We start from the raw sequence: 57,671 nt of genomic DNA, 5'->3' as shown, positions 1-57,671 counted from the left end.
TGGGCTCGATTTCGGAAGTTTCAGCTACACCCATTTCGGCGATGGCTCATTCGGCCTTTCCTTGCCGATGATGCGCTGGTTCTGGGCGCAATATCTGGGCAAGGCCAGTATTGGCCCGCTCGCCGCGCCGCTGCAGGCAGATCTCGATGGCCTGCCAATGCTCTATCTCTGCGCGGCTGGTCTCGATCCGCTTCTCGACGATACGCTGACGCTCAGCCGGCGGCTTGCCGAAACCGGCGTTGCCCATAGGCTCGATTTTCATCCTGGCGTCGTTCATGGCTTCATTCAAATGGCTCGTGAACTGCCGGCCGCCACCGCCGCCATCGACGCCGGCGCGCGGTTCATGATGCAGGAACTTGGAGCGACATAAGGCTTCCAATAATTCTCTCGTAGTACTATAAGAAATATAGAATTTTACATTTAATACTATCGGATACTCCACAATGATTCGAGGTAATGAATTATTAATGGTGTTCTTTAAAGCGGAATACAGGCGCGAGTTTTACGTTCTGATGCCGGAAAACGAGCTTTAGCATCAGAGGCGTTGCCGTGAATTTTCGATTGCTCCTTTCGCTGGTCGCCGTCCTGCCGCTTGCGATGGCTGCTGCCCAGCCGCCATCGCAGCAGAAGCCGATGGTGCTGTCGACGCAAAACCCGCTGATCATGCTTGCCGCACCGCTCCCATCTCCCCACCGCAGGCGTTGCACCGGCGCCGTGCGCATCGTCGAAGCCGAGGCGGAGCGCCCGGTGATTGTCGTCAGCGAAATCCGCTGCCGGCGTTAAACCTTAGAGCATGATGCGATTAAGCCCGAGCGGGCATCACGCTCTAACTCTTTGTCTTGCCGCATAATCTTATCCGAAAAGTCTGCAACTTTTCGGGATCATGCTCTAGGCGCTTTCAATCTCGCGCCGATATCGTCCAGGACCGGCATGAAGGCCAGTGCCAGGAGAAGAGCGGCGAGAAACAAGGTCGCCGAGAAGCCCATCTGCTTGAAGCCCAACGCGCCCATAACGCCGCCGGTGAAAAAGAGGAAGACCAGCGAAACCAGTAGCCAGAGCTTCTCATGATCCGCCCTTACCGGCGGCTTCGACGTGTTCGCCGACCCGTTCCAATAAATCAGCTTGCCAAGCTCGATGCCCATGTCCGTCACGAGCCCGGTGACGTGCGTGGTGCGGATTCTCGTTGCCGACAATTTGGTGATGATGGCGTTCTGCAGGCCCATGATGAAACAGAGGAGCATCACGGTCATGGGGACGAACAATCCCTGATAGCGGGCGAGATGCCTGCCCAGGAGGCCGAAACAGATGAGAAGACCGGCTTCGAGGACGAGCGGAAAGGCATATTGGCTTTCGAGGTCGTGCCGGCGGCCCCAGTTGATGAGGATCGCCGATATGGCCGCGCCGGCGGTAAAGGAGAGAAGCGCGCCGAGGCCCGCCAGGAACACTGTCATGTCGCCCAGCGCCAGATGATCCGCCATCGTCGAGACGATGCCGGACATATGGGAGGTATATTGCTGGACAGCCAGAAACCCGCCGGCATTGGCCGCTCCGGCGATAAAGATGAGATAGCGGGCGAGATGCTGGTCGGTTTCGTCCGTCCGCTCCCTGCCCGCAAGCCTGCGCAGATAGACGATCACCAGCGTGACCTTTCGCGGAAAATGAAAAGAGAGAAAGGGCCGTCTCCGACCCTTAAGTATTATTATACGAAACCTTTGGTCAGTTCCAGCGCCTGGCGCTCGAAAAGCCGCCGGTAAACACCATCCTTGCGCCGGATGAGCGCGGCATGGTCGCCCTCCTCGATCACCCGGCCTCCGTCGAAGACGAGCAGCCGGTCGAGCGAGCGCACGGTGGAGAGCCGGTGCGCGATGACGAGCGTCGTGCGGCCCACCATCAGCCGTTCCATCGCTTCCTGGATCAGCACCTCCGATTCCGAATCAAGGCTCGATGTCGCCTCGTCGAAGATCAGGATCGGTGCGTCGGCCAGGAAGGCGCGGGCAATCGCGATACGCTGGCGCTCGCCGCCGGAAAGCTTGACGCCGCGCTCGCCGACCAGCGTCGCATAGCCTTTGGGAAGGCCCATGATGAAATCATGCGCGCTGGCAAGCTTCGCCGCCCGCTCGATCTCCCGCATGGATGCGCCCGGCTTTGCATAGGCTATGTTCTCCGCCAGCGAGCGATGGAACAGGATCGGCTCCTGCTGCACGATGGCGATCTGCGCGCGCAGGGAAGCCTGCTGAACCTGCGACACATCCTGCCCGTCGATGAGGATCCGGCCGTCCGTGACATCGTGGAGCCTCTGGATCAGCTTCACGAAGGTCGTCTTGCCCGAGCCGGAGTGGCCAACAAGGCCGACGCGCTGGCCTGCGGGGATCGACAGCGAGAAGTTCCGGTAAAGCGGCGTCGAATGGCCGCCATAAAGGAAGGTCACGTTCTCGAAATCGATGCGCCCTTCCCCGATGGCGATGGGAAGCGCGCCCGGACGGTCCTCGATGCCGAGAGGTTCGGCATGGATATCGACCAGCTCTTCCATTTCGTTGACCGAGCGCTGCAGATTGCGCACATGCATGCCGATATCGCGCAGATAGCCCTGCAGGATAAAGAAGGCCGTCAGCACGAAGGTGATGTCGCCCGCATTCGCGCGGCCCGCCGTCCAAAGAATGATGGCGAAGCCGATGATCGCGGCGCGCAGGACAAGCAATATCAGGCCCTGCGAGGTGCCGTTATATGTGCCGCGTATCCAGGTGCGGCGGGTACGGTGGCGCCATTTTTCGATGACCTTGGCCGTGCGGGTGTCCTCTCGTGCCTCCGCGCCGAAGGCTTTGACCACGGCGTTGCACGAGATGGCGTCGGCCAGCGTGCCGCCAAGCCGCGTGTCCCATGCATTCGCAAGGCTTGCTGCGGGAGCGACATATCCCAGGGACAGCGCGACGGTGAGGCCGATATAGAGGAGCGAGCCGATGGCGATGATGAGGCCCATCATCGGCCAATACCAGCCGAGCAGCAGCGTAGAGCCGACCAGCATGACCGCCGAAGGCAGAAGCGCCACCAGCAGGGTGTCGTTCAGGAGATCGAGCGCCCATATGCCGCGCGTGATCTTGCGCACGGTCGAGCCGGCAAAGCTGTTGGCGTGCCAGTCGGTCGAGAAGCGCTGCACGCGATGGAATGCGTCGGCCGCAATCTCGGACATCATCTTCAAGGTCAGTTCGATGATGCCGATAAAGGCGACATGGCGCATGAGCGTGGCGCCTGCCGAAAGGCCGAGCAGCATGAGGAAGGCGGTGATCGCCGCGTTCCATGCGGTTTCGTCGGTGGCTGCGCCGCGCGACACGGCATCGACCAGGCGTCCGGAATAGAGCGGCGTCAGGACATCCGCCACGGTGGCGACGAGCACCGCACCGATGATGAGAGCGAGCCGCCCCGGCTGACGCTGCCAATGGACGCGAAGGAAACGGAATACGGCGCGAAAAGCGCCGCCCGTAAGGGCATTGCGTAGAGAAGCCATGATATTTGCCGGATGCAGCCGCACCCGGTCCCGAAATCGAAAATGAGTAGAATAACGCCGCGAAGGAGGAAACCGTTCTCGACGGCGCACAACAATACCGGGCTTGCCTCGTTTGGAGGCGCCCGGGCGGCAGCCGTCCTGACGCTTTTACGCGGTGATCGGCCGGATTGGACCTAGCCGCGCATATGCTTCAAGCCGCTGCCTCGCTGAGAAGAACCGAATGCTGGCATTCTAGCCTCCTTGAGGACAGGGTGAGGGAATGAACTCAATAAATAAACAGAAAGCTTTTGCCAAGCCCCTCAAGTCTCGTTCAGCCGACGGCGTGGTCGAAGGGCAACATCTGCCGTTGAATGCCGAATATAAAAAGCCGAACGCGGCGAAGCGCGAGGGCTCCGCCGCGTTCGGCTCAATGATTATAACGATCAGCCCTGCTTTTTCAGCGCGTGGTTGCCGGGCGTCTCGATCAGTACCTGATCTCCATTCTTTGTGAGGGTAGCCCTTTTTAACTTGATCGTCGTATTGCCGCTCTTGATGACGACATTTCCGGCGACACGCATCTTGTTCGGATTCTTGCCTATCTTGATGGTATCCGCGTGCACCTGGAAATCACCGATGGTTTCGGTGGCGGCAAAGGCCACGCCGTTCAGAGCGAACAAAGCGACCGTTCCAGCAATAAGAAGCTTCTTCATGGGTCATACCTCCTATGGTAAAACCAGGACACGATATGACCTGTTTGTGTCCATCTTTGGCAGACAAAGTAAATTTCCAGTGATCGAGGAAGAATAGGGCAGCATCATGCATTGCCGCGAAGAAAGAAGCGATTTTCTTCTTCGGTGTTATCCTCGAATTCCTGCGGTTCTGCCAGCTCCGCCAAGCGTCTCTGCTCCTCCAGGGCGCATTGCAGCATGTCCTGGTTGATGATGTTCTTGGCCACGAGATAACTGCCGATCAGCCCGTCTCTCTCCGGAGAATATTTCATCATCGCCTTGTCGAAGGCCTGCTTGGAGATGAAGCCCTGCTCGACGATAAGATCGCCCAGCAGGGGTATGTCGGTGCCTAGAAGCGATTGCTGGCTCGTCACGTTGGCATTCGTGAGAAGGCGTAGGCCTGCGGTGATATCGCGGTCGCGCGCGATGAACTGCCGGGGTGTATACCCGAGCGCATCGCGGATCTGTTCCTGTGCGGTTTCAGACAAGGGCATGGCTGTCGCAAGACGCACTTTGCCTTCTTCTCCCGACGGCAGCGCCAAGACGCGCCAGCGCACACTGAGTTCGGTCGGGAAGAGCGCCTTTGCCGCGAGCACGTCGGCTTCGGTTACCGAGGTGAGATCGAGGTCGGACTGAAACGCAATCGCCTCGGCCAGCACTTCTTCTGCCAGCCACCCTTCCTGAACAAGGATGCGCCCAAAAGGAATGTGCCTTGCGCTTTGCTTTTCGAGTGCGGCCTGAACATGCTCCTCGTCGATGGCGCGCCACGACAGGAGAAGTTCACCAAGCTTGGCGCGCTCGAGAGGCACCCGGCTGGCATAAGAGGAGTCGGAGAGCACCCCATCCCAGACGAGTGGCGTGCCAAACAAAAGATGCGACAGATACTGCCTCCAGGCCCGCGCCAACGCCATCGCTCGCACGAAGTGGCCGATAACGGCGCGAGGGGCCGACAACAGTCCGTGCTGCCAGCCGAATGTGCTGCCGGTAAAATAAGCGCGCTGGGCAATGCGTAAAGCAAACCCAACTGCGTTCAATATAAAGAGAAAATCGATCCAGCGTCGCGAGACAAGGAGCGACAGCTCATTGTCGTTCAACAGCGTCCGCGTCTCGGCAAAATCGAACAGCGCGTATTGTACGCCGAAGAAATAGGCGAGGATCGCCAGGAAAACGGTTACGGCGATTTTGCGGTCGCGTAGAAGGAAATATCGCTCGGTGATCGTGCCGTGCCAGCCGTAAGCAGCCCAGCTTTGGAAGCAGATGCCGAGCGCCCATTGGGCCTTATGCCGGTACGAGGCGCGAAAGCTGTTGGGGAAATATTTGCGCACGCGAAGCGGCATGGTTGCGGTGGCCGTCTTTTCCGTGCCATGGCCGAACCAACTGGCGCGCTGCACACGGTACTGGACCGGAAGCCGCGCGAGCACGGGCCGCATCCCATGATCGGCAAGGCGCAGGCCGATGTCATAATCCGCTGTCAGCGTCTCCGTGTTGAAGGGCCGGTTGCCGGTCTCTTTCGAAAGCGTCATGAGCGCGCGGCGTGAAAAACAAGTACCTGTACCGGGCAGAGGTACCGTTTTGGTCAGGCTTTCGCGCACGAGCAAATCTTTGCCCTGCCATTCCGCGAACTCGTCCATATAAACGCCCGCCACCAGCTCGTGGCACTCGCGTTCCAGCGAGGCGACCGGAAGCTGGATCACGTCCTTGCGCGGCAGAAGATAATTGAAGAGCAGCAACTCCAGCGGATGCAGAATATCCTGACAATCGTGAAGCACGACGCCGGCAAAGTGGAGGCCATGCCGGGTTTCGTAATCGAAGATGGCCTGCACGATCCAGTTAAGGCAGTCGGCCTTACAGGTCGGTCCATCATGCGGCACCTCCACGCGCGTGATCCGTTCGTAGCGCTCGGCAAGGCGTTTGACCTCGCCGGTGGTTGCCATGTCGTTGCGATAAGTGCCGACGAAAATCCTGTAGCTCTGATAATCGAGCACTTTCAGCATGTTTTCCAGCATGGGCGCGGCGACGTCATATTCGAGCCAGGCAGGCACCATGATGGCGATGGGCTGTTCCGGCCGGTCGCGTAATTGTTCAGGCTTAAGCGGCTTGTGGCGGCGCTTGGCAGCCAGCCTTTCCCTCAGCTTCCTCGCCCAGAAACAGGCATCGACGAACAGATCGTCCATGCCTGAAACGATGAGAAGGCATGCCACGACGGCCGTGGCAAACCCCAGCCAGCGGTAATAGTCCGCTAGAAGATAAGATAAATCTGGGGACATCAGATTGCGAGCTCGCTCAGAACCGTTGTGCCGGTGCTTTTATAGAAGATCAGGAATTCGTGGTCCCGCATCGCCTCCCAACGGAAACTCGGAACTCGGGGCGTTGTTTGGTCAATCGACGGAACTTGCAAAATACTCAACTCTCTTCTGCTATCGACAGATAACTGGCGCATCGCGAGAGATGCGAACGCAATTCGCCTTCGGGGCCGTCTAAAGACAAATTAAATTTTGGAAAGAATTAGGCCGAAGGCAGGGTTTTTTGGCCTTATTGTGTTTCATAACGAAACATGTGTAGGTAATTCACTCGATTGTGTTTCCGCCAAACACTTTTATTTGATTTTTAATAATGTTCTTTTCCTCTAACTGCGTGGTTATACGAGCGTCACGGGCAATACTGCCCGTGACTGAAAATCAGGCCGGCCAAAAATGGAATTATACCTCGGCGGCCGGCGGCGAGGTAAGGCGGGTGGTCAGGATCTTGTCGATCCGGCGACCGTCCATGTCGACAATCTCGAAGCGCCATCCCCCATATTCGAAATAATCGCCGGCCTCAGGCAAGCGCCCTAGCTGGAAGAGCGCGAAGCCTGCGAGCGTGTGATAATCGCCATCCTCGGGTGGAACCATGCCCAGCCGCTGGAACGCGTCATAGGCGGGCATCATGCCGTCGATCAGCAGCGAGCCGTCCTCACGCTCGACGACGTCAGGCTCCTCGCCTTCCACATCCGGCAGGTCGCCGGCGATGGCTTCGAGAAGGTCGGTCTGGGTGACGATGCCTTCCAGGCTGCCATATTCGTCGATGACGATGGCGAGGCGCACCGGTGCGCTCTTGAACTGCTCGAGGACCCGGAAGACCGACATCGACTCATGCACGATGACAGGCTCGCGCATCACAGCCATGGGATCCAGCGGCTTGCCGTCCAGCACCATGTCGAGCAGGTCTTTCTTCAGGATCATGCCCAGCGGCTCGTTGATGTCGCCGCGGCCCACCAGCAATTGCTCATGATGACATTCGCGAATGGCACGCAGGATTTCCTCCTGGCTGTCATCGGCATCGATCCAATCCACCTCCATGCGCGGGGTCATGATGTCGCTGATCCGGCGGTCGCCGATATTGAAGACACGCTCCACCACTTCCTTCTGCGCCTGATGCAGAAGGCCTGCCTCCTGGCTGGCAGCAACGAGAAGCTTTAGTTCCTCCGGCGAATGCAGCGAGCCTTCGCCGGTCCCCGGCTGCAGCCCGACAAGCCGCAGCACCAGATTGCCGAGGCCGTTGAGCGAAATGATGGCGGGGCGCAGCAGGAATAGGAACCATTGCAGCGGACGCGACACCCAGAGCGCGGTTTCCTCGCTGCGCTGCAAGGCGAGGCTCTTGGGTGCAAGTTCGCCGAGCACGATATGCAGCGCGGTAATGATGATGAAGGAGATGGCCACCGCAATCGCATGGGAGCTGGCGACAGCCAGTGTTTGCGGCAGGACAAGATGCATCAGCGGCTCGACCAGATGGGCGAGCGCCGGCTCACCAACCCAGCCCAGCGCGAGCGATGAAATGGTGATGCCGAGCTGCGTTGCGGCAAGGTTGGCGTCAAGGTGGTCGACGGCGCGTTGCAGGACGGCTGCGTTCATCCGCTTGGCCGCGACGAGCTCCGCCACGCGGCTGCGGCGCACGGCAACCAGGGAAAATTCGGCCGCGACGAAGAATCCATTTGCAGCCACAAGGAAAAGAACAGCTATTATTCCAAGAATATCGGGCAGACTACTGCCATCGCCGCTAGGCATGTTTTCCTCATATGTTCATTGGCCGAAGGCCGCATCGGTCAGGTCCCGGGCTCTCACAGAAGTGCTGATAGCCCAGCATAAAGTAGACGTTATGCCGCCGCGCGTATAGAGGCGCACAGTGAAAAGCCTTTCGGAAGATTTATGTTGCACGAAAATTTGCAGGTTCGCTTGCCTGTTAGCTGGAGTGTCGGGTGACCAAGCTACATGGCAGGCGCACGATACCGGGCGCGATCTCTTCCCCGCGCGTCAGTTGCAGCATGGCAAGGCCTGCCCGGCGTCCAAGCTCCTTCAACTCCATGTCGATGGTGGTGAGGGGAGGGCGTGTCTGCCGGGCGATGACCTCCCAATTGTCGAAGCCGACGACGGAGATATCGCCGGGAACCGTGATGTTCCGGTCGCGTAGCGCATCGATGACGCCGCGGGCGATCTCGTCATTGCCGCAGAAGATGCCGTCCGGGCGGATGCCGCGCGCGAAGGCTATGTTTATCGCCTCGTGGCCCCATTCTTCCGACCACTCGCCGAACATCGGCTCCCATTCGCCGCAAGCGTCCGAATAGGCGATGGCGCGCACGCGGGCGGCGAGATAATCCTTCGGGCCTGTGATATGCAGGATACGGTTGCGCCTGCGGGCTTTCAGATGATCGATGGCGAGGCGCGCGCCCTGAGCATCATCAGGCACGAAGCTGACGCTGCGCGACGGCCCTTCGGCAAAGACGTAAACCACCGGAATGGGCAGGGTGAACAGCTCCGGCGGCGGCTTCAGGTCGAGCCGCGTCGCGGTGAAGATGATGCCGTCCACCTGCTTGTCGTTGAGCGCCTGCAGATGCAGCCGCGCCAGCCGCTCGTCATTGTTGGTGGCGCACAGAAACACCGAGACGCCGTGATCCACCAGCGCCTCCGACACGCCCGCGCCCATCGGCAGGGTCAGGCGGCCATAGGTGTCGTTGGTCAGCATGCCGATGGTGAGGCTGCGCTTGCGAAGCAAGCTCTGCGCCAGCGCATTGGGGCGGAAGCCGATTTCCTGCGCGATGCGGTTCACCTTCTCCCGCGTTTCGGCATTGACGCGGCCGACGCCGTTGAGAGCGTTCGAGGCGGTGGAAAGGCTCACGCCCGCCGCTTTGGCGACGTCGCGGAGCGTCCGTTTGCGGTGGAAGATCGGTTTCATGCTTCTTGGCTCTTTCGCTTGCAAAACGCTTTTATCAAACTAAATCAGCGCTGCAAAAAGGTTTTTTCACGCGAATGCGCACAAAATGTCGACAGCCGAAAAAATCTGAAATAGCGTTTTCATCGACCCCGCCGGGAGAGAGGGTGGGCGATAACAGAAAAGGGGAATGCGATGAGAAAATCATTCAATCGCTACGGCCTGGCGGCGCTCATGCTTGCCGCGTCCGTTTCCATGGCCAATGCGGAGGAGGCGACGCTGTGGGTGCGCACCTCGTCAGGCGCGGTGTTGCAGGGGCTGGCGGATTTATATAACGCCAAGCACGAGGACAAGATCACCGTTACCCAGATCACCGCCGAGCAGATGGTGCCGAAGCTGGGCGCGGCGATTGCCGGCGGCTCGCCCCCTGACGGAGCGGTGCTTGACCTGATCTACCTGCCGACTTTCGCAGCCAATGACGCGCTTGAGGATATCACCGACTTCGTCAAGGGGCTGCCTTACGCGGGCGCTCTGAGCCCGTCCCATATGCGGCTCGCCACCTATGAGGATAAGATCTACGCCGTTCCGGCGCTCCCCGACGCTTCGATCATCGCCTACAACACGGATCTCTTCGAGAAGGCGGGGCTCGATCCGAACAAGGCTCCGGCCTCGCTCGATGAGATTGCCGAGGATGCGAAGAAAATCCGCGCGCTGGGGCCGGATACCTATGGCTTCTATTTCGTCGCCAATTCCGGAAGCTGGCTCATCTACGATTTCCTGCCGCATATCTGGGCGGCGGGCGCGGATGTGCTGACCGAGGACGGCCGCAAGGCAACGGTCGATACACCTGCGATGCGCGAAACCATCGCTGCCTATCGCGACATGTGGAAGGCCGGCGCGATCCATCCCACCTCGCGCTCCGGCAATGGCAACAACGCCGTCGAGGCGTTCGCGTCGGGTAAGGTCGGCGTGCTGATGACCGGCTCCTACATCGTCAATCTGCTCACCACCAAATATCCGGACGTGAAGTTCAACGTCGCGCCGATCCCAGGGCCGAAGGGCGGGGAATCCAGCTTCGCTGGCGGCGACTCGCTCGCGCTCATCAAGGGCATCAGCGAGGAAAAGAAGAAGATCCTGCTCGATTTCGTGAATTTCTACATGCAGCCCGAGCAGCAGGTGTTCATCACCAAGGAAGCCGGCATGCCGCCGCGCACGGACCTTGCGGATCAGGCCTATGCCCAGTTCGATAAGCGCAACCTCGTCGCCTACGACGTGCTGGGCAAGGCGCGTACGCCCTACACTTTTTCCTCCGACGAACTGTTCGTCAGCCGCACCGGTCCGTTTCTGAATTTGATCCAGGGAGCGGTGTTCGGGGATGACGTCGATGGCGCGATAGCCAAGGCGCAGGACGAGTTCACGAAGATATTGGACAGGACGAATCCGTGAATTGGCACCCTCCCTCCCCCTTGCGGGGAGGGTGGCCCGAAGGGTCGGGTGGGGGTGGTGACGTTTCGCCACTGCCTCCAGCAAAAGCACCTTCGTCACCACCCCCATCCGCCCGCTGACGCGGGCACCTTCCCCGCAAGGGGGAAGGAGGCCGCGGAGCCCGCAACCGAAGGAGCGATACTTGGCCTCATCACCCAAAACGGACGAGCCCCATGGCTGGCTTGGCCTTGCCTTCATCGCGCCGAGCATGGTGTTCATATCAGGGCTGTTCGTCATCCCGCTGGGGATGACCCTTTGGATGAGCTTTTACCACTGGCCGCTTTTGGGCCGAAAAAAGTTCATCGGCCTTGAAAACTATGCCGAACTCGTGGGCGATGCGCAGCTCTGGCATTCGCTGGGCTTCACGCTGCTCTATACCGTTCTGGTAACGGCGGCGATCCTTGCCGTGGCATTTCCGCTGGCGCTGCTCGTGGATCGGCCGCTCAAAAGCGCCGGTTTCTTCCGCACCATCTATTTCATGCCTGTCGTGATCGGCTTCGGCGCTGCTTCCACCCTCTGGATGTGGCTGCTCAACCCGGATAGCGGCGTTTTCTCACGTTTGCTCCTGGGGCTCGGGCTGGTCGACGCCGCGCCGCGTCCGCTCGAAAGCTTCTGGCCGGCGCTGGCCGTCATCATCCTGATGGTGGTGTGGAAGACCGCCGGCTTCACCATGGTCATCCTGCTCACTGGCCTGCAAAGCATCCCGCAGGACGTGATCGAGGCGGCGAAGATCGACGGGGCGAGCGTGTTCAGCCGGTTCCGCCGCGTGACGCTGCCGCTGATGCGCAATTCGCTGCTGCTGGCGCTGGTGCTCAACATCACGTCGTCCATGCTCGCCTTCGACCAGTTCTTCATCATCACACAGGGCGGACCGGAGAACAGTACTATCTCGGCGGTGTTCTCGATCTATCTGGCGTCGTTCTCATCTTATCGGCTCGGCTATGGCTCGGCGCTTTCCTTCGCCCTGCTCGTCGTGCTGGTCGCCATCAGCTCGATCCAACTGAGCTTCATGCGTGAACGCCCGGAGGAAGGCCGATGAACAGTTTTTCCCCGCGCGAGCGGCTGGGTTATACCGCCTTCATTGCCGTCTCGCTGCTCTTCGCCATCTTCTTTCTGATGCCGATCGTCTGGTCGGTTGCCAATTCCTTCAAGCCTGCGGCGGAGGCGCTGTCCAATCCCGTGGCGCTGTTCTCCAAGGCCTTTTCGCTGGAAAATTACCGGCGGCTGGAGGATGTGGGCGCGGGCTGGTATGTCTATGCCACCAATTCCGTGCTGATCGCCCTCGGCACCATCGCGCTCACCGTGCTCATTTCCGTGCCTGCCGGCTACGGCTTCTCGAAATTCCGCTTTCCCGGCCAGTCGCTGATCTTCGTCATCGTCATGGCGACGATGATGATCCCGTTCCAGTCGATCCTGACGCCGCTGTTCCTGATCCTGAAATTCCTCGGGCTTCAGAACAATCTCTTCGGGCTGGTGCTGGTCTACACCACCTTCCAGTTGCCATTCTCCATCTTCATGATGCGCAATGCCTTCGACGCCATTCCCGGCGCACTGATCGAGGCCGCGCGCATCGACGGCGCGTCGCAGTGGACGCTGATCCGCCGCATCATGATGCCGCTGGCGCTGCCGGGCGTGGCGACCGTCGCCATGTTCGCTTTCCTGAATTCCTGGAACGAGTTCCTCGCGGCGCTGATCTTCCTCTCGGACCAGAACAAGTTCACGCTGCCGATCATGCTCGTCAATGTCTCCTCCGGCATCTACGGCATCATCGATTGGGGCGCGCTTCAGGCCGGTATCACGGTCACCATGGTGCCCTGCATCCTGCTCTTCCTCACGCTTCAACGCTACTACGTGCGCGGCCTTACCGCCGGCGCGGTGAAATAACGGAGTTCCCATGCATTCGTCCTTGAAAAAGGCCCCCGCCGGCCAGCCGCGTCCTTTCGAGCGCTTCGTGCCGGTCGATCATACCCGCGTGTCTTTTGATTCCGGCTTCTGGAAAAGCTGGGTCGAGACGGTGCGCGAGGTCACCATCCCCACCCAGCATCGGCGGCTGGAGGAAGAGGGCTTTCTGGAGGTGCTCGACTTCGGTAAGCCCGCCGGTCCGCTGGTGCGGCCGATCCAGCCGAGCGGGCTGTCGATGCAGCATTTCTTCGATTCCGATTTCGGCAAATGGATCGAGGCGGCGAGCTATACGCTGAAGAACCATCCCAACCCCGATATCGAAGCGAAGATCGACGCCATCGTCGAGAAGCTGGAACAGGGGCAGATGGCGGATGGCTATCTCAACAGTTGGTTCATCCGCCGCGAGCCGGAGAAGCGCTGGACGAATTTGCGCGATCTCCACGAGATGTATTCGATGGGCCATCTGCTGGAGGGCGCGGTCGCTTACTTCGAGGCGACCGGCAAGCGCCGTTTCCTCGACGTGATGATCCGCGCCGTCGACCACATCATCGACACTTTCGGCACCGAGCCGGGCAAATTGCGCGGCTATGATGCGCATGAGGAAATCGAGCTGGCGCTGGTCAAGCTCTACCGCGTGACCGGCGATATCAGGCACCTGAAGCTCGCCACCTATTTCATCGACGAGCGCGGGCAGATGCCCTCGTATTACGATGAGGAGGCGCGGCGGCGCGGTGAGGACCCCGCCGATTATGTCTACCAGACCTATGCCTATAGCCAGGCGCACATGCCGGTGCGCGAGCAGACGCAGGTGGTGGGCCACGCGGTCCGCGCCATGTATCTCTTCTCGGCCATGGCCGATCTCGCCTATGAAAATGACGATCCTTCCTTAAAAGCCGCCTGCGACCGGCTGTTCGACAATCTGACCGGGCGGCAGCTTTATGTCACCGGCGGGCTTGGGCCCTCGGCGTCGAACGAGGGCTTCACCCGCGAATACGACCTGCCGAACCAGACGGCCTATGCCGAAACCTGCGCTGCCGTGGCGCTGGGTTTCTGGGGCCATCGCATGGCGCAGATCGACCTCGACGGCAAGTTCACTGATGCGCTGGAGACGGTACTCTATAACGGGGCGCTGTCAGGCATTGCGCGCGACGGCGAGCATTACTTCTACGAAAACGTGCTGGAGAGCCATGGGCAGAACAGGCGCTGGAAATGGCACTACTGCCCCTGCTGCCCGACCAATATCGCCCGTTTCATCACCTCGCTCGGGCAATATTTCTATTCCGTGAAGGGTGATGAAATCGCGGTTCATCTCTATGGCGGCAATGTCGCGGAGCTGGAAGCGGGCAGTCATTTCCTGCGGCTTAGGCAGGAGACGGCCTATCCTTGGGATGGCGATGTGCGGCTTGCCGTGGGCCTCGCCGCCCCCGCTACGCTCACCTTCCGCCTGCGCATTCCCGGCTGGTGCGAGGCGGCGCGGATTGTCGTCAATGGCGAGGAGATCACCGCCCCGGTCGAGAAGGGATATGCCGCGATCACGCGCGAATGGCGGGACTACGATGAAATCCGCCTTTCCTTCGTTATGCCGGTGGAGCGGCTTTATGCGCACCCGGCGGTTGGCGAAGACGCGCACCGGGTCGCCTTCAAGCGCGGGCCGATGGTCTATTGTGTCGAGGAAACCGATATCGGCACCGAGCCGCAACGCTTGCGTATTCCCCGCGACACGGTGCTCAAACCGCGCTTCGACGAAACTCTGCTAGGCGGCGCCGTGGTGCTGGAGGGCGAGGCGCTCGAAGCCGATGCCAGCGGCTGGGAAGGCACGCTCTACCGCAAGGAGCCGCCCGCGCTGAAACCGAGGCCGATCAAGGCCATCCCCTACCACCTTTGGGCCAATCGCGAGGCGGGCGCGATGCAGGTCTGGCTGACGGAGGAATAGCGATGGCAACGCTGCAGCTCAAAAATGTCACTAAGTCCTATGGTCTGTATGAAGCCGTGCGCGGCATCAGCCTCGACATCAGGGACAAGGAATTCGTCGTCTTCGTCGGCCCATCCGGCTGCGGTAAATCGACGACGCTCAGGATGATCGCCGGCCTTGAGCACATCTCGGGCGGCGAGATCGTCATCGGCGATCAGGTGGTGAACCGGCTCGGGCCGGGCAAGCGCGACATCGCCATGGTGTTCCAGAACTATGCGCTCTATCCGCATATGACGGTGCGCGAGAACATCGCCTTCTGCCTGGAGCAGCAGAAGCTGGAGAAGCCGGAAATCGAAAAGCGCGTCACCTCGGCGGCGGAAACGCTGCATATCACCGAATTGCTCGACCGGCGGCCGGGCCAGCTTTCTGGCGGCCAGCGCCAGCGCGTCGCCATGGGCCGCGCCATCGTCCGCAATCCGAAAGTGTTCCTGTTCGATGAGCCGCTGTCGAACCTCGACGCCAAGCTGCGGGTGAAGATGCGCACCGAGATCAAACGGCTGCATCAGATGCTGCCGACGACGACCGTCTATGTTACGCACGATCAGGTGGAAGCCATGACCATGGCCGACCGGGTGGTGGTGATGAACAAGGGGCTGATCGAGCAGATGGGCGAGCCGCAGGAGCTCTATCTGCATCCAAGGAGCAAGTTCGTCGCCGGTTTCATCGGCTCGCCGTCGATGAATTTCCTCCCGGCGCGGCTGGAGGCGGAGGGTGGCGCACTGTTCGTGGTGCTGGAAGATGGCACACGCCTCGCGGTGCCGCCAGCAAAAGCTGCGGCCTATCGCTCCCATGTGGGCAAGGAAATCGTCTTCGGCATCCGGCCGGAGGCAATTTCCGCCCGGCAGGATCGACAGGGCTGGGAGCCGTTCGATGCTGCAGCCGATCTGGTGGAGCCGCTGGGCGCAACGACCATGGTTTATTTCAACGTCGGCAAGTCGGCGATCTGCGCTAGCATCGACCCCGAAACGGCACCGAAGGCAGGCGCAACCGTGCCGCTGTCGGTCAATATGAACCAGATGCATGTGTTTGACAGGGAGAGCGAGCTTTCTCTTGCTTGACACGCGCACGCTTCGGTCTTAGCACTATGATGTCAGACCAATTTTAAAGACAATTCGGGAACGGGTCTGGCAGGTGCATTTGCCCGTGAGGGTGCGAGGACAGGGGTCCCCGAATGGGAGAGGGCAAGCTTGCGATGGCGCCGCTGCCGCCGGTTGACCGAACCGGACAGGTCACGGAAGCGCTCGCCAGCTATATCCAATCTGCGCGGCTACAGGCCGGGAACCGCCTTCCTGCCGAGCGCGAGCTTATGACCGCGCTGGGTGTCGGGCGCTCCACCATTCGCGAAGCGATCCGGCATTTTCAGGCACTGGGCGTCATCGAAACGCGCAAGGGCAGCGGCACCTATCTGCTGAAGCCCGTATCGGCCGCAACCATCCATATGCCGCTTTCCTTCGACCCGGCGCAATTGCGCGATGCCCTCCTGCAAACGCTGGAAGTGCGGCGCGGCATCGAAGTGGAAGCCAGCATGGTCGCTGCCCGCAGGCGCACCGCCGAAGACCTCGTGGTCATCGAGGAGAAGCTTGTCGAGATGGAGCGCGTGCATCTGGCCAAGGGCACGTCCGGGCCGGAAGATTTGGCGTTCCACCTCGCCGTCTACGATGCCACCCATAACCCGCTGTTCCGGCAGTTGCTGGAGCAGATGCGCGACGCCTTCTTCCGCTTCTGGAGCGAGCCTTTCGACCGGGCCGATTTTGCGCGGCGCACCTTTCCGTTCCACCGCACGCTCTTCAACGCCATCGTGGCCCAGGACACCGAAGCCGCACGGCGCGAGACGCTTAAAATCCTCGATATCGTCGAGGAAGACATCAAGGAAATGTCCAAATGATTGACGGGATGGACCCGCTCGATTTCGCCGCGCTGACCGTGGCCCATGACGAGGCGAATGCTTTCGACGCGGTGGTGCCGCCGATCGTGCAGACCTCGCTTTTCACCTTCCCGAGCTATGACGACATGGTCGCCTCTTACAGGGGCGAGAAGGTGCGGCCGATCTATACGCGCGGCCTGAACCCGACCGTGCGTGCCTTCGAGGACATGCTGGCGAAGCTGGAAGGCGGCGAGGACGCGCTGGGCTTTGCAAGCGGCATGGCGGCGATTTCGGCAAGCGTGCTGGCCTTTGTCGAGCCGGGCGATCGAATTGTCGCGGTACGTCATGTCTATCCCGACGCCTTCCGCCTGTTCGGCACGATTTGCAAGCGGATGCGCATCGAGGTCGAATATGTCGATGGCCGCGACGAGGAGGCGGTGGCGCGGGCACTGCCGGGCGCCAAGCTCTTCTATATGGAAAGCCCGACAAGCTGGACGATGGAGGCGCATGATGTCGGCGCGCTGGCGGCGATTGCAAAGCGTCACGGCGTCATGAGCATCATCGACAACAGCTGGGCGAGCCCGGTCTTCCAGCGGCCTTTGTCTCTCGGCGTCGATCTGGTGGTGCATTCGGCCTCGAAATATCTGGGCGGCCACAGCGATGTGGTGGCCGGTGTGGTGACCGGCGCGAAGGCGCTCATCGATCGGATACGCGGCGAAACCTATCCCTATCTCGGCGGCAAGCTCTCGCCCTTCGATGCCTGGCTGCTGGTGCGCGGCATGCGGACGCTGCCCGCGCGCATGAAGGCGCATGAGGCTTCGGCGCTGGAGATCGCCAAACGGCTGCAGGCGTTGGAACAGGTGGAAACCGTCTGCCATCCGGCCCTTGCCAACCGCCTGCCGGCGGGGCTGACGGGGACATCGGGGCTGTTCTCGGTCATTTTCCGCGAGGGCGTGAATATCCGCGCCCTCTGCAATCATCTTGACCTCTTCAAGCTCGGCGTGAGCTGGGGCGGGCATGAAAGCCTGATCGTGCCGGGCGAAGTGGTGCTGCAGCAGCGTGCCCAGCCCAACTCCGCCCATACATTCGGCATCGACCCGCGCTCCGTGCGCCTCCATGTCGGGTTGGAAGGCACCGAAGCGCTCTGGAAGGATCTGGAGGCGGCAATCGCCGTATCGACTGCATGAAGTAGACGACGACTATCAACTAAGGGGAACGAAAACATGAAAAAACTGATCGCAACCGCATTCGCCGCCATGCTGATGAGCGGCACGGCCCTGGCCGATACCACGCTGAAGCTCGTGGAGGTCATCACCAGTCCGGAGCGCACCGAGACGCTGAAATCCATCGTCGGCAAGTTCGAAGCGGCCAATCCCGGCACCAAGGTGGAAATCATCTCGCTGCCCTGGGGCGAATCCTTCCAGAAATTCGCGACCATGGTTTCGGCGGGCGAAATCCCCGACGTGATGGAAATGCCGGATACCTGGATTTCCCTCTATGCCAACAATGGCATGCTGGAGAGCCTCGAGCCATATCTGAAGGAGTGGCCGGTGACGCCAGACCTCACCGACCGTGCGCTGGAACTGGGCCGCAGCGTTAACAACACCGCCTATACGCTTCCCTACGGCTTCTATCTCAACGCCATGTTCTACAATAAGAAACTTCTCTCCGAGGCGGGCGTCTCCGAGCCGCCGAAGACCATGGACGAATTCGTCGAGGCCTCGAAGAAGATCGCGGCCCTGCCCGGCAAATTCGGCTATTGCCTGCGCGGCGGGGCGGGCGGGCTCAACAGCTGGGTGATCTTTGGCGCGTCGATGGCCGGCTCGAACAAATTCTTCAACGAGGACGGCACCTCGACTATGAACAGCGATGGCTGGAAGAAGGGCATCGCCTGGGTCGTCGATCTTTACAAGAACGGGCTCGCACCGAAGGACAGCGTCAACTGGGGCTTCAACGAAACCGTAGCCGGCTTCTATAGCGGCACCTGCGCCTTTCTCAATCAGGACCCGGATGCGCTGATCGCCATTGCCGAGCGCATGAAGCCCGAGGATTTCGGCGTTGCCGTCATGCCGAAGGGGCCTGACGGCAAGACCTTCCCCACCATCGGTTTCGCCGGCTGGTCTATGATGGCTGCGTCGAAGAATAAGGACCTTGCCTGGAAGCTGATCGCGACTTTGGAAGGTCCCGAAGGCAATATCGAGTGGAACAAGCGCGTCGGCACCCTGCCAGTGCTGAAATCGGCTGAGAACGATCCATTCTACAAGACGCCGCAGTTCAAGGGCTGGTTCGAGGAACTGGCGGACAAGGATGTCGTCCCGACCGTCATGCCGACCTATCTGGAAGAGTTCGCCTATTTCAAGGATTCGCTGGTAATCACCACGTCGCAGAAGGCGCTGCTCGGCGAAATCACGCCGGATGAGCTGGCGGACCAGTGGGCGGAGTATTTGACCAAGGCCCAGCAGAAGTTTTTGGCGAAGAAGTAGGTTCGCGCCCCTCCCTCCCCCTTGCGGGGAGGGTGGCCCGATAGGGTCGGGTGGGGGTGGTTAAGGCAGCGCGGTGTCTTCGCCCGCTGAGGCACGTCGCCACCCCCATCCGTCTGCTCCGCAGACACCTTCTCCGCAAGGGGGAAGGAGGGCGCGAACCGGCCCGGCAGAGCGAAGGGCGCTGTCCCGCCAATGTATCAGACGTAAAAGCATCAACGGGAGGCGACGAATGCCCACCCCTATCCATAACCACCCCCACCGCAGCCCCCTGCAAAGGCTCGCCCACGCCTCCGAGCCATGGCTCTACAGCGCGCCCGCGCTCATCCTCATCGCCGCCATCATGCTGGTGCCGCTGGTTCTCGGTATCTCCTACGCCTTTCGCGATATTCAGCTGCTCAACCCGTTCTCGGGCGGCTTCGTTGGCCTTGAGCACTTCCAGACCCTCGCCAAGGACCGCGCCTTCTTTGTCGCGCTCAAGAACACGCTCTGGTGGACCGGCGGCTCGGTCTTGCTGCAATTCATCTTCGGGCTGATCCTCGCGCTGCTTCTCGACAAGCCATTTCGCGGTCGCGGGCTGGCGCAGGCGCTGGTTTTCCTGCCTTGGGCGGTGCCGACATTCCTCTCCGGCCTCAACTGGGCCTGGCTGTTCAATCCTGTCATCGGCCCCTTGCCGCACTGGCTTCATACGCTCGGTATCCTCGACGCGCCCAACAATATCCTGTCCGATCCAAACCTCGCCATGTGGGGCATCATCACCGCCGGCGTCTGGTGGGGCATCCCGTTCTTCGCCATCACCATGCTCGCCGCGCTTCAGGCCATCCCGCGCGATCTCTACGAGGCCGCCGCCATTGACGGCGCCGGGCCGGTGCAGCGCTTTCTTTCGATCACGCTGCCCTATCTCGCCCCCACCATGGCGATCACCATTCTCCTGCGCACCGTCTGGATTGCCAACAGCGCCGACCTCATCGTCGTCATGACTGGCGGCGGGCCTGCCGACCGTACACAGATCGTCGCAAGCTACATCTTTACCCAAGCCTTCAAGCGGCTCGATTTCGGCTATGCCTCGGCCATCGCGCTCGTGCTGCTCATACTGCTGCTCGCCTATTCGATGCTGATCGTGCTGTTGCGCCAGACATTGCTGAATAAGGATTGATGCCATGACCGCTCGCAAACTCCTGCTTCTTGGAGCCCATCGCGGCGCGATCCTGCTCTATATCCTGTTCGCGCTGTTTCCGCTGTTCTGGCTCCTGAAAGTCTCGGTCACGCCGAACGACCTTCTTTACAGCGAAGGCGTCCGGCTCTGGCCCTCGCGCATCACCTTCGAGCATTTCAGCCATGTTTTGACGCACAGCTCCTTTCCGCTGTTTTTCCGCAACAGCCTGATCGTCTCGGGTGCGACGGCGGTGGTGGTAACGCTCTTCGCCTCGCTCTCCGGCTATGCCCTGTCGCGGTTCAACTTCCGGGGCAAATACTGGATCGTCGCGCTGATGCTGCTGACGCAAATGTTCCCGCTCGTGATGCTGATCGCCCCGATCTACAAGATCATGGCGCCGCTCGGCCTCACCAACAGTCTCGTCGGGCTCGTCATCGTCTATTCGGCCTTCAACATGCCGTTCGCGACCTTCCTGATGCAGTCCTTCTTCGACGGCATTCCGAAGGACCTTGAGGAAGCGGCCAAGATCGACGGCGCGACGCAATTCACCGCATTCCACCAGATCATCCTGCCGCTGACGCTCCCCGGCATCGCGGCGACGCTCGGCTTCGTCTTCACCGCCGCCTGGAGTGAACTCCTCTTCGCGCTGATGCTGATCTCCGGCAACGATGCGGCGACGTTCCCCGTGGGCCTTCTCACCTTCGTGTCGAAATTCTCCGTCGATTTCGGGCAGATGATGGCGGCGGGCGTGCTGGCGCTCATTCCCGCCTGCGTCTTCTTCTTCCTCATCCAACGCTATCTCGTGCAGGGCCTCACCGCCGGCGCGGTCAAAGGCTGAAAGGATTTTCCATGGCTTCGATCGATATCCAGTCCGTCCGCAAGAGCTATGGCGACCTTGCCGTGCTGCACGGCGTCGATCTTTCGATCCGTGACGGCGAGTTCATCGTTCTGGTCGGCCCGTCAGGCTGCGGCAAGTCCACGCTGCTGCGCATGATCGCGGGGCTGGAGGAGATTTCCTCCGGCGAGGTGCAGATCGGCGGCAAGCGGGTCAACGATCTCGCGCCGAAGGACCGCGACATCGCCATGGTGTTCCAGTCCTATGCGCTCTATCCGCATATGAGCGTTGCCGGCAATATGAGCTACAGCCTTCGCCTGCGCAAAACGCCGAAGGAGAAAATCGCGGAAGCGATCAAATCGACTGCAAACAAGCTCGGCCTCGATCCGCTCTTGGAACGCCGCCCCAAGGCGCTCTCCGGCGGACAGCGCCAGCGCGTCGCCATGGGCCGCGCCATCGTGCGCCAGCCCAAGGCCTTCCTGTTCGACGAGCCGCTGTCCAACCTCGATGCCCGCCTGCGCGAGCAGATGCGCGCCGAGATCAAGAAGCTGCATGGCGAGCTGAAAGCCACCTCGATCTACGTCACCCACGATCAGATCGAGGCGATGACGCTCGCGGACCGCATCGTCGCCATGCATGGCGGCGTCGTGCAGCAGGTGGGTTCGCCGCTGGATCTCTATGATCGTCCGGCGAATCTGTTCGTGGCCGGGTTCATCGGCTCGCCCGCGATGAATTTTCTCGACGTCACCTATCTTGAAGCGGATGGCGGCCCGCGCTTGAAACTTGCCGATGGAACGCCAATCCCGCTGCCGCAGCCAATGCCGCTTGGCGACGGCGCGAAGGCGACGCTGGGCATTCGTCCGGAACATGTGACGATCGAGAAGCAAGGCGGACTGCCGGCTCAAGTGGATCTCGTCGAGCCGACCGGCTTCGGCATCATCCTGCATCTCTCCCTGCACGGCCTGCCGTTCAAGATATTCACGCTCGACCGCGAAGCGCTCCATGCCAAGGGCGCGGTGCAGGTGAGTTTCCCCGCCCAGCATCTCCATCTCTTCGACGGGCAAGGCAACCGCGTTGAAACCTCAGACGGAACGCCGCAATAATCCGCCAGAGCGTGAGAACCTATCCGCGCCGCCCGCTCCACGGGCCTTGCTGGACGGTAATTTGTGATTGAAGGGGCCATGATCTGCCGGCGATGATTTCGACGCACAGTTTCATGGCCGCCCTGGCTTTCACTTTATTGTGTGGATCAAATATTCAATCCAGGCAGTTGAAGTGACGGCTTCGGAACCTCCCGAAGCAGCCGCCGGATCGTGCGCGGATGAACCGCGTATTTTTCAGCAACCGAATTGATGGTCTCCCCCATGGACCGGATGGCGGCGACTGCCTCCAGCCGCTGTGATTCGCTTAAGGCCGGAGGCCGGCCGATGTGATGTCCCTTTGCCCTGGCGGCCCTCATCCCCGCCCTGGTCCTCTCCCCGATCAGAGACCGCTCGAATTCCGCCAGCGCCGCCATGATGTGAAAGATGAGCCGGCCGCCGGGCGAGCGCGTGTCGATGCTCTCCGTCAATGAGTAGAATTCTATCTTCCGCGCCGCCAGCGCATCTATGGTTTCCACCAGATCGAGCAGAGACCGCCCCAGCCGGTCTAGTTTCCAGACGATAAGCGTATCGCCCGGCGAAAGGGACTCCAGAACTTGCGTGAGGCCGGGCCGGGAAAAATCCACGCCTGAAACCCCGTGGTCTTCGAAAATATGGTCGCATCCAGCAGCATGTAACGCCTCCCTTTGCAGATCAAGACTTTGATCATCCGTCGATACGCGTGCGTAACCAAACTTCATGCTCAATTTTCCTTCAATCTTTTCAGTGCATTGTCTGCGTTCTCCTTCTCGTTGCATGCCGCGAGGCGGCCTCCCGTGATTTTGGCTTGACTCAAGGGGACGGTTTTGTCCGTCCCGAATTTGCCCCGATTTAGCCTGTGTCACCCCACAGAAGCTGCTAGCGATTACAAGCATTTCTGCGTACTGTTACCCGTTGCTGCACTTATAGACAAAAGCCTCCCCTTTCTCCCGATCTGAGAGACAGAAACCGCGCCAGGCGGCCGCAATGGTTGCTTTGGATTGACTTAGATTGTGGAGGTATTTTGGAATGAACGTCTTCGTTTGCTTCGATTAAGCGCCCGATGAACCGGGTTTGTCCTGCCTATTCTCCAATCTGAACTTTGGATGCTTTTCCGCTCGGGCTTCTGGCCGCTCGGACTACGATGTTTTTTCGCAAGCGAGGAATGAATGAAATCGACTGCAACGCTTAAAATGACCACTTCCGTCGTCGCGCTGATCGCGGCGACGGCTGCGCCCGCGCAGGCGCAACAGGCCGGATGGACCGGGGGAAGCTCGTATTACTACAGCTGCACGGGCGGTACCTGCGCCGCGACCGGTGACAATCACTGGGGTAATGCCGCCAACTGGTCGGGTGGCGCGGCGCCGACGGCGAATACCGACGTGAATATCGGTCTTTCCACCTATCAATCGGGAACGAGCCCCCGCCCGACGCAGCATGACACGGTCGATATTGTTGGGGGCAGCACGGCGGATGCGCGGTCCGTCACGATCGGCTTTACCGGGGCTCGGGCTGACTCCGGGAGTTTCGGCCGGGGCGAGCTCAACGTCACCGAAAACTCGCATCTGAATGTCGGCCGGACGCTTACCGTGGGCGCGGATGGTCGTGGGGCTCTCAATATCGAAGCGGGCAGCTCGGTCGACGCACAGGGCCGCGTTACGGTGGGGGCGGATGAGCCGAGCCAGGGTGTGCTGCGGAATGCGGGCACGATGGTCAACCGGCGGGACCTGATCGTCGGCGTGGACGGGGAAGGTATCGCCGTGACGGAAGGCGCCGGCGCGATCACCGAGATCCGTGGCGATACCAGGGTCGGAGGCGAGGAAACCGGGCTGGGCCTCGTGGTGGTTCGCGATGGCGGGACGATGACCGGCGCAGGCCGGTTCGATGTCGGCTATGAAGATGGCTCCACCGGTATCGTTGTGATCAACAATGGCGGTACGGTGCGCGTCGGCGATGGCAACGGCACGCTCACGCTTGCCAATGAGGCGGGTTCGACAGGTATCCTGAACATCGGCGCCTATTCCCCGACGGGCGGCAATTACGGCATCGACAGCACCCTTTATGGCGTCCAGCCGGGCGATCTTTCTGCCGCCGCCGGCTTCGGTAATCTCGACGCCAAGACTATCCAGTTCGGCCAGGGCGCCGGCTTCGTCAACTTCAAGCACACCGGCACCGCAGCCGACGACTCGCGCTTCAAGGCCGGTTTCGCGGGCGATGGCACGGTCACGCATTATGCCGGCTATACCGTGCTCGACGGCGACTCCTCCGGCTTCACCGGTACTTTGACGGTGCTGGGCGGCGTTGCCGTGGCCAACAATGTGCTGGCGGGCAAGGTCGCGGTCGGTGCCGATGGCACTCTGGGCATCGGTGATGGCGGCACGACCGGCGACGTCGTCAACGATATCTACAGCGAGGGTCTTACGCAGTTCAACCGTTCCGACCGCTATGTCTATGACAGCGTCATCAGCGGAACGGGCGCGGTCGAGCAGGTGGGCACGGGCACGACGGTCCTCACCGGAGCTAACACCTATACCGGCAAGACCACCGTCACCAACGGCACGCTCCAACTTGGCGACGGCGGCACGTCCGGCTCGATCGCAAACACCTCGGGCGTCGAGATCGAGGAAAACGGCACGCTCGCCTTCAACCGCTCCGATGCGGTGCTGTTCGACCGGAAGATCACCGGAGCGGGCAAACTCGCCCAGATCGGCTCCGGCCTCACCAATATCACGCAAGACAATTCCGGTTTCACCGGCGAGGCGCGGGTGGAAAAGGGCATCCTCTCGGTCAATGGCGTCCTCAAGGGCACGATGGATGTGCAGGGCGGCGTGCTGGAAGGCGTCGGACGCGTCGGCGCCACCACCGTGCGCAAGGACGGCGCCATCGCTCCGGGCAACATCCTCGGGGAGCGGATCGCCAAGCTCACCGTCGACGGCGACCTGACGCAGGAGGCGGGCTCGAAATATCTGGCCGATCTGCGCTCCACCGGTCAGAACGACCTGTTGCAGGTGACCGGCAAGGCTGACATCGCCGAGGGCTCCGTGCTCAATGTCTCGAAGCTGGACAAGGGCCGGTATGAGCTGGAGCATCGCTATACCGTGCTTTCGGCTGCCGGGGGCGTTACCGGCGATTACAACCTGACGGGCGACACCTGGGTTTCGACTTTCTACCAGGTCGAGGATCACTACGACGCCAACAATGTCTATCTCGACGTTGCCCAGCATCGCCTGTTCCAGGAGGCGGGCAAGACCCGCAACCAGATCGCCGCGGCGACCGCCGCGCAGGAACTGAAGGCCGAGCGCGATCCGAAGACGAACTACCCGACCAACGAGCTGTTCCGGGCCATCGCCTATCTCCAGACCGATGGCGAGGCGCAGCATGCTTTCGACGTGATCTCAGGCGAAATCCACGCTTCGGCCAAGGCCGATCTGGTGGAGAGCAGCAAGTTCGTCCGCGATGCCGTCACCAGCCGTATCCGTGGCGCTTTCGGGCTCGATGCGGAGGCGCCGAGCCAGGCCGTGGTCAGCAAGGATGGCAGCGCGGCGACGACGCCGGGCGATGCGGAAGGCACGGTTCTGTGGGCCAACGGTTTCGGCTCCTGGGGGACGCTCGAGGGTGACGGCAATGCCGGCGACCTCGACCGCAATATCGGCGGTGCCTTTGTCGGCATCGATACGCCGGTTGCCCAGAACTTCCGCGTCGGTCTCGTCGGCGGCTATAGCGACGCTTCCTATGATGCGGCAGGCCGCCAGTCGACCGGGTCGAGCCGCAATTTCGACATCGGCGTCTATGGCGGCGGCCAGTGGGATGCGGTGGGCGTACGGCTCGGCGCCAATTACACTTGGCACAAGCTCGAATTCGACCGCTCGGTCGTCTTCCCCGGTTTCGCGGAGTCGATCTCGTCCGACTATGACGGGCACACGATCCAGGCCTATGGCGATATCGGCTACACGTTCCGCCAAGGCGCGGCAAACTTCGAGCCCTTCGCGGCGCTCGCCTATGTCAGCACCAAGACGGATGGCTATGCCGAAACGGGTGGTGTCTCTGCTCTGACGGGCGAAAGTGACGATATGGGCACGGGCTTCTCAACCCTCGGCGTGAGGGCATCCACGGAAATCCAGCCCGGCGTCATCGCACGCGGCATGGCCGGCTGGCGGCATGCCTTCGGCGACACCGATACGAATGCGTCCCATGCCTTTGCCGGCAGCAGCGTTTTCACCGTCGGCGGTGTGCCGATCTCGAAGAACCTGGCCGTGCTCGAGCTCGGCGTCGATGCCGCCGTCAATGAGAAGCTGACGGTCGGTGTCTCCTATGCCGGGCAGCTCGGCGACGGCGTCCAGGATCACGGCCTCAAGGGCAAGCTGGACTGGAAGTTCTAAGCGCTATGATCCCGGAAAGCCGGCGTCTTTTCGGGATCATGTTCCAGAATTCTCCGTGCGTCCCGCCAGATTGCACGGGGAGGCTGACCGCCGGAACGATACCCGCGCATCGTTCCGGCGGTCACAGAAATCGGCCGGCAGGGGGACCCGGAATGCGTAGCGAGAGAGTGTCTGCAAGGCGAATTCTTCGGTTCCTGATAGGGCTGGCCCGGCGCGGCGTGGCGCCAGACGGGAGCCGGGACGAACGGGCGCAGAGAACGGCGCTTCCGCAATTCCTGGAGATAACGCCCTATCCCGAAAGGCTGTTCGACCTCAGGGCGCGTCCAAGGGCAGGGCAGGTTTTCGGACGGAAACCCGCTCCGGCGGCAGGGCAGAGACTTTCATTAAGCGCGTTGCGGCAATTGGCGAAGATCGATCGATAGGGGCGTTGAATGGAAACGGCGAGCGGCAATCGGGTCATGCGCATTATCGGCGGCTGGGGCGGCAAGAAGGCGGCCGTCGCGGCGATTGAGGAGGAGAACGATCTGGCGGTGCTGCTCGATTCGGTGCAGCAGGTCGCGCTGACGCTGCAGGAGGAGTATGAGCGCAGCCTCGCCAAGGTCGGCCGGGATGTATCGCAGCTCGCCACGCAGGTTGCGACGCTGCACCCGATGGTGTCGAAGCTCAAGAACGATCATTCCGTCGACGACAAGCGCAACCGGGTTCTGGAAGCCGAGCAGGCGCGGCTGAAAGAGCAGGTTGGCAAGATCCAGGGCGAGCTCGAGCATTACCGTTCCCTCAGCGTGAAACTGCGCGAGCAGCTCGATGTCGCGACGGAGCGCGAGGCAAACGAGAAGAATGCCGTCAAGACTCTCAAGGCCGATCTCGAAAAGGCGCTGTCCGATATCCAGGAACGGGACGCCGAGCTCACTTATGAAAGGCGCAAGCGCAGCGAGGCTGAGCAGGACCGGGACACGATGCGCTCCCGGGTCGCCAAGCTGGAAGCGGAATATTTCCAGGCAAAGCGCGCCATCGCCAAGGTCATCAACGACCACGGCATCGTGAAGGGCAATCTCGCGACGCGCGAACTGGAATTGGAGCGCGCGCTGGAGGACTTTTCGATCGAGCGGTCCGCCCGCGCACAGGCCGAGGCGTTGCTTGCCCGCAGCCGGCACGAGCTGGAGGAAGCCCAGCGCGGCAACCGCGAGAAGGAGAAGGAACTCCGCCGGCTCATCGAGCAGTATGAGGCGGAAATCCAGGATCTGCGCGCCAGGAAGACCAATGCCGAAAACGCGGAAATGGCGCTGCGCGGCAAGGTCGTGCTGGTCCAGCGCCTGCTGGTGAACCAGCGCTCCAAGACGGACAAGGCCTACGAGCATATCGGCCATCTGCAGGAGTCGATCCGCAAGCTGATGTCGGACGAGGCGTCGGGGAGGGGGCAGGACATCAACCTCGAATGGGAGCCGGACGAGGAGCAGATCGCGGCGGAGGAACTCGAAAGCATCGATCTGAAGACGGACGCGCCAGAAGCCTCCACGCCGAGCCAGGTGGTTCGGCTTCCAGTCAGAGACCGCAATAACAACAACAATAACTGACCCATGCCATGCAGGAGGACGCGCAGGAATTCGGAACATCCAGATCGGACAGGGCGCCATCCCACGACGCAACGAACGTCCTGTCCGTGCGGCCCGCCGCCGCAGGGGCCAGCCAAAGCCCATCCCTCGATAGGATATTGGCTGGCCCCCCTTTCACCCCAGGGGAGCCCCCGATGAAGACCGAATGGCGGGAGTTTGCCGGGATCGTCTTCACGATGGTGTTTCAGCCCATCGTGGATGTCACCTCCAGCGGCGATCCCTACGCTTATGAGGCGCTCGTGCGCGGGGCGGGAGGAATGAGCGCGTCGGCTGTCCTCGGCAGCGTCGAGGATCACGACCGTGACGCTTTCGATGCGGCGTGCCGGGCGGCTGCCGTGGAGATCGCCGCCGCCTATCGCCTGGAAGGCAGGCTCAGCCTCAACATCTCGCCTTCCGCCCTGTGCAACCCGCGCCACAGCATCTATTCGACGATCCGCTCGGCGCGGCAGGCGGGGTTCGCGGTAGACCGGCTCATCTTCGAAGTCACCGAACACGATACCCGCCACAACCTGCCGATGTTCAAGCGCTATTTCGACGCATATCGCAAGCGTGGCGTGACCATCGGCATCGACGATTTCGGCGCGGGTTATGCGGGGCTTAATACGCTCATCCTGGTGCGGCCCGATATCATCAAGCTCGATGCGGGTCTTATCCGCGGCATCGAAGACGATCCGCTGCGCCAGGCGCTCGTGCGCGGCACGCTGGAGGCGTGCCGGCGCGTCGGGATCTCCGTCATCGCGGAGGGGATCGAAACGGCGGCGGAAAAGAGTGTCCTGCAGGCCATGGGGATCGAGCTGATGCAGGGCTATTTCTTCGCAAGGCCTGCTTCCATTGCCGCCTGGACGGAAGGGTGGAGCGCCCGATGAAGAAGAGAGGTGTCCGGAGAGTTCCGGTCCCGCGGACCGACAGGGAGGCGATCGAGTTTGCTGTCTATCACCTGGACCAGTTCGACGTTCAGAGCTTCCTGTTTGACTGGCTCACCGGGGAATCCATCGAGAAATATCTGCAGACGGAAAGGCCTCACACGTGTCACTAAGTATAAACATCTAGCGGGAGTTGCAAAAGTCAAAAATATCGCTTAAAATGAACCTATGGTTGATTTTAAGATGTTATATACTTTTTGATTGTTGCGATGTAGAAAGATTTCGCAATGAGTACTTAGCATTTTGTTAACCATGCCCGGAAGCCGTTCCACCCAGGAAGGCATCCGGAAATGACACGGGGTGCGGCAGCCGAGGGCGCAAGGGCTTCTGCCACCTTTCTCGCAATTGCGCGACTTGAAAACGAGGGACTATCCATGAAATTTATTCTTCCGATGGCCACGGCGGTGACCGCTGCGGCGCTTTCCACCATGCCGGCGGCGGCGCAGCAGGCCACCGACAATATCGGCGTCAGCCTGACGGTCGAGGCCAGCTGCACCATCGATGCCAACGACCTGGCTTTCGGCGCGACGGGCGGCCAGATCGCGGCCGATCTTCCCCAGACGACGACCTTGAGCGTCACCTGCACCAATGGCGCGCCCTTCAACATCGGCCTCAATGACGGCGGAACCGACGAGCCGGCGGTGACACGCAAGATGTCGAACGTCACCACGCCGACCGCTAAGGTAAACTACAATCTTTATAAAGAAGCCGGGCATACCAATGTCTGGGGCAATACGCCGGGAACGAACACCACGGACGGCACGGGCACGGGCACCGCGCAAACCTTCACCGTCTATGCCCGGATTCCGGCCGGCCAGAACAACCTGACCGTCGGCCAGTACACCGACACGATCACGGCCACCATCTGGTATGGCAGCCAGTACGTCGCTCCCTCCGGTACCTGATAGATGAGCGGGCGTCTTTTCTTCACGGCGGCAGCATTCTTGCTGCCGCTCGCATTCGCGTCGGGCGTCGCCGCGGCGACGCTTCGAGTCGCGCCGATTTCGGTCGAGCTCAAGGGAGGCGCTAGCGCCTCTTCCGTGCGCGTCTGGAACGACGACAAGACCCCGGTGCGCGTGCAGGCGCGGGTTTTCCGCTCGCTGGAAAAGAATGGCAAAGCCGTGCTCCAACCTACCCGTGACGTGGTTGCCAGCCCGCCCATGGCGACGCTGAAACCCGGGACGGAGAATCTCATCCGCATCGTGCGGGTGTCGAAGAAGCCGGTCGATCACAAGGAGACCTATCGCCTGGTCATCGACCAGCTGCCCGACGCAGCGCAGGTCAAGCCCGGAACGGTAAAGATCCTCGTGCGTCATGCCATACCGGTTTCTTTCGAATAAGACTCCAGCGGCCGGCTTGATGCTGGCCGCCGTTATTTTCGCCTTGGGCGCGCGAATGGCACGTGCCCAAGGCGTCGATCTTTCGGTGCTCGATGCGCCGCTTCGCCCGACGCTCGAACAGCCATCCGCTACGAATGACCTGCAATTGGAAGTCACCATCAATGGTGACCCGATGAAGCTGGTCGCCTCGGTGCGAAAGGAGGCCGACGGCACGCTTTCCATGGAGCCGGACCAGCTTCGCAATGTCGGTATCCGTCCGGTCGAGGCGGCGAAGCGCCCCGATGGCCGCATCGCGCTCGACCGCCTGCCCGGTGTCAAGGCCGTCATCGACGAGCAGCGCCAGATGCTCGACTTCACCGCGCCGAACAGCGCGCGTCAGCCGCGGCAGATTTCGGCCAATGGCGGAATCCAGCCGATGGACAGGGACGATCCGCGCAACAAGGTGGAGACGAATTTCGGCACGCTGCTCAATTATTCGCTCTACGCGAATGTGTTTTCCGGCGACAATGAATATTTCTGGCGCGACGGCCTTTCGGGCACGTTCGAGAACCGGGTTTTCGGCTCCGCCGGGGTGATCGACAATTCCATGATGCTGGCCGAGGGCGAGGTGAGACGGCTCGATAGCAGTTGGTCGTGGTCGGATATCGATACGCTGCGCACATACCGCGCGGGCGATGTGATCACCGGCTCTTTAAGCTGGACGCGCCCGACGCGGCTGGGCGGCCTTCAGCTGCAGCGCAATTTTTCCTTAAGGCCCGGATTGGTGACGATGCCGATCCCGGACTTTTCCGCGAGTGCCGCCGTGCCTTCCACCGTCGACGTGTTTCTCGACAATACGCGGCGCTTTTCCAATCCGGTTCCCGCCGGTCCCTTCGAGCTGACCGACATGCCGGTCGTCACGGGCCCCGGCACGGCGCGGATCGTGGTGCGCGACGCTGCCGGCAACGAGACCGTCACCGAAACCGCCTATTTCGTCTCCGATCAGCTGCTACGGCAGGGTTTTATCGATTATTCGCTGGAGCTGGGCGTGCCGCGCACCGGCTACGGCACGGAAGACGACACCTATGACAAGCGGCTGATGGGCTCCGCCTCGGCGCGATACGGCCTCACCAACTGGCTGACGCTGGAAGGCCATGCGGAGGGCGGCGAGGGGCTGGTCAATGGCGGGTTTGGCGTCGTCAGCGGCATCGGGCGATGGGGCGTCGGCTCTCTGGCGGTGTCGGGATCGACGGCGGATGGCGAGACGGGTTATCAGGTTACCGGCGCGGCGGAGTTCGATCTTTTCGGCGCGCGGCTGCAGGCGCGAATTCAGCGGGCCTTCGGCAACTATAATGATATCGCCTCGGTTACGACGCCCCGGCTTGTCGATGACGATGGCTACATTTACTCCGGGGCGACGGCGAAGGCGATGGACCAGCTATCGCTGTCCTTTCCGCTCGATTTCGACGTGCCTTCCTATGTCAATTTCAATTATACGAGGCTCGAGCGGTTCGACGGTTTCGAGCAAAGCGTTGTCGGAGCCTCGTTCAGCCGGGCCCTGTTTGGCGGTACGTTCACTGCGTCCGGCTTCACCGACATCGAGAACGACGAATACGGCCTGATCGCCAGCTTCTCGATGCCCCTCGGCAAGGACATGACGCTCAGCACATCGGCCCTTTCCGATAAGGACGGCATCTCAGGCATCGCCACGATCAGCCGCGCGGCGCGGGAGGAAAACGGCAATCTCGGCTGGTGGGTGTCGCGCCAGCAGAACGACAGTTCCAGCACCGCTGCGGCGGTCGACTGGCGCTCGCCGGTGGCCCGAATGGGCGGCACGGTCAGCTACCAGAACGGTGAGACGGCGGCCAATGCGCGGGTGTCGGGCTCGGTGGTGGCGATGGGCGGCGGCGTATTCGTCGCCGACCGTATCAACGACGCCTTTGCCGTGGTGGACGCTGGCATTCCCGGTGTGCCGGTGCTGTTCGAAAACCGCCCCGCGGGCAAGACGGGGCGGAGCGGCAAGCTGCTGCTGCCGGACCTGCGCTCCTATGAGCGCAACCGCGTCGGCGTCGATCCTAAGGATCTGCCGCTGGACGTCACCGTCGATGCAACCCGGCGCGATGTCATCCCAGCCGGGCGCTCGGGTGTGATCGTTCCCTTCGGCAAGAAGAAGGCAGGCAGCTCCTCGCTGGTCATCTTCCGGCAGAAGAATGGTGATTTTCTAGAGATGGGAACGCTGGGGCGCACCGATGCCGGCTCGGAACCGTTCATGGTCGGCTATGACGGCGAGACGTTCATCGGAGGACTGCAATCGCGCAACCGGCTGGTCCTGGAGCGGCCGAACGGCGAAAAATGCGTCGCGGAATTTCCCTATCGCCCGAATCCCGGCGAGCAGACCGTGGTGCCGGATGTTCCATGTGTTTCATTGAGGGAATAGAGGTTTTTATGCCCGCTCGATTTCTTTTCATTGTTCTCTTTGCGCTTTTGGCCTCTGTCGATCATGCCGATGCCGCGACCTGCACCGCCAATGTCAGCAACCTCGATTTCAGCAATGTCGATACATTGGAGAACGGCACGGCGGCGGCCGCCACGATCTCCATCAATTGCGAGAATGTCGGTTCGTCCTCGCTCACGGTCTGCGGCAATTTCGGCGCGGGGTCCGGCGGCCTGTCGGGCAATGCCCGTCAGATGGTTTCCGGCGCGGATGGCTTGCGGTTCGGGTTGTTCGCCGACGCAAACCATGCCAGGCCCTGGGGCCACGCCGATAATACCGCGCTGGGATCGCCGCAACGCTTCAGCCTTCCCGTCACTGGAACGACCGCCTCGGGAACGATGACGCTCTATGGCCTTGTTCCCAAACAGCTGAATGCCCGCACCGGCAGCTACACCTCGCAATTCACCGGCAATGACGCGCTGTTCTATTATGCCGAAGGCGATACATTGCAATGCGAGAGCCCGGCGGGGGCGAATTCCACAACGGCAAGTGTTGTTGCAAGTGCTGCCGTGCAGGCCCGTTGCCAAATCGTGGCGGACGATATCAATTTCGGCACGGTGGGGATTATCGCGTCGCCGATCGATGCAACCGGTCAATTGCACATCACCTGCACGCCGGGGGTCGACTATACGATTGCGCTCGACGGCGGCTCGAGCAATGCCACCAACCCGGAGCAGCGGCAGATGCACTCCGGCGCAAACACCGTCACTTACGGGCTATACTCCAATACCCAACGAACCCAGGGTTGGGGCTCGGGCGCCGATGCCGTGGCCGGAGAGGGAAGCGGCACTGAGACCCGCACCGTCTATGGCCGGGTGCCGGTGCAACAGGCCGTGCCGGGTCATTATACCGATACGGTGGTGGTGACGATTACTTATGCGGCGAAATAAATCTATTCGTCCACCTCGATCACGCCCAGGCCGAAAATCGGCGCGAAGCGCTCCAAGACTTCCGCCATGATTTCAGGGGCAAGCTTGTCAGCAGATTTTTCCGCGTTCCGTATCCGCCAATCCATCGACCTGACTTGATCGATTTGAACGACGCCGGTGATCCGCGTCCCAGCGCCCGAGAGGGATACGGCAAAGCCGCTGTTGCGCGTGGCATTTCCGACTGTCGTAATCGGCGCAATGAAGGCAAATCCGGTTATATGGTTGAATTTCCAAGCCGACAAAATCAACCCGGCATGTCTTCCGCGCTGCTCTCTTCCGGCCGACGGATGCATGTCAAGCCACCAGATTTCACCGGGCGCGGGGACGTTGGGCTTTACCAAATTTCACGTCCCACGGGCGACATGTCCATCCATTCGCGTTCTTCTTCGCTCAACGGGGCATCGCGGTCATAGCCTTCGAGCAGTTCGTCGAGCGTATATTTCGGCTGCCGAACCTTAATTGTTTTGTTCTGTTCAGGCATCGGCTCGGCAATGACCTGCGTCCCCTTGACGGAAACCGCCATTTCCTGCCCCTCCGTCAGTCCTAGCATATTTCGCGCGACTGCGGGGATAGTCATGACCAGCGATCCGCCCGATTTCTTCAGCTTCGCCGTCGCAAGCAGCCCTGTGCCCGCGGCTGATCCAACAACTTTACGCTTGGTGTCCGACATCGGTCTGTATCCGTTAAAGTCAAACATTTGTATAACATGGCCCATCACGATCAGCAAGAATAGAGGCTCACACCCGATGCGCCGATGCCAGCCTCCTGATCGTCTTGGCATGCACCCCATAGCGTGATGCGACCGATGAGTTGGACTCGCCTTTTTCCAGGGCGCAGAGCACCTCCGCCGCCTGCTCGGGGCTGAGCGCGGACGGTCTTCCCAGATGCTTGCCGGCGGCGCGGGCCGTCAGCATTCCGGCCCGGGTCCGCTCGCTGATCAGGGCGTGCTCGAATTCCGCCATCGCGGCCATGATGTGAAAAACCAGCCGCCCGCCGGAATTGCTGGTGTCTATGCTTTCGTTGAGCGAGCGGAAGTGGACACCACGGCGGTCGAACCCGTTGATCGTCTCGACCAGATGGACGAGCGAGCGGCCGAGCCGGTCGAGCCGCCAGACGACGAGCGTGTCTCCGGTTTCAAGTCTTTCGAGGACGGCATCGAGGCCGGGCCTTGTCGCCGCTATGCCGGAATAACCTTTGTCCTCGAAAATCAGCTGACAGCCAGCCTGTTGGAGGGCAGCGATCTGAAGCCCCAGATTCTGCTCCTCGGTGGATACCCTCGCATACCCTATAATCATGTTTCAAAGCCGCGGTCCGCTCGGCGACGAAGACTGCCGTCTCACGGTCCGGGCGTCACCCCCACTGCCCAAGTCACATTCTATTTTTTTGGAAGGGCCGTCCACTCCGCACAAGCGCAGTTTACGTTTCCTTTACCATGGGCCGGAAAAAGGCCATCTCCCCCCTGAAATCAAGATGTGGTAGATAAAAAGCTGAGACAGCTTGCTTTTTTGGTAAATACGGAGTGTTGCTTAATTGGGGATAAGGCAGAGAGTTGGGGGAAACTTGGGGCATAACAGGCGAATGCGTAAGATCGCGGGGGCGGCGCGGCGCGTAAAGGAATTGATCGTTTCGGGACGGCTTGAGCCAGGCGTGCGGCTGGACCCGGAATTGCTCGCTGCCCATTCGAGACACACCGTAGAGACCTCGCGGGAGGCTTGCGCCTTGCTCGTCGGGCATGGCCTTGTCGCGCTCAAGAGCGACGATGATTATTACGTCGAGCAGACGGGCATGAACGATCTGCGGGAGGTGATGGCCGTCCGGTTCCTGTTGCAGGGAACCGCGCTCAGGGCATCCATCGCCGCAGGCGGCGCGGAGTGGGAGAAGAATCTCGAGCGCGCCTATAAGCGCCTCAGCACGTTCCAACCGCCCGCCCAGGGGCGGGAGGGTGAAAATCTGGAAAAAGACCTGCTCGATTTCCTTGCCCGTTACCGCGAGTTTCATCAGGCGCTGGTTTCCGCCTGCCCGGTCACCAAGCTTCTGTCGCTTCTCGATATTCTTTTCGACCAGGGGGCGCGCTATTGCCGCCCGGCGGATACGGGAACGGCAATGCTTCAGACCATTACCAAGCCGCTGGAATGCTGGCGCGATCCGGAAGGCCACGAGCGCATCCTGCTCGCCGCCCTCGACCGCGACCCGGAGGCGGCTTCCGAGGAACTGCGCCTCCATCTCCTGATAAGGATCGCCGCGCCTCCTCAGGGCTCGATCTTCCTGAATTGATCCGCGATCCGCGCAGCGTTGAAGACGCCCGCTCGCCTGTCAGCCGGGCGAGCGCCGTTGCCTTGTTGCGTTCAAGCCAGCTTCACCACCTTCGTCAAATGCCGCGGCGTCACAGTATCGATGCCGCGCGCCTGGGCGGCGCGTTCGCCCAATATCTGCAGGGCGGGCAGCAGGCAGAGGCCGGTCAGCGCGGGATCGCAGGCGATGTCGAAGGCGGCGTCCCCCGGCCCGCCAAGGCCGATGACAACAGCGCCTTTCTCCTGCAATTCGGCGACGAGCTTCGCCTCGGCTTCTTTTTGCCCGGCGCCGTAAAGCATCACCACGGCGGTCTTTTCATCCACAAGGCTGATCGGCCCATGGCGATATTCGAGCGGGTGGAAGCCCTGCGTGACGATCTGGCTCATCTCCATCAGCTTCAGCGCCCCCTCGAGCGCCACGCCATAGAGCGGACCGCTGCCGAGGAAGACGAAATGGGAGCGCCCGTCGATAAGGCCGGGCAGGGCGGCATCGACACGGCGCGCAAGGTCCTCCGCCGCGCCGGCGAGCGCATGCGGGATCTCCATGCCGATCAGCTCCACGCCGAGAAGCAGCATCAGGCTGGCCGAGACCGTCATGACGATCCCTTCCTCGCTATGCGTCGGGGCCTCGACCAGCCGGTCGCAGTTGCGGGCGAGGGCGCTCTCCGGCTCCACCGTGATCGCAGTCACGAACGCGCCTGCAGCGCGGCTCGCCTTGGCGGCGGCGACGGTCTCGGTCGTCTCGCCGCTGCGGGAAAGGGCCACCACATGCGTCTTCTGCCAGCGCGGCCAGAAAACACCCGGACGGTTCAGCCATTCCCCGCCCGGCGCCGCAATAGCGGGCTTGCCGGAGATATTGGAGAGAGCGGCGAGGGACAGGGCCAGATTATAGGACGTGCCGCAGCCAACGAAGACCGTCAGCTCAGCCTCTTGGAGCGCGGATATCGAGCCGATTGCCTTTTCCCAATAGGGGAACTGCTCGAAAATCACTTTTTCCGTCGTATTCATGATGTCTCCGGTGGGATTATTTGACCGAGCCAGCCAGCAGACCGCTGACGAGATATCGGTTGAGGAAAATGACGACCAAGGCGGGAATGACGATCGCGATGGATCCGCTCGCCGTGATCAGCCCGTAGTCGATGAAGTTCTTGCCGACGAATTCCGGGATCAGCACCGTCAGCGGCTTCGTCGCCTGCGGCGAGAAGATGAGCGGAACGAGATACTGGCCCCACGCGCCGAGGAAGGTGAGGATCGCCGCCGCGGTCAGGCCAGGACCGACCAGCGGCAGCACGATGTGGAAGAAGATATAGAGCCGCCCCGCGCCATCGAGCTGCGCCGCTTCTTCAAGCGCGATGGGAAGCTGTTCGAAGACGCTGCGCAGCAGCCACAGCGAAAGCGGCAGATAGGCCGAGACATAGATCAGCGACACGCCGACATAGGTATCCACCATATGAAGGCCGATCATGATCCGGTAAAGCGGAATGAGCACGGCATAGGCGGGGATCGCGAGCGTGGCGACGACGGCGCCGAAGAGGATGCACCGCCCGGGGAATTCGAGCCGCGTGAAGGCATAGGCGCCGAGCGCCGAGATCGCGACGCAAAGCGCGGTGGCGGCAACCGAGGTGACGATGCTGTTGAAAAGCGCGGCGCGGAACTGCGCCCACACCTCCACCCCGCCGATCCGCGCGATATCGATGCCGAAAAGCCGCCGGAAATGATCGAGCGTGAAGTGCTGGGGCACGAAATGGATGGGCCGCGCCGAGAAATCCTCGCTCGGTGTTACGGAGCTTGCGAGCGTCCAGTAGATCGGTCCGAGCGACCAGAGAAGCAGGAGCGCGACGCCAGCCCAGATCAGGATACGGTAGCCAAGGGTCTGTTTCATCAGTCGAACCGGGTGTTGCGATAGACGCGCAGGACATAGACGAGGGAGACAATGAGCGAGACGAACGTGATCACCACCGACAGCGCCATGCCGTAGGAGAAGCGGAGGTTCTGGAAGGTCTCCAGATAAATCTGGACCAGCACCGGCCTCGTCTCGAGGCTCGCGCCGGCGAGCACCCATGCCTCGTCGAAGAGGTTGAAGGCATTGACCGTCGCATTGGTCATGGCGACCGCAATGGCGCCGCGCACCAATGGCAGGGTGATCCGCGTGAACATCTGTGCCCGCGTCGCGCCGTCGATGCGCGCCGCCTCATAGAGATGCGCCGGGATGCTCTGCATGGCGGCAAGGACGATGACGACCGTCAGCGGCATCATGCGCCAGACATGCACTACGGTCACGGCGATGATCGCGCTGGTGCGGTCGTTGAACCAGACATGGTTTTCGAACGGCAGGCCGAGAGCGGTGAGAATGCCGTTGAGAAGTCCCGCGCCCGGCTGGTAGATCCAGAGCCAGATGACTGCATTGACCACGCCCGGCAACGCCCAGGGCAGGATGACGGCGGCGAGAAGCCATTGCCGCCCCCGGCGTACCTGATTGATGAGCGCCGCGGCGAGGACGCCGAAGACAGTCTCCGCCGCCACCGCGAGCAGGACGTAAAGCAGCGTGTTTTCCCATGTGACTGCAAGCTGCCCATCGGAAAACATGCGGGCATAATTCGCGAAGCCGACAAAGGGCGTGCCCGGCTGCATCGGATTGACCCGGTGCAGGCTGTCCCAGAAGGTCTTTCCCATGGGGTAAAAGACCAGCGTGGCCATGGTGAGGAGAATCGGGGCAACGAGAAGGAGGCCAAGCATGGCGTCACCGCCACGCTTGCTCCTTCCGCCCGCATAGGCGGTTGTGGTCATTATTGCGCCATTGCTTCCTTGACTGCGTCGGCAATGCTCTGCATCGCCTGATCGACTGTCATCTGACCCTTGGCGGCGCTGTTGATCGCCGTGTTCACCGCGCTGGAGAATTGCGGGTACCAGATGGGTGTTCCTTGCGGGAACAAGGCCTCGACCGTCTTAGCCTGCGCCACGAGCGTCTCGCCGCTGACAAGCTTGCCCGCCTCATTCAGCTCGGCAAGGGCGGAGGTGCGGGTGGGCAGGAGGCCGTTGGCCCAGTTCTTTTTCTCGAATTCCTTGCTGGTGAGCCATTTGACGAAGGCGACCGCCGCTTCCTTGTTCTGCGACGTCTTGGGGATGCCGACCGCTTCCGGCAGGCCGAAGGTTCGTGTTTCGCCGCTCGCGGTCGGCACGAGGATGGCTTCGACCTGCCCGGCCACCTTCGACTGCTTGGGATCGTTCATCTTGCCGAGGCGGCCGGGCTCGCCCGCAAGCATGATGCTCGTCAGGCCTTGCGTGAACAGGCTCTCGTTGATCTGTGAATCCTTGAGGCCTGTCGAGGCGGGATCGACCAGCCCTTCCTTCAGCAGCATCAGCTCGAAGGCCAGCGCCTTGTGCCCGGCGGAATCGGGCGCGACGAATTGCGGGTTGAAATCCTTGTCGAACAGCTCGCCGCCGAAGGCTTTGGTGAGCAGATACCAGGCGGTAGACGCGCCCTCGGTGGCCGAAAGCGGCAGGCCGATGGGATATTGGGTAACGCCCTTTTCCTTGATCTGCTTTGCGACCGCGACCAGCTCGTCCAGCGTCTTCGGCATTTGCTTGATGCCGGCATCCTCGAAATGCTTCTTGTTGATGAGCAGAACGCGGAAATCATTGCTGTAGGGCACGCCCAGCAATTTTCCGTCCACGGTGAAGATTTTGGAGGCGCCGATATCCTTCACCGTCTCGGCGTCGATGACATCATTGAGCGGCATGTACCAGTCGGCGGCGGCAAACTGGCCGGTCCACGACCAGTCGAGTTCAGTGACATCGGCCGGTGCGGTGCCTGCCACCAAAGCGGTCACCAGCTTGGCGCGGATATCGTCCCAGGACAATGTCTGGAGATTGATGTGAATGCCGGTTTCCGCCTCGAAATCGGCGGCAACTTCCGGGCCCTGCGGCGAGGGCAGGATGACGGTGATCGACTGGCCGGCAAGCGGCTTGGCATCGTCCGCCAGTGCGGGGAAGGAAATGAACGCCGCCGCAGCGGCTGAGGCAAGCAAAGGCAAAATCAGTCTACGCATTTGTTCCCATCCTTCATTATCGTTGTTGCATCTGACTTTTTGTCTACTTTCACGACGCAAGTCCGCTGGGAAAACAGTTCCTGTTTGTCCCGGGAAAACCGCTTCACACTTTTCCTGGACTTGCTTTCTACGCAGCCGCCTTTCTGGCCGTCGCCGCGATTTGCCCGATCCAGCCCTCGTCAAGGCGCCAATCGAGAAGCTGGGCGGCTGCGAGTAGCGCGCCGCCGATAGGAGGAAGCCGGGGAGGGACCGGCGGACGGCCGATCCGCCTTTCCAGCGTGGCGAGCAGCAGAGGGCTGGCAAAAGTGCCTCCGGCATAGGTCCATGGCGCGTCCGGTCCGCCCGAATGGACGATAGCCCTGAAATGCCTGGCCAATTCATCCGCCGCGCGCTTGATGAGGTTGATGGCGGCGGCATCCCCGGCTTGCGCGACGCGATCCACCAGAACGGACAGCGCAGCGATGCCTGAGCGCTGGCTGGCAAGCCCGGTCACCCAGCCGCCGAGCGCATCGAGAGGGTTGGATTTGTCGAAGTGAAGATGATCGAAGAGGGCGTCGGCCAGAGCCGTGGGCGGCGCGCGCCCGTCGAGGCTCTGGCTGACGAGGCTTAAGGCGGCGCGTCCGATCCAGTAGCTGCTGCCTTCGTCGCCGATGACGTCACCCCAGCCACCCGCGCGGGAGGAATGACCCTCCGTATCGCGCGCCCAGGCCATGGAGCCGGTTCCCGACAGGATGAGAATGCCCGGACCGCCCGCGAACGCGCCGAGATGAGCGGCATCCACATCGTTGAGCACAAGCTGCGGCACGCCGGGGAAGGCCTCGCCGATTGCTGCCCGCTGGCGTTCGGAGAGCTCAGCCACTTCGCCATAAGCGGGCAGCGCCGCGGCCACGGCCTTGAGCTGCGGCACGCCGATGAAAGGGGCGAGCTGGCTCTCCAGCTCCCGCCGCCAGTTTGGATTGTCCATCGGATTGACGCCGCCGCCGCGCGCGGTGCGCAGAATCCGGCCCGATCTATCCGCCAGCGTGACGATGACCTTGGTCCCGCCGCCATCGATGCCGAGGATCAGATCGTTGTTCATCGTCACGCTCCGGCATCTGCGACGGTCGTCTCGACGCCGAATTCGCTGAGCTGCCGGCGCCATTCCTGTGAAAGGCCGGCGTCGGTGATCACCCGGGCCGTGCTCAGCGGCGCGACCTTATAGGTCGCCATGGTGCCGAATTTCGAGGAGTCGGCGAGCACGAAGCGGTGCGCCGAGCGGGTGAGCATGCAGCGATTGAGGCTCGCTTCGGCGCTGTCGACGCTGTAGATCGCGCCATCGAGGCTGATGGCGCTGGCCCCGAGGAAAAGCTGATCGAACCAGATCGTCTCCAGCATCGTCTCGGCCTGCGGCCCCACGATGGAGGCGTTTTCGCTGCGCAGTTGCCCGCCCAGCAGCACCACCTCCAGATTGGGAATGTTGAGAAACTCCTGCGCGACCGTAATCCCGTTGGTGAAGATGCGCAGCGGCATGGGATTGATGCGGATGAGGCGCGCGAGCTGGAGCACCGTCGTCCCGGCATCGAGGAATATCGCCGTGCGGGGGGCGAGCAGGTCATAGGCCGCCGTGGCAATTGCCCGCTTGGCCGCGAGATGGCGCTTTTCGCGCTCCTGGAAGGCCAGTTCCACCGACGAGCCTTCGGCGATCCGCGCCCCGCCATGCACCCGGTCGATCGCTCCCTGCTGCTCGAGAATCTGCAGGTCGCGCCGGACTGTCGCGAGCGAGGCGCCGAGCGCATCGGCCAGCGCTTGGATCGTCGAAAACCCGTTCGCATAAAGATGACTGCGAATGGCATCGAGACGTTCCGCCTTCACCCCTCCCGCTTGCGTCACCCTTCTCCTCCCATGAGCGAATGCCGTAATTTCGATCAAGATTCCATTCAATGAAATCATAGTCAATCAGAAATTTGATTTTTTATGATCTGTTGAGGGCAGCCGATCAATGGTACCGCGGCAGCAGATCGCCATGCGCTTCGATCAGCTCATCGACAAGCTTCCAGATCTGGTCGGGCGACAGCTCCGCCGATGTGTGGGGGTCGAGGAGTGCAGCCTGATAGATCCGGTCGCGCTTTTTCGTCAGCGCCGCCTCGACGGTGAGCTGCTGCACGGAAATGCTCAAGTTCATCACGGCGGCGAGCTGGGAGGGGATGCGGCCGATGCGGACAGGCTGGATGCCGTTGCGGTCCACATGGCAGGGCACTTCCACCACGCAAGCATCGGGCAAATTGTCGATGAGGCCGTTATTCGGCACATTGCCATAGACGAGCGCGGGCTCGCCCGTCACAGCGGCATGGATGATGCCGGCGGCATATTCATTGCTGCGGCAGACCTCGATGGCCTTGTTGCCTTCCAGATCCCGGCGCAATTCCTGCCATTCGGCAATCTGCACCTCGCAGCGGCGGATATATTCGTCGAGCGGGATGTTGAGGCTTTCGATCAGGTCCTTCCGGCCGTCCTTGATGTACCAGGACGTATATTCGGAGAAATGCTCGCTCGATTCCGTGACGAAGAAGCCCAGCCGCTTCAACACGTCGAAGCGCACCCGGTCGTCCTCGGGCACGCGCCCTTCGGCGGCCAGCGCCTTGAGACGCGGATAGAGATCCTCCCGCGAGCCATCGGCCAGCTGCTTTTCATATTTCACGAAGAAGGCGACGTGGTTGATGCCGGCCGAGACATAATTGATATCGGCAATGTTTTCGCCAAGACATTCAGCGAGATGGCCGGCGGTGTGCTGGACGCTGTGGCAGAGGCCGACGGTGCGGATCGAAGGCGCGATTTCCCTGATCGCCCAGCAATTGATCGCCATCGGGTTCACATATTGCATGAGGAGCGCATCGGGGCACACCTCCTCCATATCGCGGCAGATTTCCTCCAGCACGGGAATGGTTCGCAGGCCCCGGAATATGCCGCCGATGCCGAGCGTATCGGCGATGGTCTGCCGCAGGCCGTAGCGCTTGGGCACCTCGAAATCGGTGACGGTGGCGGGCTTGTAGCCGCCGACCTGCATCATCAGGATGACGAAATCCGAGCCTTTCAACGCCTCGCGCCGGTCGAGGGTGGCCTCGACCCTGACATTCGGAAGATGCAGCGCCTCGCAGATGCGGCGGGCGACGATTTCAGAGGTTTTGAGCCGTTCGGGATCGATGTCGAAGAGGCTGATGACGTAATCGGACACGGCCGGATTAGAGAGGACATCGCCCAGAATATTCTGCGCGAAAACGGTGCTGCCTGCGCCGACGAGGCATATCTTGGTCATTTCGAACTCCGGTGGAATCTGGAAGATGGCCAAAATTATGCCTTCCAAATCAGAATTTCTTCCAGTTATAGACACATTTATTCCCGAATCCGCGCGCTATCAGAGGAGAAAATCAGCCTGAAAAAGCGTGATAAACCTTCAAACGATGCTGTTGGCGTCGCCGATGGCGGCTTCCTGATCGAGCGTCATATCGCCGACGCGATGAGCGCGGCGCACTGGCACGACCATGTCGAGATCAACCTGCTTCTGGAAGGCCGGATGAGCTATCTCTTCAACGGACGTCAGGAGCAGGTGGAAGCCGGAAGGCTGGTGCTGTTCTGGGCGGCGATCCCGCACCGAACCGTCGACGTCGCACCCGGCGCGCCGCTCATCTGCATCTATCTGCCGCTCGCCGATTTTCTCGGGCTGGCGATCGACCGCGATGTCAGGCAGGCGATCATGCAGGGCCGGTTCCTGGCCGATCCCCGCCCCGCCCACGCGGATGCGCTGCTTCTTCCTCAATGGGTGGAGGAGTGGGGAGAGGGGAATGCGGCGCGTCGCCGCCTCATCGCCGACGAGGCCAAGCTGCGTGTCCGCCGCCTCATCCTCGATACGCTCGACGCGCCGGATGTTGCGACCGAGCGCCAGCCCGTTGGCCATGCCTCCGTGCGGCGGGCCGAGATGCTGACGGAACTCATCAACGCGCATTATGCCGAGCCGCTGACCCTGACGGAGCTGGCTGAACGCGCCAACATCCATCCCAGCACCGCCAACAAGACCTTCCGCGAGGTGCTGGGCATCTCGGTCAACGAATATCTGACCCGCTACCGCCTCGCCCGGGCGATGCAGCGCCTCGCCGATACTGACGATCCCATTCTCCAGATCGCCTATGATTGCGGCTTCGGCTCCAGCAGCCGGTTCTATGATCTTTTCCGCCAGCGGACCGGGACGACGCCGAAATTGTTCCGCGCATCGGTCATGCCCGCAAAGCAATGATGAATTTTAATTGCTTGGAATTCAGCGGAATTATACGTTTACATGCCCAATTATATTAAGGAGATGCCATGAGCCGGAAAGAACTGATCCGTTACGAAGGTGCCGACGCGCAGGCCGGCGGGCAGCGCCGCCCCTTCGCCAAGGCCGTCCGCGCGGGCGATTTCGTCTATGTGTCAGGCCAGGTGCCGACCGTCGACGGCGAGGTCGTGGCCGGCAATATCGTCACCCAGACGGAGCAGGTGATCGCCAATATCAAAAGCGTTCTGGCGCTTGCCGATTGCACGCTGGCCGATGTGGTGAAGGTCAATGTGTGGCTGGACGATGCCCGCGACTTCTCCAGCTTCAACGCCGTCTTCGAGAAGCATTTCATCCACCATCCGCCGGCGCGCTCCACGGTCCAGTCGCCGCTGATGGTCGATGCGAAGGTGGAAATGGATGTCATCGCCTATAAGCCGCTTTGACGGGCAGGAATAATGATGACCTATCCTTGGCCCGAAATCGGCACGCCGCTCGCTGAAATCCTAACGCCCATGCCTGTGATCGACGAGGACCGGCTTGCCGCCAACATTGCCCGCGCACAGGCCTATTTCGACCGTATCGGCAAGGCGTTCCGCCCGCATATCAAGACCCACAAGATCGCCGCCATCGCCCGCCAGCAATTGGCAGCGGGGGCGACCGGCATCAATTGCCAGAAGGTCAGCGAGGCGGAAATCTTTGCCGATGCGGGCTTCGACGACATCCTGATCACTTATAACATCCTCGGGGCAGCGAAGCTCGCGCGTCTCAAGGCACTCAACGAACGTGTCGCGCGGCTTGCCGTGGTGGCCGACAGCGAAACGACCGTCAAAGGGCTTGCGGCTGCGTTCGAGGCCACGAAACCGCTTGCCGTGCTCGTCGAATGCGACACCGGCGGCAGGCGCTGTGGGGTGCAGACGCCGGAGGCGGCAAGCGAACTGGCTGAGAAAATCGCCGCCGCGCCAGGGCTTCGCTTTGCCGGCATCCTGACCTATCCGGCAATCGGCGGCGCATCCCAAGTGGAAGCATTCATCGCCCGCACGGTGGAGCTGCTCGCGGCAAAGGGGATAGACTGCCCCATCCGCTCCAATGGCGGTTCGCCGGACCTGTTCTCGGCGCATCTCGTGCCTTCGGCGACCGAGCACCGCGCCGGAACCTATGTCTATAATGACCGCAGCATGGTGCGGTCAGGCCATTGCACGACGGCGGACCTGGCGATGCATATCCTTGCCACCGTCGTCTCTCGTCCCGCGCCGGATCGCGCCGTGCTCGATGCCGGTTCGAAGGCGCTGACATCGGATCTCATGGGCTTCAGCGATCATGGCATGATCGACGGCTTCGAGGCCGCGCGCATCGTCTCGCTGTCGGAGGAGCATGCGGTGGTGGACTTGAAGGATTGCCCGCCGGGGTTTCCCGAGGTGGGAGAAATGGTCAGGATCGTCCCCAATCACACCTGCGTCGTCAGCAATCTCTTCGACCGTATGGTGTTCCATCGCGATGGAATCGTGACACGGGTGGAGACCGTCGATGCCCGCGGGACCGTTTGGTGAGAGCGTCCGACACCGAAATGAATTGTATGCGCTCTTATTGAGGGGATTTTATTTTAAACGGAGGCAGTACGCACTTCTTTACCCTCGCGTCGGCAGCAACGTTGAGGCATGGATTCCTGTGACAAGCACAGGAATGACGGATTGCTTAATTGTCGCTGATAACCTTCAACCTTGCAGCATGCACAATGGTTCTCGTTGACGGACAATCACCCCATTTCCGTCATTCCTGTGCTTGTCACAGGAATCCATGCCTCGACATCTCCATCGCGGCAGTGGTTTGATGGTTTCGAATGATTCCGCCTAAAAGCAATTTGCTTTAACCCCAAGGATTTTCCACGCGCGGCCAGATCGGGCGGGTGAGCTTGCGGTAATTGGTCGTCGCCGGATTGCTCGGGTAGGAGCTGGGCGCGTCGACATAGATGATCTCGGCGGCGATCGGCGCGAAGCCGGCATGGAAATGATTGGTGGATTTGACCAGCAATATATCTTTCTTCATCGGATCGATGCCGAGATTTGAGAAGATATCGGGCTCGAAGGTCTGGGTGCGATTGGTGTTGAGGATGACATCGATCCGCGTCCCCTCGATGCGAACCACGGCCGAAGGTCCGAGCGTGACGCGGCTTGGGCCGAAACTTTGCCAGCCCTCTTCGGCCACCTTCAATACGGTGACACGCGCGTCGATAGGCTCGCCGCCAAGCGGGCCTGACTTGCCGCCGAAGCGCAGATCGATCTCGGCGCCTTCGCCGGCCGCGTGGCAGAAGGTCACGGCGACCGGGTCCCATAGGGTGGCGACGCCGATATTATCGATACCGCGCTCGATCAGCCGCCGCAAAACATAGGTGCCATCGCCCGCCACGCCGCCGCCTGGATTGTCCCAGACATCGGCGGTGACGGCAGGCTTCGCGGGATCGGCGCCATGCGCCGCAAGGGCGCGGTCGATGCCCTGATCCGTGTCGAGCATCGCCATCATGGTCTCCCCGCGCATGGCGATCAGTTCCCGCCCGAGGCGCTCGGCCAGCGCCGCGCCCTTGGTCGGGTCATTGTCGGTGACGACGACAATGCGCGTGCCCATCTCAGGCACGTCGGCCGCCATGAAGCCATGGACGACCGAAATGGAGAGAATGCCATCCTTGCCCTGCATCGCCTTGATGCGGTCGACGAAGGAGCGCATCGGCTCCTTGCTGGTCGGGAAGACGCCGATCATACGGCAATCGAATGTCGAAATGACGGGCTTGCTGCGGCCGGCGAGCGCATCCAGCGCCAGTTCCACCACATGTTCGCCGCGCTCATAGAAATCCGTGTGCGGGAATTCGAGGAAGGCGGCGTAAATATCGAGATTTTCGACCCGCTTGGGTGTCAGATGACTATGCGGATCGAACTCCGCGGCAATTAGCACCTTCGGGCCGACAATGGCGCGGATGCGCTCCAGCAGATCGCCTTCGCAATCGTCATAGCCCTGCGCCACCATTGCGCCATGCAGGCCGAGAATCACGCCGTCGACGGGCATGGCAGCCCGCAGTTGGTCCAGGATTTCGTCGCGCAATTCCTCGAATGCCCGCCGTTGCAATAAGCCGCCCGGCTCGGCCCAGGCGGCGGTGCCTTCGATGACGGTCAACCCCCTTGCCGCGGCGCGCTCGCGCAGCGCCACGATGGGAGAAGAACAAAGCGTCGGCGTTTCCGGATGCATGCCCGGCGGCGCATAGAAGGCCATTTCGAACGAGGCGCGGTCGGTCGGGACGGGCGAAAACGTGTTGGTTTCGGTCGCAAGGGACGCGGTGAAAATGCGCATATAAGGGGATTCCGTTCATTTCCGTTATTTGACGGCTCCAAGCGCGAGCCCCCGGATGAGGTAGCGCTGCAGCCAGACGAAGAGGATCGCCACCGGAAGCGTGGCGACGAGGGTTGCGGCCATGACATAGTTCCATTCGACCGTGTAGCGTCCCGCCACCAGCGAAAAAACCTGAATGGGCAATGTATAGCTGTCTTCATCGCGCAGCATGGTGAGCGCCACGACGAACTCGTTCCACGCATTGATGAAGGTGAAGATGGCCGTCACGGCGATGGCCGGCAGGCAGAGCGGCAGGAAGACTTTTACTAGCGTCTTGGCGCGTCCGGCCCCTTCCATCCACGCAGCCTCTTCCAGATCGCGCGGCACGGTGTCGAAATAGCTTTGCAGCATCCAGACCGTGAAGGCGATGTTGAAGGCCATGTAGACCGCGCCGACCGCCGAGAGGCTTCCAATCAGGCCATAGGCTGCGAGCAGCCGGAACAGGCCCAGCACCAGCACGATGGGCGAAATCATCTGCGACACGAGCAGGAACTGCCGGAACGCGCCTTGGCCCGCGAATTTGAAACGCGACATCGCATAGGCGGCGGGAATGGAAACGATGATCGCCCCGATGGAGGCGATGACCGAAACGTAGATCGAGTTTACGAGCGCGGTGCCGAAGCCCGTCGCCACCCACATTTCCGGAAAATTCTGCCAGCGGAAGGTGCTGGGCCACCAGGTCGGCGAAAGCACCTCCTGCGACGGCTTCACGGCGGTCAGAAACATGACGGCGAAGGGAAACAGCGTGAGGATGACGAGCGGCGACAGCACGGCCCAGGCAATGATGGTACGTTTCAGCTTCGGTGCGATCATGTGGGTTGGTTCCGCATGGCAAGCCTGATGTAGATGGCGGTGAAGACCAGCAATATGGCGAGCATGATGAGCGAAACCGCCGATGCCTGACCGAGCTGGCCGATCCGGAAGGCCAGCTTGTAAAGATGAGTCACCAGAATGTCGGTGGAATTGGCCGGGCCGCCCTGCGTCATCACCCAGATGATCGGGAAGGAATTGAACACATAGATCGTGTTCAGGACGATGGCGATGTTCACGAAGGGCTTCAGCAGCGGGAAGGTGATTTCCCGGAACTGCTGCCACGGGCCGGCGCCTTCGAGCGATGCGGCCTCGTAGAGATCGTCTGGAATGGATGAGAGTCCACCGAGAAAGATCGTGGTGGTGAAGGGCACGGTCACGAGAATGCCGACCAGTATCTCCATCGGGAATGCGGTGGAAGCGTCGGCGAGCCACTGAATATTCGTGTCGATGATGCCCAGGCCCCGCAAGGCGGAATTCAGCATCCCGCTTTCCCCATTGAGCGCCCAGCGCCAGACGATTGCGGTCATGGTCAGCGATACCGCCCATGGTAGCATGACGATGGCGCGCGCCACCGAGCGTCCGTAGAAATCCATATTGAGGATGATGGCGACGGGAATGGAAAGGAGAAGCGCGCCGCCCACCACCGCAACGGTCCAGACCGCCGTGCGCCACAAGGCATTCATGAAATCCGGCGAGGCGAAGAGATCGGTAAAATTGGCGCCGCCATTATAATCGCGCAGCTGTCCGAAGCGGCTGACATCATGGGTGGCGATTTGAATGAGGTCCACCGTCGGCCAGAAAATCACCACCGCGGCCAGAAAAAGGCTGGGCAGGATCAGAAAATAGGGCAGCGTGCGGCTCTGCATAGGCTGAATGACCCGTCAAAAAGCCCGGCAGACACGCTGCCGGGCTATGGATATTACTTTTTGAGGATCGCATTCGCCTTGGCGGCGGCTTCCTTCAGCACGGTCTCCGGTTCGCCATTGCCCAGATAAATGCTCTGCATGGCATTGGAGGTGATGTCGGCGATTTCCTCCCAGCCGGGAATGACCGGCGCGAAGCGCGCATCCTGCAGGAGGGCGGTGAAGGGGGCGAGGTCGGCATTGTTGGCGAAATAATCCATCTTCGCCACCTTCTTTTCCACCGGAAGGAAGCCTTCATTCTCGTTGAATTTGGCGCGCCATTCGGGCTGGAACAGGAAGTCGAGCACCTTCCACGCTTCCTCTTTGTTCTTGGAGTTCTGGAACATGATGACCGAGTCGGTCACGCCATAGGTCCCGCGCGCTCCGGTGGCGCCGGACGGGATGGGCGCGACGCCATATTTGAGATTGGGCGCTTCCTCCTTGATCTGGTTGGAGAGGAAGGGCGCAGTGATCATCATGCCGACCTTGCCCTGCTTGAAGAGGTTCTGCACATCTTCGCGGGCATAGGAGGTGACGCCCGGCTGGGTCAGGCCCTCGTCGATCATGGACTTATAGAGCTTCGCCGCCTGCAGCGCGGCGGGTGAACTGAGGCCCGAGGTGCCGTCCTTGTTGAGGATTTCCCCGCCATAGGACCACATGGCGTAATAATAATAGACGTCGGTCTCGATTTCCTTACCCTGCAGACCGAAGCCGTAAACATCGCCGCCGAGCGCCTTGATCTTTTCGGCGTCGGCCTTGAGCTCGTCCCATGTCTTGGGCGGGTTCTTGATCCCGGCCTTGGCGAAGATATCCTTGTTGTAATAGAGGGCGCGGTCGGACGCCGCGATGGGAAGGCCGTATGTCTTGCCTTCCAGAACGGACGGGGTGAGGAACGTTGGGATGAAGCGGTCCTTGAACTCGTTATTCATATAGCCGTCGAGGGGCTCGGCGATGCCCTGCTGGACGAAGTCGATCAGCCAGCGGGTGCCGATGATCGAGAGATCGGCATTGGTTCCGGCGGAGATATCGGTGGTCAGCTTCTGCAGCAGCACATCCCAGGGAACCACTTCGATATCGAGCGTCGTGCCGGGATTGGCGGCTTCGAAAGCCTTCTTCACCTCCTGGAAATAGGGCCCGGTCTTGGAGCTGTATTGGGCAACGGTCATGCGGACTTCGCCCGCCTCAGCGCTCGTCCCGAGCGCCAGAATGCTGAATGCGGCCAGAAGGCCGGCCTTCCATTTGCTGATAGCCATTTGCGTGTTCCCTTGTTGCTCCAGCGCCCTGTCGCCGGATGTAATTTTCATGTCAGTTTCTTACATTGATCCTATAAATAGGACTTTTCAAGTTAAAAATCGTGTTGCAAATTTACATTGAAATTTTCCCCTGTCATAATGGAGTCGTGGAATAGCAAACGAGCCGGACAGGACCAAGCATACGGCCAGAAATGGGGAACGAAGTGGAGTATTCAGGCGAATTTTCCGGCAAGACGGTGCTGATTACAGGGGCTGGGGGTGGTGTTGGCAGCGCGCTGGTAAAACTATTCACGGCACGCGGGGGGCGCGTCATCGGCTGTGACAGGAATCTTGGCAGCATGACGGAGCTCGAGCTCCATGCCCGTCATGAATTCGATCTTCTCGACCGCGCGGGGCTGGAAGAAGCTGCCAGACACATCATCGCCGCCGATGGCCTGCCTGATATCGTCGTCAACAATGCCGGATGGACCCGTGCGGAAACCTTCGACGGGCTGGATCAGGACAGGATCGAAAACGAAATCGATCTCAATCTGACGGCTGTGGCAAGCTTCTCCAGTCTCATGGCTGAGGCCATGGCGGCGCGCGGTCATGGCGCGTTCGTCTTCATTTCATCGGTCAATGCGCTCTTGCATTTCGGTAATCCGGCCTATGCCGCGGCGAAGGCCGGCATCAATGCGTTTGCCCGCGCGATTGCGGTCGAATTCGGCCAGCGGGGCGTGCGCGCCAATGTGGTCTGTCCGGGTTCGATCCGCACGCCTGCCTGGGATCATCGTATTGCCGAGGACCCCACCGTACTCGACCGCTTGAAACGGCTTTATCCGCTCGGGCGCATTGTCGATGTGCAGGAGGTGGCCGAAGCGGTGGCGTTTCTCGCCTCCGACCGCGCCTCGGGTATCACCGGGGCGATATTGCCCGTCGATGCAGGGCTGACGGCGGGATGCCGCCCTTTCATCGAAGACATTCTGGGAGGAAACTGAGCCATGAAAGATGTTTCCCTCCGTGGAATTTCCAAATCCTTCGGCGATCTCGCGGTTCTCGATCATATTGACCTCGACATCCGCGAGGGTGAGTTCCTCGTGCTTGTCGGGCCGTCCGGATGCGGAAAATCCACGCTTCTGCGCATGATAGCGGGGTTGGAGCCGATATCTTCAGGAGATCTCGTCATCGGCGGAGAGCGTGCCAACGAGCTTCCGCCGCAAGGACGCAATATCGCGATGGTGTTCCAGTCCTACGCGCTGTTTCCGCATATGACGGCGCGGGACAATATCGGGTTCGGCCCCCGGATCAGGGGCGAAAGCGCGGAGGAGACCGCCGCGAAAGTGGACAAGGCCGCAGGCATTCTCAATCTCCATTCCTATCTCGACCGCTATCCGCGGCAGCTTTCCGGCGGCCAGCGGCAGCGTGTGGCGATGGGGCGGGCGATCGTGCGCGAACCCTCGGTGTTCCTCTTCGACGAGCCGCTGTCGAACCTCGATGCGCAATTGCGCGTGCAGATGCGCACCGAAATCAAGGCCCTGCACCAGCGCCTGAAAACGACGGTCATTTACGTCACCCATGACCAGATCGAGGCGATGACGATGGCCGACCGGATCGTGGTGATGAACAAGGGCAGGATCATGCAGGTCGGCGCGCCGCTCGACCTCTATGACAAGCCGGCCAACAAATTCGTAGCCGGCTTTATCGGCTCGCCCGCAATGACCTTCATACCGGGCGGCGTCATTCGCAAAGGCGTGTTTCAGACCAGGGACGGAGATGAAGTCGCCATATTGAACCGGCCCGCCACCACCCATGCGGTCGAGGCCGGCATCAGGCCCGAGCATTTCCTTCTCGCGACCAATGGCAAGGGGATGACGCTTGCCGTCGAAGTGATCGAGCCGACCGGGCCTGAGACCCATGTCTATGGCCATATAGCGGGTGAGCCGGCGCGTATTGTGTTTCGGGAACGGGTAAACCTTGCGCCCGGTGAGAAGGTTCGGGTAACGGCAGCACCCGAGCATATCCATCTTTTCGAAAAGGATAGCGGCCTGCCGCTTTAGCATATTGATGAGCAAGGTTGCCGATATCATAACGCGGCTTCATGCCGTGGCGCAGGACGGATCGAAATCCGACCGGCGGCTGGCAGCGCTTGTGATATCCAACCCGGACTATGCCTCCAAGGCGGCGATCTCGGAGATTGCCTCCCGCGCAGGCGTCAGCGAACCGACCGTGACGCGGTTTTGCCGCGCGCTGGGCTGCGATGGCGTGCGCGAGTTCAAATTTTATCTGGCGCAGGCATTGGCCATCGGCCGGCAATATCTGACGGAGGAGCCCCCGGCCCCGGACGCGCATGAGCGCCGCATTGCCGCCGCGGTGACGGATGCGGCCATCGCCGCCATTCAGCGCGCCGGGGATGGTGTTGACATGACCGTATTGATGAAAGTCGCGGAACGGCTCGCAGGCGGCGGTCCCGTGCTTTGTCTCGGGTCGGGCGGCATCTCATCCATGCTTGCGACCGAAATGGAGAATCGCCTGTTCCGGCTGGGCATTCCCGTCAGCGCGCAGGTGGACGGCCAGCTTCAGCGCATGTATGCGGCAGTGGTCAATCCGGAGGCGACGGTCATCGCCTTTTCCGTGTCCGGTTTCGCCCGTTCGGTGGTCGAGGCCGTCGGTGTCGCCCGGCAATACGGAGCCGAAACCGTCGCGATCACGCCCGATGGTTCCGATCTGGCGAAAGCGGCCGGTACGCTCATTCCCTTCCAGTCCGAGGAGGATGGGAACATCTACAAGCCGACATCGTCGCGTTTTGCCCTGCTTGCCATTCTGGACATGATAGCGACGGCGACGGCCGAAGCGCGCGGACCGAAGGTGCTCGAAAGCCTGCGGCGCATCAAGCAGAGCCTTAACACACTCAAGGTCGACGATCCGCGCCTGCCTTTGGGAGACTGAACGAATGACAACAGGAGGTTGGAATGAATGGTGCCGTCAATCCCTTTGCGGGCGACAAGGACCGGGAGCAGATCTGGGATATGCTGGTGCGCCGCGATATCGAAGCCTTCGTATCGCAGGATTGGTCTGTCGTCGCGGATGATTTCGACGAAATGCGTTTCCTCGGCATCCACGCACATGGGCAAACCGATCCCGACAAATGGGATGCGGCCTTTCCAACCCTTTCCGCCTATCGCGACGAGTGGCTGCGGCAGGCGGCCGAGAGCGCGGCAACGCAATATGCCGAACCCCTGGCGGACGGCATCTTCCGCGCCACCGATCTTGGTGTCATCGACATCAATGGCGAAATCGCCGTCGCGCGGAAAAAATTCGATGGCGAAATCGCCAAAGCAGACGGTTCCGTGGATCGCCTGAACTGGCAGACGCTCTATTTCTGCCGCCGCGACGGCGCGCGCTGGAAGATCACCGGCTTCGTCGGATACATGGCGTATCGCTGAAACGGTCGAGTAAAGGTCACGGATATTTGCAGCAAATAAAGGCGGTGATTTCAGCCATATTCTTTGCTTTGTCAGATATCGTGCAGCATTATTGTTCTTGATGAGGGGATGTATTGCGGTAACCAGCCAAGGAGACAAGCGATGTCAGCATTATCGGATTTGAAATCGTTGACGCCACAGCAGCGCAATGCCGTGATCGCGAGTTTTCTGGGCTGGATGCTCGACGCCTTCGATTTCTTCATTCTGGTTTTCGTCCTGAAATATATCGCCGAAGAATTCGGCACCGATGTCACCAGCGTCACCATCGCCATCACGCTGACGCTCGCCATGCGCCCCATCGGCGCTCTTCTCTTCGGTTATCTCGCAGAAAGGTTCGGCCGGCGTCCGATCCTTATGATCAATGTCCTCGCCTATGCCTTGCTCGAATTCCTATCGGGCTTCGCGCCCAGCCTGACAGCCTTGATCGTGCTGCGCGCCCTTTTCGGCATCGCGATGGGCGGCGAATGGGGCGTCGGCGCGGCGCTCACCATGGAAACCATTCCGCCGAAATTACGCGGGCTCATTTCCGGCCTGTTGCAGGCCGGTTACCCAGCGGGCTATCTCATCGCCTCGCTGGTCTTCTTCCTGCTTTTTCCCATTATCGGCTGGCGCGGCATGTTCATGCTGGGCGCGCTGCCGGCGCTGCTCGTCCTCTACATCCGCTCCTATGTGGAAGAATCGCCCGTCTTCCTGGCGCGCAAGCGGGAAAAGCTCAGCATTGGCCGCATATGGACGATTCTCCGGCAACATGCGGGGCTAGCCATTTATGCCGTGCTCCTGATGACGGCCTTCAATTTCTTCAGCCATGGTACGCAGGATCTCTATCCGACCTTTCTGGAGGTGCAAAAGAAACTGTCGACGGACACCGTCGGGACAATCGCCATCATCTACAATATCGGCGCGATTCTCGGCGGCATCACCTTCGGAATCTTTTCCGAACGGATCGGGCGACGGCGCGCCATGGTCATTGCCGCGTTGCTTGCGCTCCCGGTAATCCCGCTATGGGTTTACTCCTCGACGCCGGCGCTGCTGGCGGCAGGTGCCTTCCTGATGCAATTCGCGGTACAGGGCGCATGGGGCGTCGTGCCCGCCCATCTCAACGAACTCTCGCCCGATGAGCTGCGCAGCACGTTTCCGGGCCTCACCTATCAGCTGGGTAACCTAATCGCTTCCGCCAATGCGACGTTTCAGGCGGGGCTCGCCGAGCACTACGGAAATGACTATGCCTTCGCGCTCGCTGCGGTTATCGCCGTGGTTGCGGTACTGGTTGCACTTCTGGCCGGTTTCGGCACGGAGGCGAAAGGGGTGGTGTTCGGGAGGGCACCGAGAACTGGTGCTTCCGGGCGTAGGAAGAATTAGGATTGTAGCCGCTGCGGCATGGCGGAAGCGATGACGACCGCCATGCCCGACCCAGCGTTTAATCTTATCTCTTCGGCGTCGCGCTATACCTGTTGTTCGGCGAGATACGCCGTTTCATCCGCGCGAGCGTCAAGCCGGCGCGCCCGGTGGATGTTGTGCAACCAAGTCCGGATGATTCGATCACGAAAACGTGAACCATCTCCTGGGTGACCCACAATAAAAGCCAATATCGGCCACGGTTTTGGCCCGATTACTAAGAAGATTAATGCGCCTTCCGAGTAACGGAAGGACTTTGCCGCCGCCCTATGGGAGTAGATGTTTCTATTTCCACGGCTGGCCAGCATGCCGCCCTGGCAGCTCATCGAATTCGCTATCGGCATGCGCTTCAACCTGTGAAGATGGAGGAAAAGATGATCTCGACAAAATTCAACGCACAGATGGCGGAGAGTGTGACTGGCCGCCGTATGCAGATTGAAGCAGGCAGTGCGCGCTGCGATGCTTATACCGCCAGCGGGTGCATAACGTACGGACGTTGCATCCCGCATCAGATCGATGGAACGAACGCGACCGCCTCGGGCGCGGATCAGTGAGACCGCACAGAGCTGGAATATGCGGGCCGTTGCTGCCCGGCATGAAGGCAGCCAACGGCCTGCATTCTGCCTGAAAAAGGGAGAAAACTATGATTTCGATAAGGTTTGATACGCTGCTGAGCGAGAAGATCATTGGTCGTCGCGAGCAGCTTACAGCGAGCAATCGCCTTTGCACAGGCAATGACTGCTTCACCGCAAACACGCGTTGCGTCCTGTGTGTAACAGACGGCACGCGCCAAGCAAAATAGCTATTCAATAAGCAACTGACTTCCACGACGTCATGCCGCTTGGAATATGCCAGGCGTAACCGCTCGAGGTGATGGCACATAACGCCATGCGTCCTATATAAAATGGAGGAAAAGATGATCTCGACAACATTCAACGCAAAGTTGGCCGAGGCAGTCATCGGCCGCCGCAGCCGGGTCGCTGCAAACATCGCCCAATGCACCGACCACTACACTTATTGTTGGAGTGCGTGTATGCAATCGCCTGGCGAAAAGCGCGGATGAACCCCCAGCGAAGGGAGCCCCAGACAGGACCTGAAATATGAAGCCTGTCTGGTCCATGCGTTCAACCGGCAGCGAGCGATTTCCGTCATGACCATCGAGATAACAAAGGGCAGGCCTGCCCCGGTCGATATCAGCCGTGAAATCATTCAGTATACCTATTTCACCGATCAATTCACGACCGAGACATTCTCCTTTCGTAATTTCCTTGTTGATGACGGGCAAATGTCCTGCATCGTCGATCTCAAGAGTTTCGAGGCAACCAACGCCTCGCTGCTGCTGCTCGACAGGATTTTGCAATCCCTCGGTTTTGCCCTGATTGCCTATCTCTTCAAGCGGGACGGCAGATCGTTCCGGTTCCTTTTCATCAAGAGGATGCGTTGGGATTTTGACGGTCCCGTGCGGCCGGATCGCCCGGTCGCATTTCAGATGACCTACGCCATGTGCTTTCTTTCTGCGCGCAAAGCCGTCTGCTCCCTCGATGGGACGGTGAATGAGAGCAAAGCTGCATTCAACGTCACCGTCGAGATTTTCGGCTCACGCAAGTCACCGTGGGATATCGAAGAGGGCCGATCCGAACCCGCTCTGTAAAGTTCCGTAGCGAGGGGGAGAAAAGGAAAGGGCAAATGCCTTCTTTGGACTCTCCATCCGAACAGGAGGTCTTTTCCAACCTCTACCACCATCTGATCGCCGATAGTTGCGGGCAACTCCGGCAGCGTCAGAGCCCGCATATTCCCGAAGCGACGCTGCAGGATTTTGCCGAGGCGGCTTTCCTGCCTTCTGCGCGCAGAGCCTGGGAACGCCTTTTCATGGTGGAGATGAATTTCGCCGACCAGGAGGGCCTGCTTCAGGGAAAAACGGAAGCCGAACGCTTCGAATTCTTCGTGACCGAAGTCATAAAGCCCGAAAACTTCACTCTGCTTTG

At 60.9% G+C, this 57,671-nt stretch carries 52 protein-coding genes and 1 pseudogene (1 of these 53 running past the window's edge); 32 read left to right on the top strand and 21 right to left on the bottom strand.

Annotated features, from left to right (window positions below; translation table 11 throughout):
- Positions 1-370, top strand: the end of a protein-coding gene (locus ACOWVG_RS16915) for an alpha/beta hydrolase (RefSeq protein WP_420963501.1). It extends 578 nt beyond the left edge of the window; the window shows 370 of its 948 coding nt (coding positions 579-948); its start codon lies off the left edge, out of view; the stop codon is at positions 368-370.
- A 179-nt stretch (positions 371-549) separates the two neighbouring features.
- Positions 550-783 carry a hypothetical protein gene (locus ACOWVG_RS16910; protein ID WP_420963500.1) on the top strand — a complete coding sequence of 78 codons (234 nt, stop codon included), beginning with the start codon at positions 550-552 and terminating at the stop codon, positions 781-783.
- A gap of 116 nt (positions 784-899) precedes the next feature.
- On the opposite strand, the pseudogene ACOWVG_RS16905 reads toward ACOWVG_RS16910, so the two are convergent.
- The 6 genes and pseudogenes from ACOWVG_RS16905 to ACOWVG_RS16880 all read right to left on the bottom strand — a co-directional run.
- Positions 900-1,640 (bottom strand): annotated as a pseudogene (locus ACOWVG_RS16905) (YoaK family protein); the annotation flags it as partial.
- A gap of 59 nt (positions 1,641-1,699) precedes the next feature.
- Positions 1,700-3,502 (bottom strand): ABC transporter ATP-binding protein, encoded by a 1,803-nt coding sequence (locus ACOWVG_RS16900; protein WP_420963499.1) that lies wholly within the window; start codon positions 3,500-3,502, stop codon positions 1,700-1,702.
- Positions 3,503-3,924: 422 nt separating this feature from the next.
- Positions 3,925-4,191, bottom strand: coding sequence for a hypothetical protein (locus ACOWVG_RS16895; RefSeq protein WP_420963498.1), 267 nt, complete (start codon positions 4,189-4,191; stop codon positions 3,925-3,927).
- 104 nt (positions 4,192-4,295) lie between these two features.
- Entirely contained in the window at positions 4,296-6,476 is a 2,181-nt protein-coding gene (locus tag ACOWVG_RS16890) for a glycosyl transferase family protein (RefSeq protein WP_420963497.1), read from the bottom strand.
- A 432-nt stretch (positions 6,477-6,908) separates the two neighbouring features.
- A complete protein-coding gene (locus tag ACOWVG_RS16885) occupies positions 6,909-8,252 on the bottom strand; it encodes a hemolysin family protein (protein ID WP_420963496.1) in 1,344 nt (447 codons plus the stop codon).
- Between the two features lie 175 nt (positions 8,253-8,427).
- A complete protein-coding gene (locus ACOWVG_RS16880; RefSeq protein ID WP_420963495.1) occupies positions 8,428-9,417 on the bottom strand; it encodes a LacI family DNA-binding transcriptional regulator in 990 nt (329 codons plus the stop codon).
- Positions 9,418-9,588: 171 nt separating this feature from the next.
- Here ACOWVG_RS16880 and ACOWVG_RS16875 point away from each other — a divergent pair, with 171 nt between their 5' ends.
- The 11 genes from ACOWVG_RS16875 (at position 9,589) to ACOWVG_RS16825 (ending at position 22,190) form a co-directional block, all read left to right on the top strand.
- Positions 9,589-10,839 carry an ABC transporter substrate-binding protein gene (locus ACOWVG_RS16875; RefSeq protein ID WP_420963494.1) on the top strand — a complete coding sequence of 417 codons (1,251 nt, stop codon included), beginning with the start codon at positions 9,589-9,591 and terminating at the stop codon, positions 10,837-10,839.
- A gap of 181 nt (positions 10,840-11,020) precedes the next feature.
- On the top strand, positions 11,021-11,917 hold the full coding sequence (locus ACOWVG_RS16870) for a carbohydrate ABC transporter permease (RefSeq protein WP_420963493.1): 897 nt from the start codon (positions 11,021-11,023) through the stop codon (positions 11,915-11,917).
- Positions 11,914-12,762: a carbohydrate ABC transporter permease gene (locus ACOWVG_RS16865; protein ID WP_420963492.1), complete on the top strand. Its 849-nt coding sequence runs from the start codon at positions 11,914-11,916 to the stop codon at positions 12,760-12,762. The genes ACOWVG_RS16870 and ACOWVG_RS16865 overlap by 4 nt, the downstream gene beginning before the upstream one ends.
- Positions 12,763-12,772: 10 nt before the next feature.
- Complete coding sequence (locus ACOWVG_RS16860; RefSeq protein ID WP_420963491.1) at positions 12,773-14,713, top strand: glycoside hydrolase family 127 protein; 1,941 nt, start codon at positions 12,773-12,775, stop codon at positions 14,711-14,713.
- A 2-nt stretch (positions 14,714-14,715) separates the two neighbouring features.
- A complete protein-coding gene (locus ACOWVG_RS16855; protein WP_420963490.1) occupies positions 14,716-15,810 on the top strand; it encodes an ABC transporter ATP-binding protein in 1,095 nt (364 codons plus the stop codon).
- Positions 15,811-15,923: 113 nt separating this feature from the next.
- Positions 15,924-16,637, top strand: coding sequence for a FadR/GntR family transcriptional regulator (locus ACOWVG_RS16850; RefSeq protein WP_420963489.1), 714 nt, complete (start codon positions 15,924-15,926; stop codon positions 16,635-16,637).
- Positions 16,634-17,803, top strand: a complete 1,170-nt coding sequence (locus tag ACOWVG_RS16845; protein WP_420963488.1) for a PLP-dependent transferase — start codon at positions 16,634-16,636, stop codon at positions 17,801-17,803. Before ACOWVG_RS16850 ends, ACOWVG_RS16845 begins: the two co-directional genes overlap by 4 nt.
- A 36-nt stretch (positions 17,804-17,839) precedes the next feature.
- The gene (locus tag ACOWVG_RS16840) at positions 17,840-19,099 is read left to right on the top strand and encodes an ABC transporter substrate-binding protein (protein ID WP_420963487.1); all 1,260 of its coding nucleotides are present in this window, start codon (positions 17,840-17,842) and stop codon (positions 19,097-19,099) included.
- A 229-nt stretch (positions 19,100-19,328) separates the two neighbouring features.
- Positions 19,329-20,252 carry a carbohydrate ABC transporter permease gene (locus ACOWVG_RS16835; protein WP_420963486.1) on the top strand — a complete coding sequence of 308 codons (924 nt, stop codon included), beginning with the start codon at positions 19,329-19,331 and terminating at the stop codon, positions 20,250-20,252.
- Between the two features lie 4 nt (positions 20,253-20,256).
- Positions 20,257-21,090 (top strand): carbohydrate ABC transporter permease, encoded by an 834-nt coding sequence (locus ACOWVG_RS16830; protein WP_420963485.1) that lies wholly within the window; start codon positions 20,257-20,259, stop codon positions 21,088-21,090.
- 11 nt (positions 21,091-21,101) lie between these two features.
- Complete coding sequence (locus ACOWVG_RS16825; RefSeq protein ID WP_420963484.1) at positions 21,102-22,190, top strand: ABC transporter ATP-binding protein; 1,089 nt, start codon at positions 21,102-21,104, stop codon at positions 22,188-22,190.
- A 146-nt stretch (positions 22,191-22,336) separates the two neighbouring features.
- On the opposite strand, the gene ACOWVG_RS16820 is transcribed toward ACOWVG_RS16825, so the two are convergent.
- Positions 22,337-22,927, bottom strand: coding sequence for a recombinase family protein (locus tag ACOWVG_RS16820; protein ID WP_420963483.1), 591 nt, complete (start codon positions 22,925-22,927; stop codon positions 22,337-22,339).
- 447 nt (positions 22,928-23,374) lie between these two features.
- Between ACOWVG_RS16820 and ACOWVG_RS16815 the strand changes: the two genes are divergently transcribed.
- From ACOWVG_RS16815 to ACOWVG_RS16785, 7 genes are all read left to right on the top strand, one after another.
- Positions 23,375-26,584, top strand: coding sequence for an autotransporter outer membrane beta-barrel domain-containing protein (locus ACOWVG_RS16815; RefSeq protein ID WP_420963482.1), 3,210 nt, complete (start codon positions 23,375-23,377; stop codon positions 26,582-26,584).
- 431 nt (positions 26,585-27,015) lie between these two features.
- The gene (locus tag ACOWVG_RS16810) at positions 27,016-28,158 is read left to right on the top strand and encodes a hypothetical protein (RefSeq protein WP_420963481.1); all 1,143 of its coding nucleotides are present in this window, start codon (positions 27,016-27,018) and stop codon (positions 28,156-28,158) included.
- Positions 28,159-28,331: 173 nt separating this feature from the next.
- Positions 28,332-29,063 (top strand): EAL domain-containing protein, encoded by a 732-nt coding sequence (locus tag ACOWVG_RS16805; protein WP_420963480.1) that lies wholly within the window; start codon positions 28,332-28,334, stop codon positions 29,061-29,063.
- A 431-nt stretch (positions 29,064-29,494) separates the two neighbouring features.
- Positions 29,495-30,025 (top strand): spore coat U domain-containing protein, encoded by a 531-nt coding sequence (locus ACOWVG_RS16800; protein WP_420963479.1) that lies wholly within the window; start codon positions 29,495-29,497, stop codon positions 30,023-30,025.
- 3 nt (positions 30,026-30,028) lie between these two features.
- A complete protein-coding gene (locus ACOWVG_RS16795) occupies positions 30,029-30,460 on the top strand; it encodes a molecular chaperone (protein WP_420963478.1) in 432 nt (143 codons plus the stop codon).
- 55 nt (positions 30,461-30,515) lie between these two features.
- Complete coding sequence (locus ACOWVG_RS16790; protein WP_420963477.1) at positions 30,516-32,876, top strand: fimbria/pilus outer membrane usher protein; 2,361 nt, start codon at positions 30,516-30,518, stop codon at positions 32,874-32,876.
- An 8-nt stretch (positions 32,877-32,884) separates the two neighbouring features.
- Entirely contained in the window at positions 32,885-33,823 is a 939-nt protein-coding gene (locus ACOWVG_RS16785) for a spore coat U domain-containing protein (RefSeq protein WP_420963476.1), read from the top strand.
- Between the two features lie 2 nt (positions 33,824-33,825).
- Here the strand turns inward: ACOWVG_RS16785 and ACOWVG_RS16780 are convergent, their stop codons facing one another.
- From ACOWVG_RS16780 to ACOWVG_RS16770, 3 genes are all read right to left on the bottom strand, one after another.
- Positions 33,826-34,203: a type II toxin-antitoxin system PemK/MazF family toxin gene (locus ACOWVG_RS16780; RefSeq protein ID WP_420963475.1), complete on the bottom strand. Its 378-nt coding sequence runs from the start codon at positions 34,201-34,203 to the stop codon at positions 33,826-33,828.
- Positions 34,197-34,532 (bottom strand): AbrB/MazE/SpoVT family DNA-binding domain-containing protein, encoded by a 336-nt coding sequence (locus ACOWVG_RS16775; RefSeq protein ID WP_420963474.1) that lies wholly within the window; start codon positions 34,530-34,532, stop codon positions 34,197-34,199. Before ACOWVG_RS16775 ends, ACOWVG_RS16780 begins: the two co-directional genes overlap by 7 nt.
- Before the next feature lie 67 nt (positions 34,533-34,599).
- On the bottom strand, positions 34,600-35,157 hold the full coding sequence (locus ACOWVG_RS16770; RefSeq protein WP_420963473.1) for a recombinase family protein: 558 nt from the start codon (positions 35,155-35,157) through the stop codon (positions 34,600-34,602).
- Between the two features lie 283 nt (positions 35,158-35,440).
- Here ACOWVG_RS16770 and ACOWVG_RS16765 point away from each other — a divergent pair, with 283 nt between their 5' ends.
- On the top strand, positions 35,441-36,136 hold the full coding sequence (locus ACOWVG_RS16765) for a GntR family transcriptional regulator (RefSeq protein ID WP_420963472.1): 696 nt from the start codon (positions 35,441-35,443) through the stop codon (positions 36,134-36,136).
- A gap of 71 nt (positions 36,137-36,207) precedes the next feature.
- On the opposite strand, the gene ACOWVG_RS16760 is transcribed toward ACOWVG_RS16765, so the two are convergent.
- The 7 genes from ACOWVG_RS16760 to ACOWVG_RS16730 form a co-directional block, all read right to left on the bottom strand.
- The gene (locus tag ACOWVG_RS16760) at positions 36,208-37,161 is read right to left on the bottom strand and encodes an SIS domain-containing protein (protein WP_420963471.1); all 954 of its coding nucleotides are present in this window, start codon (positions 37,159-37,161) and stop codon (positions 36,208-36,210) included.
- Positions 37,162-37,177: 16 nt separating this feature from the next.
- On the bottom strand, positions 37,178-38,035 hold the full coding sequence (locus tag ACOWVG_RS16755; RefSeq protein WP_420963470.1) for a carbohydrate ABC transporter permease: 858 nt from the start codon (positions 38,033-38,035) through the stop codon (positions 37,178-37,180).
- Positions 38,035-38,940, bottom strand: coding sequence for a carbohydrate ABC transporter permease (locus ACOWVG_RS16750; protein WP_420963469.1), 906 nt, complete (start codon positions 38,938-38,940; stop codon positions 38,035-38,037). Before ACOWVG_RS16750 ends, ACOWVG_RS16755 begins: the two co-directional genes overlap by 1 nt.
- Positions 38,940-40,202, bottom strand: a complete 1,263-nt coding sequence (locus ACOWVG_RS16745) for an ABC transporter substrate-binding protein (RefSeq protein WP_420963467.1) — start codon at positions 40,200-40,202, stop codon at positions 38,940-38,942. The genes ACOWVG_RS16750 and ACOWVG_RS16745 overlap by 1 nt, the downstream gene beginning before the upstream one ends.
- A gap of 127 nt (positions 40,203-40,329) precedes the next feature.
- Positions 40,330-41,280 (bottom strand): N-acetylglucosamine kinase, encoded by a 951-nt coding sequence (locus ACOWVG_RS16740; protein WP_420963465.1) that lies wholly within the window; start codon positions 41,278-41,280, stop codon positions 40,330-40,332.
- 2 nt (positions 41,281-41,282) lie between these two features.
- Positions 41,283-42,071: a DeoR/GlpR family DNA-binding transcription regulator gene (locus tag ACOWVG_RS16735; RefSeq protein WP_420963463.1), complete on the bottom strand. Its 789-nt coding sequence runs from the start codon at positions 42,069-42,071 to the stop codon at positions 41,283-41,285.
- Positions 42,072-42,177: 106 nt separating this feature from the next.
- Positions 42,178-43,494: an alpha-glucosidase/alpha-galactosidase gene (locus tag ACOWVG_RS16730; RefSeq protein ID WP_420963462.1), complete on the bottom strand. Its 1,317-nt coding sequence runs from the start codon at positions 43,492-43,494 to the stop codon at positions 42,178-42,180.
- Positions 43,495-43,611: 117 nt separating this feature from the next.
- Between ACOWVG_RS16730 and ACOWVG_RS16725 the strand changes: the two genes are divergently transcribed.
- The 3 genes from ACOWVG_RS16725 (at position 43,612) to ACOWVG_RS16715 (ending at position 46,034) form a co-directional block, all read left to right on the top strand.
- On the top strand, positions 43,612-44,469 hold the full coding sequence (locus tag ACOWVG_RS16725; protein ID WP_420963579.1) for a helix-turn-helix domain-containing protein: 858 nt from the start codon (positions 43,612-43,614) through the stop codon (positions 44,467-44,469).
- Positions 44,470-44,537: 68 nt separating this feature from the next.
- A complete protein-coding gene (locus ACOWVG_RS16720; RefSeq protein WP_420963461.1) occupies positions 44,538-44,930 on the top strand; it encodes a RidA family protein in 393 nt (130 codons plus the stop codon).
- A 15-nt stretch (positions 44,931-44,945) separates the two neighbouring features.
- Positions 44,946-46,034: a D-TA family PLP-dependent enzyme gene (locus ACOWVG_RS16715; RefSeq protein WP_420963460.1), complete on the top strand. Its 1,089-nt coding sequence runs from the start codon at positions 44,946-44,948 to the stop codon at positions 46,032-46,034.
- Between the two features lie 316 nt (positions 46,035-46,350).
- On the opposite strand, the gene ACOWVG_RS16710 is transcribed toward ACOWVG_RS16715, so the two are convergent.
- From ACOWVG_RS16710 to ACOWVG_RS16695, 4 genes are read right to left on the bottom strand one after another with little or no spacing between them, the layout of a single operon-like run.
- Complete coding sequence (locus tag ACOWVG_RS16710) at positions 46,351-47,823, bottom strand: M81 family metallopeptidase (protein ID WP_420963459.1); 1,473 nt, start codon at positions 47,821-47,823, stop codon at positions 46,351-46,353.
- Positions 47,824-47,847: 24 nt separating this feature from the next.
- Positions 47,848-48,675, bottom strand: coding sequence for a carbohydrate ABC transporter permease (locus ACOWVG_RS16705; RefSeq protein ID WP_420963458.1), 828 nt, complete (start codon positions 48,673-48,675; stop codon positions 47,848-47,850).
- Positions 48,672-49,541 carry a carbohydrate ABC transporter permease gene (locus ACOWVG_RS16700; RefSeq protein WP_420963457.1) on the bottom strand — a complete coding sequence of 290 codons (870 nt, stop codon included), beginning with the start codon at positions 49,539-49,541 and terminating at the stop codon, positions 48,672-48,674. The genes ACOWVG_RS16705 and ACOWVG_RS16700 overlap by 4 nt, the downstream gene beginning before the upstream one ends.
- Before the next feature lie 53 nt (positions 49,542-49,594).
- Positions 49,595-50,830: an ABC transporter substrate-binding protein gene (locus ACOWVG_RS16695; RefSeq protein WP_420963456.1), complete on the bottom strand. Its 1,236-nt coding sequence runs from the start codon at positions 50,828-50,830 to the stop codon at positions 49,595-49,597.
- Positions 50,831-51,033: 203 nt separating this feature from the next.
- On the opposite strand from ACOWVG_RS16695, the gene ACOWVG_RS16690 reads away from it, so the two are divergent.
- The 8 genes from ACOWVG_RS16690 to ACOWVG_RS16655 form a co-directional block, all read left to right on the top strand.
- A complete protein-coding gene (locus ACOWVG_RS16690; RefSeq protein WP_420963455.1) occupies positions 51,034-51,807 on the top strand; it encodes an SDR family NAD(P)-dependent oxidoreductase in 774 nt (257 codons plus the stop codon).
- Positions 51,808-51,810: 3 nt separating this feature from the next.
- On the top strand, positions 51,811-52,866 hold the full coding sequence (locus ACOWVG_RS16685) for an ABC transporter ATP-binding protein (protein ID WP_420963454.1): 1,056 nt from the start codon (positions 51,811-51,813) through the stop codon (positions 52,864-52,866).
- A 7-nt stretch (positions 52,867-52,873) separates the two neighbouring features.
- Positions 52,874-53,755 (top strand): MurR/RpiR family transcriptional regulator, encoded by an 882-nt coding sequence (locus ACOWVG_RS16680; protein ID WP_420963453.1) that lies wholly within the window; start codon positions 52,874-52,876, stop codon positions 53,753-53,755.
- Positions 53,756-53,778: 23 nt separating this feature from the next.
- Complete coding sequence (locus ACOWVG_RS16675; protein ID WP_420963452.1) at positions 53,779-54,252, top strand: hypothetical protein; 474 nt, start codon at positions 53,779-53,781, stop codon at positions 54,250-54,252.
- 141 nt (positions 54,253-54,393) lie between these two features.
- A complete protein-coding gene (locus tag ACOWVG_RS16670; protein WP_420963451.1) occupies positions 54,394-55,650 on the top strand; it encodes an MFS transporter in 1,257 nt (418 codons plus the stop codon).
- Positions 55,651-55,955: 305 nt separating this feature from the next.
- Entirely contained in the window at positions 55,956-56,240 is a 285-nt protein-coding gene (locus tag ACOWVG_RS16665; protein ID WP_420963450.1) for a hypothetical protein, read from the top strand.
- Between the two features lie 596 nt (positions 56,241-56,836).
- Positions 56,837-57,337, top strand: a complete 501-nt coding sequence (locus ACOWVG_RS16660; protein WP_420963449.1) for a hypothetical protein — start codon at positions 56,837-56,839, stop codon at positions 57,335-57,337.
- Between the two features lie 35 nt (positions 57,338-57,372).
- The coding region (locus ACOWVG_RS16655; protein WP_420963448.1) for a hypothetical protein at positions 57,373-57,671 on the top strand (299 nt) is incomplete at its 3' end.

It is taken from the genome of Brucella sp. IR073, from assembly GCF_049065735.1.
Classification (GTDB): domain Bacteria; phylum Pseudomonadota; class Alphaproteobacteria; order Rhizobiales; family Rhizobiaceae; genus Paramesorhizobium.
Note: the sequence above shows the minus strand (reverse complement) of the source record. Positions and strands in the feature narration are given on the sequence as shown.

Bases quoted from the DNA above. Each gene is read 5' to 3' on its own strand.
- ACOWVG_RS16755 (WP_420963470.1), bottom strand. From the start codon at position 38,035: ATGAAACAGACCCTTGGCTACCGTATCCTGATCTGGGCTGGCGTCGCG.
- ACOWVG_RS16865 (WP_420963492.1), top strand. From the start codon at position 11,914: ATGAACAGTTTTTCCCCGCGCGAGCGGCTGGGTTATACCGCCTTCATT.
- ACOWVG_RS16760 (WP_420963471.1), bottom strand. From the start codon at position 37,161: ATGAATACGACGGAAAAAGTGATTTTCGAGCAGTTCCCCTATTGGGAA.
- ACOWVG_RS16900 (WP_420963499.1), bottom strand. From the start codon at position 3,502: ATGGCTTCTCTACGCAATGCCCTTACGGGCGGCGCTTTTCGCGCCGTA.
- ACOWVG_RS16695 (WP_420963456.1), bottom strand. From the start codon at position 50,830: ATGGCTATCAGCAAATGGAAGGCCGGCCTTCTGGCCGCATTCAGCATT.
- ACOWVG_RS16825 (WP_420963484.1), top strand. From the start codon at position 21,102: ATGGCTTCGATCGATATCCAGTCCGTCCGCAAGAGCTATGGCGACCTT.
- ACOWVG_RS16765 (WP_420963472.1), top strand. From the start codon at position 35,441: ATGCGTAAGATCGCGGGGGCGGCGCGGCGCGTAAAGGAATTGATCGTT.
- ACOWVG_RS16805 (WP_420963480.1), top strand. From the start codon at position 28,332: ATGAAGACCGAATGGCGGGAGTTTGCCGGGATCGTCTTCACGATGGTG.
- ACOWVG_RS16815 (WP_420963482.1), top strand. From the start codon at position 23,375: ATGAAATCGACTGCAACGCTTAAAATGACCACTTCCGTCGTCGCGCTG.
- ACOWVG_RS16855 (WP_420963490.1), top strand. From the start codon at position 14,716: ATGGCAACGCTGCAGCTCAAAAATGTCACTAAGTCCTATGGTCTGTAT.
- ACOWVG_RS16895 (WP_420963498.1), bottom strand. From the start codon at position 4,191: ATGAAGAAGCTTCTTATTGCTGGAACGGTCGCTTTGTTCGCTCTGAAC.
- ACOWVG_RS16675 (WP_420963452.1), top strand. From the start codon at position 53,779: ATGAATGGTGCCGTCAATCCCTTTGCGGGCGACAAGGACCGGGAGCAG.
- ACOWVG_RS16785 (WP_420963476.1), top strand. From the start codon at position 32,885: ATGCCCGCTCGATTTCTTTTCATTGTTCTCTTTGCGCTTTTGGCCTCT.
- ACOWVG_RS16880 (WP_420963495.1), bottom strand. From the start codon at position 9,417: ATGAAACCGATCTTCCACCGCAAACGGACGCTCCGCGACGTCGCCAAA.
- ACOWVG_RS16875 (WP_420963494.1), top strand. From the start codon at position 9,589: ATGAGAAAATCATTCAATCGCTACGGCCTGGCGGCGCTCATGCTTGCC.
- ACOWVG_RS16715 (WP_420963460.1), top strand. From the start codon at position 44,946: ATGACCTATCCTTGGCCCGAAATCGGCACGCCGCTCGCTGAAATCCTA.
- ACOWVG_RS16670 (WP_420963451.1), top strand. From the start codon at position 54,394: ATGTCAGCATTATCGGATTTGAAATCGTTGACGCCACAGCAGCGCAAT.
- ACOWVG_RS16800 (WP_420963479.1), top strand. From the start codon at position 29,495: ATGAAATTTATTCTTCCGATGGCCACGGCGGTGACCGCTGCGGCGCTT.
- ACOWVG_RS16710 (WP_420963459.1), bottom strand. From the start codon at position 47,823: ATGCGCATTTTCACCGCGTCCCTTGCGACCGAAACCAACACGTTTTCG.
- ACOWVG_RS16770 (WP_420963473.1), bottom strand. From the start codon at position 35,157: ATGATTATAGGGTATGCGAGGGTATCCACCGAGGAGCAGAATCTGGGG.
- ACOWVG_RS16700 (WP_420963457.1), bottom strand. From the start codon at position 49,541: ATGCAGAGCCGCACGCTGCCCTATTTTCTGATCCTGCCCAGCCTTTTT.
- ACOWVG_RS16730 (WP_420963462.1), bottom strand. From the start codon at position 43,494: ATGACCAAGATATGCCTCGTCGGCGCAGGCAGCACCGTTTTCGCGCAG.
- ACOWVG_RS16810 (WP_420963481.1), top strand. From the start codon at position 27,016: ATGGAAACGGCGAGCGGCAATCGGGTCATGCGCATTATCGGCGGCTGG.
- ACOWVG_RS16830 (WP_420963485.1), top strand. From the start codon at position 20,257: ATGACCGCTCGCAAACTCCTGCTTCTTGGAGCCCATCGCGGCGCGATC.
- ACOWVG_RS16660 (WP_420963449.1), top strand. From the start codon at position 56,837: ATGACCATCGAGATAACAAAGGGCAGGCCTGCCCCGGTCGATATCAGC.
- ACOWVG_RS16680 (WP_420963453.1), top strand. From the start codon at position 52,874: ATGAGCAAGGTTGCCGATATCATAACGCGGCTTCATGCCGTGGCGCAG.
- ACOWVG_RS16850 (WP_420963489.1), top strand. From the start codon at position 15,924: ATGGGAGAGGGCAAGCTTGCGATGGCGCCGCTGCCGCCGGTTGACCGA.
- ACOWVG_RS16685 (WP_420963454.1), top strand. From the start codon at position 51,811: ATGAAAGATGTTTCCCTCCGTGGAATTTCCAAATCCTTCGGCGATCTC.
- ACOWVG_RS16820 (WP_420963483.1), bottom strand. From the start codon at position 22,927: ATGAAGTTTGGTTACGCACGCGTATCGACGGATGATCAAAGTCTTGAT.
- ACOWVG_RS16885 (WP_420963496.1), bottom strand. From the start codon at position 8,252: ATGCCTAGCGGCGATGGCAGTAGTCTGCCCGATATTCTTGGAATAATA.
- ACOWVG_RS16835 (WP_420963486.1), top strand. From the start codon at position 19,329: ATGCCCACCCCTATCCATAACCACCCCCACCGCAGCCCCCTGCAAAGG.
- ACOWVG_RS16750 (WP_420963469.1), bottom strand. From the start codon at position 38,940: ATGACCACAACCGCCTATGCGGGCGGAAGGAGCAAGCGTGGCGGTGAC.
- ACOWVG_RS16705 (WP_420963458.1), bottom strand. From the start codon at position 48,675: ATGATCGCACCGAAGCTGAAACGTACCATCATTGCCTGGGCCGTGCTG.
- ACOWVG_RS16860 (WP_420963491.1), top strand. From the start codon at position 12,773: ATGCATTCGTCCTTGAAAAAGGCCCCCGCCGGCCAGCCGCGTCCTTTC.
- ACOWVG_RS16720 (WP_420963461.1), top strand. From the start codon at position 44,538: ATGAGCCGGAAAGAACTGATCCGTTACGAAGGTGCCGACGCGCAGGCC.
- ACOWVG_RS16890 (WP_420963497.1), bottom strand. From the start codon at position 6,476: ATGTCCCCAGATTTATCTTATCTTCTAGCGGACTATTACCGCTGGCTG.
- ACOWVG_RS16845 (WP_420963488.1), top strand. From the start codon at position 16,634: ATGATTGACGGGATGGACCCGCTCGATTTCGCCGCGCTGACCGTGGCC.
- ACOWVG_RS16795 (WP_420963478.1), top strand. From the start codon at position 30,029: ATGAGCGGGCGTCTTTTCTTCACGGCGGCAGCATTCTTGCTGCCGCTC.
- ACOWVG_RS16665 (WP_420963450.1), top strand. From the start codon at position 55,956: ATGGGAGTAGATGTTTCTATTTCCACGGCTGGCCAGCATGCCGCCCTG.
- ACOWVG_RS16840 (WP_420963487.1), top strand. From the start codon at position 17,840: ATGAAAAAACTGATCGCAACCGCATTCGCCGCCATGCTGATGAGCGGC.
- ACOWVG_RS16740 (WP_420963465.1), bottom strand. From the start codon at position 41,280: ATGAACAACGATCTGATCCTCGGCATCGATGGCGGCGGGACCAAGGTC.
- ACOWVG_RS16745 (WP_420963467.1), bottom strand. From the start codon at position 40,202: ATGCGTAGACTGATTTTGCCTTTGCTTGCCTCAGCCGCTGCGGCGGCG.
- ACOWVG_RS16790 (WP_420963477.1), top strand. From the start codon at position 30,516: ATGGCACGTGCCCAAGGCGTCGATCTTTCGGTGCTCGATGCGCCGCTT.
- ACOWVG_RS16775 (WP_420963474.1), bottom strand. From the start codon at position 34,532: ATGTCGGACACCAAGCGTAAAGTTGTTGGATCAGCCGCGGGCACAGGG.